Genomic DNA, 57,671 nt, shown 5'->3' on the forward strand with positions numbered 1-57,671 from the left:
GAAGAGACTCAATGGGGTTATATTCCTGCAGATGGGCAAAGTCGATTGTATGAATCACCGAATAATCATTCGCGATTATTGCGGAAACAATTAAAAGGAACAATAACATAATTGGTGCTTATATATCATCAAGGTTAGTTAAACGACTCCCTACGCTAATTAAAAGAGGCTCGGTATAAATTGTGAAAGAAGATTCTACTGCATCGCGTAAATGGCTAACCGAACGATCGCGACATTTCTTTGGCCACACACTGCCAATGTTTTTTAGGCGATTGAAAAATAGTATCAATTTACCAATCATTGTTATTGGACTAGCTCTTGCAATTGGTATTTTCCATCTATTTTCATACCTGATTCCATTTACGGATAATGCCTTCGTAGTCACCAACGTAACACCGGTGGCTGCTGATGTTTCTGGGTTTATTACTAAAATTCATGTCAAAAATGGTCAGCATGTTAAAAAAGATGATCCGATATTCACAGTCTATCAAACGCCTTATCAATTAGCCTATCAACAAGCAGCTGCAGATTATCAAGAAGGATTAAAAAAAATCATTGTATTTCAGAAACAAATTGACAAAACATCGGCTTTAATTAAATCAACCGATGCCGAATTAGCAAAGGCTAAATATGCACTAGGTCTTAAAGAAGATAAAAGCGTTGCTGAAGCAGTATCTACTCTTGAAATTAAAAATCTTTCTTATGATGTTGCTACCTTAAGTAATAAACGGGCAGCCCTTCAGCAAGAAGTGGAAATATTGCAGGCGAAGATTGCACAACAAAAGCATACGGTGGCAAGCCTTAAAGCGAAAAAAGAAAATGCCAAAATCAACCTTGATTTAACGGTAGTAAGAGCGCCTGGTAATGGCGTAATTGACAACATGTATGTGTCACCTAACACGCCTATTGAAATTCATAAGCCTGTTTTTTCATTTATAGATACGTCAAACTATTACATCCAGGCAAACTTTAATGAAACGGATCTACGCAATGTTCGTATTGGCGATAAGGCTTATATTATTTTGCGCATGTACTATTTTGATAAAATCTTTCATGGGGAAGTAGTTAATTCTCTGTGGCCTGCAGAACGCCAAGTCACGGCGCCGAAAAGTCAAATTCAAGTCGTCTCAAATGAAAATGAATGGCTATTACTACCCCAACGGTTTCCCCTGCAAATTAAAATATTAGATCCAGATCCAAACTATCCATTGAATCCTGGCGCGAGTGCCTATGTTTATATCTCGACTAAAAGATAAGATTGTTGCCTACGATAGGTATGGAGAGCATCGTACCAATGGGCTAAAGGCTTTTTTTGTATTGCAATTAATGATCTTTTTTTATTTTTTTTCTTCAATGCACAACCCTTATTTTTACTTTTTCTATGTCCCATTAACTTGTTTTGCCGCGGAAATTGCTGGCAATACCTTGCAAGAAAAATATTTCTTCTTATTCCTAACCATTCTTGGTAGTGCACTTTCTATATTTTTATTTGGGGTATTCTCTATCTACAAAGTATTTTTTATATTTTTTGTTTTTTTCTATTCGCTCGCACTTTACTTCATCGTACTCCATACCTTAAAAAAAGTGCTCGTGATTGTGCCTATAATGCTTAGCTTAGCGTCTTATTCTTTGATTTATGGCCCAATGGCGGATAGTAATTTTTACATTGCTATTAATCATGCATTACAAACGCTTGCTGCGATGGTCGTTATGTTTGCAGGGTTGGTTATTTTTCCAAAAACCTATTATTTTGCCATCTGGAGACGCGCATTTTACGAAGTGGTTAATAATTTAGAAATACTTTCTGCCAAACTTTGTCGCGGGGAAGTCAAATCCATCGCCATTTTTTCTGGAATTATTACGATGGAACGTTATTCAAAAATGTTACCTAGAAATATTAAATGCTTCAGCATATTAAAAATAACATTGCTAACTTTTGAACTGATATTAACCATGTCCTATTTACTCTCTTTTCAAAAACAGTTACGAATTGAATACGTAAGGGTTTTACACCAATACCTTGCCAGACTTAATGAGGCTTGCAAAAAGCAACAGGCGATTGTTTTGACAAAACAAGAGCGCACTGCCTTTAAAGAAACACATGAGTTACGAATACTTTATCAATTAATTTTAAGCTGGAATTATTTATGCACCGATTGCTAGGGAATCAGCAATTTAATTACCGTGAATTGCGTTGTGTGCAAATTAGTACAGTATTCTTTTTTACATTTTTTATCCAGGAATGGTTGCGTTATCCACGTGCTGGTTGGACTGGATTTGCTGTCATGATGATTTATGCCGGTTTTGATAATGGCACAACAATCTTTCGAGCTTATCACCGTTTCTTAGGGGTGCTTCTTGGATTATTCACTGGGTATTTGTTATGGTTTATAGGTCATGTCGATTATCGAACTTTAATTATTATTATCCCAATAACGGTATTTTTTGCTTATTTTTTGGTGGGGCGAGCTTATAGTGTCCCTACGGTATTTACGGTTAACGCGTCGGTCATTGGTGCCGGTTATTTTAGTGCAAAGAACTCTCCCACCGTATTTTATTACATCTTTGACTACACGCTTTGTACCCTCATTGGATTCGGCATTATTTTAGTATTTGAGTATTTTTGGTTTCGGCGTTACCACATGATGCAACGATTTATCAGAGATACACAGGCTGAAGTTATTAATGATTTATATCGGTTAGTTGATTTGTTGAATCAAGAAGCTATACGGCGAAGAGATTGGTTTAGCAGTTGTATTAAGTTGACTGATAGTTTATTTGAAGTGAACACGCTTATGCGTAATGCGCAGTTTGCTGATAAGTCAGCGCGTGCAGTGGGCGATGAGTTTAACCAGTTTGTCGATCTTGGCAATCGTATTTTTATCGGTTTAAAGGCACTCTACATGGCATATTACACAAAGCGGTACCATAAATTTGACTATAATCAATTGTTTCAGCAGGTACAGGCTGATTTACTACGCTTAAAGACTTTTGTAATTGATGAGCAACAGACTGATGCCTCTTATGGAGTGATTAATGCAACACCTCGTTAAAACCTTGTTATTAACACTTTTGTTAGTTAGCTGTGCAAAAAATGTCTATGTTAAGCCAGATATTGTGGTTAATAACCAGTGGTCTGTTGCTGATAGAAATATCACCAATAAAGATGAAAAAAATACACCTTTTTTGGCATGGTGGCGAGGATTTAGCGATCCAACACTCAATAAACTTATTGAGACAGGATTGGTTTGCAACACAAGTCTGAACATGTCGCGAGGGCACATTGAAGCGGCGGAGGGGGAACTAAAAAAGATTCGCTACCAATGGATACCTACCTTGGATTTCATGGCCGGGTATTCGAGAAATCCAGCGACTGGCTTCCCTGGCATTCTTGCTGTTCTTATTCCAAGTTACACGCTCAATATATTCCATCAAATTAGAGAGCAAAAACAGGCCAAATATACTTTGGCGCAAATGAAAGCAGAAGATGATGCCATTAAACTAACTATTATTTCCCAAATCACGGCCAGCTATTTTACGTATTTAGCAGAAATAGAGCGTAAACAGCTATTGCAGGTTTTGGTACAGGATCTAACGCGTCTTGCTAATATTGCCCGCAAAGTATACAAAGGTGGTTTAAGTTCCGATATTGATCCGCAGGATTTATATAGTCAGGTCAATATGATCCATGGCGAATTGGAGGTGATTGAGCGCAATATTATAGTTAGCCGCAATGCGATTCGTTATTTAATTAATCAAAATCCTGGTGAGATAAAAACCACGACCAAATTTTTAAACCTTCATAACAAGCATCTAATACCCGGTTCATTACCATTGACGGTTCTTAATAATCGACCGGATATGCAAATGGTTGAAAATCGTTTACGCGCCTCTAGCGAAGGGGTGCGATTGGCGGCAAGTAATCTTTTGCCAACGATACAATTAGATCTAATTGATGGTTTAGTCGCTGGCGATAGCAGGTATGCTGTACCTAAAGAAAATGTTTATTTTAATGATCAATTATTAAAAAGCCCACTCATTAAAATGTCGGTGCTGGGTGAAATTGCCAAGGCTCGTGGATTAAACAAAGTTTCGTATTTCAATTACATTGATACCCTGCAAAAAGCATTGCGAGATACCACAAATGCTTTGTCAGAAAATGAACGTCTAACTAATAAATTCAGACAAACTGCTTATGCACAACAGCATGCTGCAAAGGCTTACAACTTAAATGGTCGCTTATATAAGCGAGGTATTCAGAACTATGTCGAGACACTAAAAAGTAAAGTCCTTCTTGATAAAATGAATATCAATTTGAATCAAGACAAATTACAACAGCTAATGACTATCGTGAAGTTATATCAAGAGTTAGCAGGTGGGTACCGTGCTGGAGAGCTAATGAAAAAAGAAAATGCCTAGGGCCTGTTACAATTCTACTATCTTGGTCGAAAAGCTTTGATTTTCTGTGCTTCGTTGCTCACATACTTCATGTATGCTGCGCTACGATGCTCAAAAATCAAGGCTTTTTAGCTTAAGTTAGCAAATTGTAAAACAGACCCTCGAGTCGGTCTACCCTTAGAGATGGTCGAGTGGTAATACGGTTGTGTCACAAATATTACTTAAGATAAAACTGGAATGTACGCTACTTACACCGTTGATGCTGGTTAATTTACCCAATAAAAATGACTGATAAGCCTTCAAGTCCGGTACGATCACTTTTAACAAATAGTCCGCCGATTGTCCTGTAATCAAATAGCACTGAATTACTTCAGGTAGTAGACGCATGGTTTCTTCAAATTCACTCATAATTGCTGGTTGGTGGCTATTTAACCCAACCAGAACGATGACCGTAAGTTCTAAACCAATCTTCTCGGGATTAAGTAGGACAATCTGTTTGTTGATATAGCCATTTTCTTCTAATAGCTTGACGCGTCGCAGGCATGGTGAAGGGGAGAGGGCAACCAAATCGGCTAACTCTTGATTGCTAATCTTGCAATTGGTTTGCAGGATTTCGAGTATTTTTTTATCGGTACGGTCTATCATTGTCTCGCCATGAAATTTAATAATGCATGATGTTTTAAAATATTAGAATATTTAACTAAAAAATACTATTTAATTGGCATTAATATTTAAAATATTCTAATTAATGACAATGTTAGCAATATAATTCCAAAGCAAGTTGGTTAAAATATTTAAAACAATCAGATATTTTTTTAATCACTTGCTTTAGGAAAATAAAATGAGCGTCAACACCAACGAAAAAATTATTATATTAGACACCACCTTAAGGGATGGTGAACAAGCGCCAGGCGCTACGATGATGGTGAGTCAGAAAATTGAAATTGCCGAAGCGCTTGATTCAATGGGTGTGGATATCATTGAAGCGGGTTTCGCCGCAGCTTCTTCAGGTGATTTTGCATGTATTAAGCAAATTTCCAGGGTAGTAAAAAATGCCAGGGTCAGTAGCCTGGCGAGAGCTAAAATTCCAGATATTGAAGCAGCTGGTATGGCGGTTAAATCCGCCGTAAATCCGAGGATACATACGTTTATTTCAACCTCAGATTTGCATTTAAAATATCAATTTAGAATGACTCAGGAGGATGCTTTGGCAGCAGTAGAGTCTTCCGTCAAGAGTGCGCGAAACTTTTGTGACGATGTTGAATGGTCGGCGATGGATGCTACGCGCTCAAATATAGATTTTTTGGCGAAGGCTGTTGAGATGGCTATCAATGCTGGTGCAAATACAATCAATATTCCTGATACGGTTGGTTATACTACACCTGATGAATACAGTGATTTAATCAAAGCCTTAAAAAATAAGGTAGCCAATATTGATAAAGTTATTTTATCTGTGCATTGTCATAACGATCTAGGATTAGCTGTAGCAAATTCGATGGCAGCAATTCGTGCTGGTGCTAGACAAATCGAATGTACGATAAATGGTATTGGTGAACGTGCTGGCAATGCAGCATTAGAGGAAATAGTTATGACTATCAAAACCAGACAGGATAAATTTCCTTTTACCATGAATATAAATCCAACACATATTGCAACAGTTTCACAAATGGTCTCAAAAGCTAGTGGATTTACTGTGCAAAAAAATAAAGCCATCGTCGGTGCGAATGCCTTTGCTCACGAATCAGGTATTCATCAGGATGGTATGCTAAAGTGCCGCGAGACTTATGAAATTATGACGCCTGAATCCGTGGGGTTTTCTCAATCAAAATTAAGCATGGGTAAACACTCTGGACGTGCTGCATTCCGGAATAAATTATCTGCATTGCAAATGGATGTTAGAGAAGATAATTTTGATGAGTTATTTAATAAATTCAAAAAATTAGGCGACTCCCAGAAAGAAGTGACGGATGCAGAAATCATTGCTTTAGCGGAAGGAAAAAAGACGACTATCCAGCAAGAAAAAGGTGCGATTTGGATAGATGGACAATTTGTGCCCTGGAGCGATGCTCATGTTCCTATTTTGACCCATGCATTACATTATGCCAGTGCTGTTTTTGAGGGCGCGCGAGCGTATAATGGTAAGGTATTTAAGCTCCATGAGCACAATGAACGTTTGCATGCTTCAGCAAAGACGCTGGGCTTTACAATTCCCTATAGCATTGCCGAATTAAATTCTGTTACCGAAGAGTTACTCTGCAGAAATCATTTGCAGGATGCTTATATTCGTCCGATTGCCTGGTGTGGGGAGGAAACAATGAGTGTTGCCTCCCATTCATGTACGATTCATGTGGCTATTGCAGCTTGGTCATGGAAATCTTATTTTTCTGATGAGCGCTCTATGCAGACAGGGTTAAAGTTGATGTGGGCTGATTGGATTCGTCCTTCCCCCTCAACAGCGCCTGTGACTGCAAAAGCCGCTGGGTTATATATGATTGGTTCACTGAGCAAGAATAAAGCGGAGCAGGCTGGATTTCATGATGCATTGATGTTGGATTATCGCGGTTTTGTGGCAGAATGTACCGGCGCTAATTTTTTTATGGTTAAAAATGGTGTTATTCATACGCCGATAGCTGATTGCTTTTTAAATGGTATAACGAGGCAGACAGTTATTGCTATTGCAAAAAGTCATCACATTCCCATCATTGAGCGTCATATTTATCCCCATGAAGTGACAGAGGCAGACGAAGTGTTCATCACCGGAAGTGCTGTTGAAATTGCGCCAATTTCTCAAATTGGCGAACACTCGTTCAAAGTCGGGGAAATTACACAGCGCATCACCCAAGCTTATAGCAATTTGGTAAGAGGGCATGACTATGATTAGGTGTAATAGACGAAAGTTTTTGACGAATGCAATGTAAATCCGGAGAGATAATGAAAACCTTATATGACAAAATTTGGGAACAACATCAGGTTTGTAATAAGCCGGATGGCACTGCAATTATTTACATTGATAAACATTTAATCCATGAAGTTACCAGTCCGCAAGCTTTTGAAGGATTGATGCTTTCCGGTAGAAAAATTAGACGCCCTGAGACTATTCTGGCAGTTAGTGATCACAATGTCCCAACATTAAATCGTCATGCCGGCATTGTTGATCCGGAGTCGCGATTACAAGTGAATATGCTGCAAGAAAATTGCCATCGATATGGAATTCGCTATATCGATCTTTTAGATAAGCAGCAAGGAATCGTACATATCATTGGGCCAGAGCAAGGATTTACTTTACCGGGGACAACATTGGTTTGTGGTGATAGTCATACGTCTACCCATGGTGCTTTTGGTGCACTTGCTTTTGGTATCGGTACAAGCGAAGTAGAGCATGTCTTTGCTACGCAAACCTTGATCTTAAAAAAATCGAAAAATATGCGTGTATGTATCAATGGGAGTTTGCCTTTTGGGGTTACAGCAAAGGACATCATCCTCGCAATTATTGCAAAGATTGGTACTGCAGGAGGCACAGGACATGTTATCGAATTCACGGGTTCATTAATATACTCACTATCCATGGAAGCAAGAATGACGCTTTGTAATATGGCAATTGAGGCTGGAGCCCGTGCGGGACTTATAGCGCCGGATGAGGTTACTTTTACCTATTTACGTGGCCGTCTCTATGCGCCTAAGGATGAAATGTGGGATAAAGCGGTTGATTACTGGCGTACTTTACAAAGCGATGCCGGTGCGAAATATGATAAAGAAATAATCTTGGAAGCCGACAAAATAGTGCCCTTTGTGACTTGGGGAACTAGTCCTGAAACTGCATTACCTATTGATGCGATGGTGCCTGATCCCATCAACGAAGTCGACCCAGTTAAACAAGATTCTATGCGACGTGCTCTGGACTATATGGGCTTAGAGCCGGGTATGCCTTTACAAGCAATAAAAATTGACAAGGTTTTTATTGGATCTTGTACGAATGCCCGCATTGAGGATTTACGAGATGCAGCCCGGGTTATTAAAGGAAGAAAAGTTTCGCCCGGTGTTTATGCTATGGTTGTCCCTGGTTCGGGGTTAGTGAAAGAACAAGCTGAGCATGAAGGGTTAGACAGCATTTTTATTGCTAGTGGCTTTGACTGGCGTGAACCAGGTTGCTCCATGTGTCTTGCCATGAATGCCGACCGATTAAAACCTGGTGAGCGGTGTGCATCAACTTCAAATCGAAATTTTGAAGGGCGACAAGGCCGGGGTGGTCGCACCCATTTGATGAGCCCAGCAATGGCTGCAGCAGCAGCAATTACCGGAAAATTAACGGATGTCCGCACCTTAATTACGGCGGGGGATTGATTATGCGAGCATTTAAAACAATAACGGGTGTTATGGCTGCATTGCCCATTGCAAATATCGACACGGATATGATTATTCCCAAACAATATCTGAAAACAATAAAAAGAACAGGATTAGGGAACTATCTATTTGCTGAATTGCGTTATGACGAAGACAATAAACCAAATCCTAATTTTATTTTAAATCAGCCTGATTTCCAAAAAGCAAAGATTTTATTGACAGAAGAAAATTTTGGTTGTGGTTCAAGCCGTGAACATGCTGTGTGGTCTTTAATTGATTTTGGAATTAGGGTCATTATTGCGCCAAGTTTTGCCGATATATTTTATAGCAATTGTTTTAAGAATGGTTTGTTACCGATTGTTATACCAAAATCCATGATTCAACAGCTGGCCACACTAAATGCTCCAGTGACAGTGGATTTGGAATCACAAACAATTAGGGCAGATACGCTAGAAATTCATTTTTCTATTGATGCTTACAGACGTGATAGCTTACTCAAAGGACTGGATGAAATTGGTGAAACCTTAATTTATGAAAAGGAAATAGCTGCTTTCGAAAAGAAACAAAAAATCGCACAACCTTGGCTTTTTCTGGAGTAGCTAATTATGCATAAAACAATTCTTGTTCTTCCTGGTGACGGTATCGGACCTGAGGTGATTGCTGAAGCGGTTAAGGTGATACAGTGGTTTAACCAACATTCATCCCATCGTTTTGATTTGATGCATGGGTTAATTGGTGGTGCCTCGATTGACCATAGCGGATTACCTTTGGATAATGAAACGCTTATGATTGCCAAACAAGTCGATAGCATTTTATTAGGTGCAGTCGGTGGGTCACAATGGGATCACATTGGAAATGAGTATAAACCTGAGAAGGGACTACTTAAAATTCGCAAAGAATTAAATCTCTTTGCCAATTTAAGGCCGGCTACTTTTTTTCAAGCGTTATCAGCATCTTCGCCATTGAAGACAGAGCATATTACAGGTCTTGATTTCATCATTGTTCGTGAGTTGACAGGAGATGTTTATTTTGGCGAACCTCGGGGAATGGCTATTGTAGAGGGGCAAGATATTGCCTTTAATACCATGTGCTATACAAAATCTGAAATTGAGCGGATAGCTAGGGTCGCATTTACACTCGCCAAACAACGAAATAATCAGGTTTGTTCCGTTGATAAAGCGAACGTCTTGGAAACTTCTATGCTGTGGCGCACTACTGTTCAAACAATACGCGATAAGGAGTATCCTGAAGTAAGCCTCTCTCATATGTATGTGGATAATGCGGCCATGCAGTTAATCCGTAACCCCAAACAATTTGATGTGATGCTAACAGCAAATTTATTTGGTGATATTTTGTCGGATGAGGCTGCTATGCTAACCGGATCACTGGGTATGCTGCCATCGGCATCTTTTGGGGAACATCATTCGCTGTACGAACCTATTCACGGTAGTGCACCGGATATTGCAGGAACAAACCGTGCCAACCCACTGGCGATGATATTAAGTGTCGCGATGATGTTTCAGTACTCTTTTAAACTGGAAAAAGAAGCACAGATGATTCAAAGGGCTATCACCGAGGTTTTGGATAGTGGATTACGAACCAAAGACATTTTGACTCCTGGAGATATTTTATTATCAACCACAGAGATGGGAAATAAGATCATTGAACAACTTAATAAAATTAAAGCAAAAAGCATAGAAAAACAATTCTGTTACATGATGTAATCAATGCGCCTCTTAGCAAAATAGAGTAGATTAAAGGCATTTATAAGGAGATAGTATGGTTAAAAAAATAGGGGTACTTGTCGGCAGTCTGCGTAAAGAGTCATGGAATCGGAAACTGGCCTTGGCATTGATAAAGCTCGCCCCATCTTCGCTTGATTTGAAAATGATAGAGATAGGACAGTTACCGCTTTATAACCAAGACCCTGATGACGAAAATAGACCACTTAAAGAGTGGGTTAATTTTCGTGAAAGCATGAAATCCCTTGATGGTTTTTTATTTGTTACGCCAGAGTACAATCGTTCTATCCCCGCACCACTTAAAAATGCGATCGATGTGGGCTCAAGACCTTATGGAAAAAGTATCTGGGGTGGCAAACCAGGTGCAGTCATTAGTGCATCTCCTGGTGCAATTGGGGGCTTTGGTGCAAACCAACATTTGCGTCAAACCTTCGTATTTTTAAATGTGTTCTGCATGCAACAACCTGAAGCCTATATTGCGAGTGTCAACAAACTTTTTGATGATGAAAATAATATCCCTAATGATAGCACACGTGAATTTTTACAAGGCTACATGGAAAGTTTTGCAAAATGGGTGAATCAATTTTGATGCCAGGATTGGCTGTGATTAGCTTGTTTTTCAGCATTGGTGTTTTCATCAGGCGTTGAAGAGATAGGGAGTTTGCTATCTTCATTTGCTTGATAAAAAACATCAACCTTTTCTGCTTTGCGTGTATTTTCTCGCAGCTGTTGTTCGTTTAGTTGTGCCTGCCAAAATGCCATGGCTTGTTGCTTAAAGTAATTAAGATGTCGGAATAACTTACCCAAATGTTCGGCTAACATTGGTAATTTATTCGGGCCAAAAACCACAATAGCAACAAGCAATGTTAATAAAAGTTCGCCGCCACTCATGATTTTTTATCATCATCTTCGTTCATTGCGCGACGAAAATTCTTAATGGCAGTGCCTAGATCGGAGCCAATATTTTTTAATTTATTCGTACCAAATAAAGCAATAATTATTAAAAATATCAATAATAAAGATAACGGACTGATTCCACTTAATCCCATGTTAACTCCTGTTGATACGGTTAAGAAAAGTTATAACGCCTGCAACTATAGCAGCGGATAAAGCCATGGCTGCTAATTTATCCTGATTTAAAATATCGAACATACTTACGGTTACCATTGTTGCAAAAACACCGATACCCAAGCCTTTGTACCAACTTGATTTGGCTGGATTGTCTATTTGTTCACAATCGCGTGTTAGCGCACGAATTTTTTGTTCTTTGGTGAGTTGCAATACTTCATTTAAAAGACGAGGCATATGGGGTAGTTGTTCAGAAAGGAAAGGCAAATTTTCGCGCAATTGCTTGAGAAATGCACGGGGGCCCATTTGTTCTTTAAGCCATTTCTCTAAAAAGGGTTTAGCGGTTGCCCACAAATCAAGTTCTGGGTAAAGTTGACGCCCAAGACCCTCAATGGCAAGAAGCGTTTTTTGTAATAAAACCAATTGTGGCTGTACCTCCATTTGAAAGCGTCTTGCCACCTGGAAAAGTCGTAATACAACTTGAGCAAAAGAAATATCTTTTAGTGGTTTTTCAAAGATAGGCTCGCAAACGGTACGAATAGCACTTTCAAATTCTTCTACGCGTGTGTCTCTTGCTACCCATCCTGACTCAACGTGGAGAGCAGCAACACGTCGATAATCACGATTAAAAAAAGCATATAAGTTTTCGGCTAAATAACGTTTGTCACTATCGCTTAGGGTGCCAATGATACCAAAATCAATGCAAATATATTGAGGATCATGGGGGTGCAAAAGAGAGACAAAAATATTACCAGGGTGCATATCCGCATGGAAGAAACAATCTCTAAAAACTTGTGTAAAAAAGATTTCAACACCGCGCTCAGCAAGTTTTTTAATGTCAACCCCATGTTCTTTTAATCTTGCAATATCCGAGACGGGGATCCCATGGATTCGCTCCATAACCATGATGTTTTCGCGGGTGTAATCCCAAAACACCTCTGGAATATAAAGTAATGGGGATTCCTGAAAGTTTCTGCGCAATTGTGCAGCATTGGCAGCTTCTCGCTGTAAATCAAGTTCATCAAGCAGGTTATGCTCGAATTCTTGGACAATTTCTTTCGGCCTAAGTCGTTTGCTTTCAGACCAATAGCGATCAGCAAGATTCGCTATGGTATACATAATACTAATGTCTTTTTCGATAATCTTGCGCATATTGGGGCGCAAGATTTTAACTACAACGTCTTCACCTGTTTTTAAGGTTGCAGCATGAACTTGGGCCATGGAAGCCGAAGCAAGTGGTATAGGATCGAATTCAGCAAAAACTTCGAAAGCAGATCGGCCAAATGCGAGCTCAAAAATGGTTAGAGCTTTTTCACTGGCAAAGGGGGGCACATCATCTTGAAGTTTGCATAACTCAAGCGCTATATCTGGAGGTAAGATATCAGGACGAGTGGAGAGTGCTTGGCCGAATTTAATAAAAATGGGGCCTAATTCTTCCAGTGTTTTTCGCAGAGCTTCTCCCCGAGTTAATTTTTCTTTACGAAACCAATTCCAGGGATTTAAGTAAACTATGAAGCGAAAAGGAGAAAAAAGTCTTATTGAAACAACGACTTGATCAAGACCATTCTTGGCCAAAATAGTATTGATATGAAGGAGTCGGATTAGTTGTTTAATCGATTTCATGCTGGCTCGAGAGTTGGTTAACGTGAGCTTGCAAACGTTCAACATCAAGCACTAGTTTATCAAGGTCGTGAAAAAAATCCTCTATTTCTTCCCGGGGCGGGAAGATGCGCATTTCTTCTTGGAGATAATCACTTAGATTATGACGCATGGATTCACTCAAGTGCTTTTTAAAAGCAAGTCCCTGGCGGAATAAAGAACCGAATTGATGAGCAACTACATCGCCAGTGAAATGAGCGAGATGACCTTCCCAATCAATATCCAGCTCATCAAATAATTTTTTAACTTCTTGTCCTAATTCAACATCGCCTGAAAGTCTAATTTTATCATTGAATAAAGAACGAGCTTTAGACGCAGGCAGAAAGCTTAATCGAATTAAACCAAGGGGGCTGCTATGAATGATAGTGTCTGGTTGTCCATCATAATCAGCAAGTAGTTTTAATTGTTCTTGTTCAAAGAGAATAAAAAAATTCACCCCAAGAGGTGCAATAATGACTTCAAGTGCTTTACCATGCAAGGCAGTAATTTTAGCAGGCATAGACTCATCCAGGGCTAGCGCATGATTAATAGCTTTTTGCAGTGCTTTTAATGAATATTTTTTGATCATAATACCTCAATATTTGTAAGCAATGTGCAAGGCAACAATACCACCACTTAAATTATAATAATGACAATCTTCAAATCCTGCTTTCTCAATCATAGTTTTTAATCCCTCTTGATTGGGATGCATACGAATAGATTCAGCCAAATATTGATAACTCTCCCCATCTTGGGCAAAAAACTCACCGAGCTTAGGCAACACCTTGAAAGAATACAAATCATAAATGGGTTTTAATCCGGGCAGCGTGGGCGTTGAGAATTCCAGCACCATAAGTTTTCCGCCAGGCTTACAGACACGATACATAGAACGCAATGCTTCATCTTTATCAGTGACATTACGTAAGCCAAAACCAATTGTAATGCAATGAAAGCTATTATTGGCAAATGGTAGACTTTGCGCGTTGGCTTGTACGAAATCGATATTGGTGAAGAGTCCTTCATCAAGAAGACGATCACGTCCTACTGCAAGCATGGCCTCATTAATATCAGCCAGAATGACTTTACCTGACTCACCTACTTTCCTACTAAGTAGCCGTGTAAGGTCACCACTCCCACCGGCTAAGTCAAGCACAGAATGCCCTGGACGAACTTGACTTATCTCTATTGTGAAGCGCTTCCATAGATGATGTACACCTATAGACATGATGTTATTCATTAGATCGTAATTTTTAGCAACCGATTTGAAAACGGCGCCAACTTTTTTCTCTTTTTCATCCCAGGCAACTGATTCAAAGCCAAAATGGGTCACTTTTTCATTATCGGTCATTGGTACAAGTCTAAGTACATAGGTGACTTATCTTAACCTATCTAGAGCCGATACCCAACGAAAATGACGGCTAGAGCTAGAAAAGTAATTGAGGCCCCACCCTGGTTGCTGCTATCTTGTTGTAGATGTATGCCTATAATCTTATTATTCCCATATATCAATCGTCCGGCTAATTAGAAGCGAGTATGCTCATGATTGCTGTAGTGTTTGAGACTTTCGTCCCTTTGCTAAGCCTTTTTATCTTTCTATTAGGTACAGGCTTTTTTTCAACATTGCTTGCTTTGGCGATGACGCTTAATCATGCCTCTCCTGTGATGATTGGAGCAATGACTGCTGTTTATTATGCAGGGTTGGTCTTAGGCTCATTTCGTGCGGAACGTTTTATTACCCGTGTGGGGCATGTAAGTGCTTATTCTGTATTTTCATCGATGCTTGCTGTTATCTATTTAGTACATGGCTTCCTCTATGATGTAAGTTTGTGGATCATTTTGCGTTTTATTGCAGGGTTTGCCGCGGCGGGGTTATTTGTTGTTATTGAAAGTTGGTTGTTATGTAAGAGTACGCAAACAAACCGCGGGCAAGTGCTTTCCCTTTATATGATTGCGTTTTATGCCGCCCAAAGTTTGGGGCAGTTTTTTTTAAATCTAGGCGACCCTAAAACTCTATTACTTTATGCTGTGGCATCGCTGATGTGTTCTTTGTCCATCATCCCTTTATCGATGTCCTATGTGGCTTCACCAAAATTTGATAAATCATCAACACTCAGTCTTAGAGCATTAGCCCGTATCTCTGCTTCGGGGTTAATCGGATGTTTAAGTTCAGGTTTAATTATGGGGGGGCTCTATGCATTTATGCCTACTTATTTGAGTGATTTATTTCACGATAAAGCAGAAGTTGCTAAATATATGTTTGCCATAATTTTTGGCGGCATGTTGTTACAATACCCTGTTGGCAAATTATCTGATGTAATCGAGCGTGGTAGCGTTTTGATTATGCTTTCTGTTGGCACGATAGTCGTGTCCATTCTGCTCATGTTTGGGCATCCCAGCCTATGGTTTGTTTTTAGTTTGATGCTTTTATTTGGCGGACTGACATTCACGTTGTATCCGATCAGCATTAGTCATGCCTGCGATTTGCTAGACCCTCGTGATATTGTGGCGGGAACGCAAAGCTTATTACTGGCTTATAGTTTGGGCGCTATGATTGGGCCGTTTATAGCTTCAGTTTATATGCATACCTTTGGTTCACGAGGACTTTTTATGTACTTTAGTAGTATCTGTGGTTTTATTGTCCCTTTATTTATTTTATGGAAAAATCCTGCGAGAGATGAATCTTTCTTGAGTATGCCTTAGGTCAATAAGTGCGTTAATCCTTGCAGATAATTGTTTTCATCGGGCATGCAATTATCACGTTGTGCTTGCCATAAGCACTCTGCCAAATGTTCCATCATCAGATGTTCTACAGCAAGTTCATCGTTATACTTTTTTAGTAGTTGTCGAAAAATTTTGCTTATGCCAACGGGTCTATCGGTGCTCACCTGATCACGAATAGCCAAGTGCAGCCCCATGTGCAAAAAGGGGTTGGCTTGTCCCATTTCTGGAAAATAATTTTGTTCTTTATATTTTGGGTTTTCCAATATCACATGGTATTCCGGATGAGCAAGTATCACATCGACAATTTGCTGCTCAAGAGGTAATAAGGGTTGCTTTTGGCGATATTTTTGCCAACTGGAAAAAAAAAGTTGTCGGGTATCTTGTACATTATCACCGTAAAACATATTTAACCTGCATTATTTTTTAATGTTTGGAGTCTAGCTCAGGAAAGGCATAACAACAATCTTGTTAGAGATGACTTAAGCTCTCTTTTGCAAGATTGCAACACCTAGGAAGCATAGTGTTATTAATGAAGTCGCTTAAAATCTTGACAATCTTCCTGTGTCTATGAGATAGTGCCGTTGCGAGGTTGGACTTGCTATGTGTCATTCCACTGGGTCAATTGGCGACACACTGATTGGCCCTTTCTATATCTTCCTGCGGTAATAAATTTAATCTTGCTTTTTTTTCTACCATACGTTAAAAAGATTATTCAAATTTTTTCAATGGAGTTGAGAATGCTAAGAGCTTTTGGATTCACGTCATATTTTTTTAATTCGCCCCCTACTCCTCCCCAGCAAAAATTAGATTCTTCTGTTACTTTTGATTATCGCAATACAGAGCATATTGATATCATTAAAAATCGCATCGCGCGTTTTAAACAAGCACAGGCTGCAATTTATAGTTTTGATAATAAAATTATTAGTGGCCTGGCTGTGGGAACGGTTTGTTGGGCTGGCGCTTCGATTCCTCTTCCATTTACACCAACGATCACTATTTCCTTAGCGAGTTTTTCTTATGCGTCGTATCAATTGGGTCGCCGCCCTGATTCTGGCTTGCTTGAGCCTTATCGTGAAGCGCTGACGGATCTAATTGAAGTCTACAAATGGTCCATGCATGGCAAAACAAACACTTGGTATAAATTAGGTGTGCCCCAAATCCAAGATTTGATTTTAACTTTAGGTCCTTGGGTGCCGACAGAAACTATTGCTATCTGGGAGGAAAAGGATTTAGAGCCTGGTAGATTTTCTTCCCGAGGATTAGAACCGACCAAAGAATTTAAAGACAAGTTAAATGAATTGGCTGCTGGAGCGCATACTAAAAGCATTTGGTTTTCTGTGTACGGCGAAAATGGCACCGATGATTTGATTAATGCCGCGAGTGCCTATTTAAAACAAGTTGCCTTAGGAGCTGCAGAGAAATACGCGCCTACACCCGTGACAACGCTCTTTAAATTACATAACAATTAAGCACAGATGTAAGGTTAAATTCTCTCTATATTGTTTAACTGAAAGCAAGTTTACAACTCAGAAATAACATCAAAATACCACTGGAAAACTCAATGCGTCGCCAAACGGCGGCGCGCGTGAGTACTTCTGAAAAATAATGGGTAGTAAAAGTCAGCGAAAAAAACCAAAATAAACTGGAGGTAATGACACCCAATAAAAATGCTTGCTGATGCTCAGGGTATTGACTACTACCACCACCAATAATTACTAAGCTATCAATGATTGCATGAGGGTTAAGCAAACTAAAACCTAATGCTAACATGATGATTTGCCAGCGACTTGTGGCTTCCTGTGCTTTAGCGGTTTCTCTACTTTGCTTGCTTAAGGCTCGTTTTAACGCTTGTGCACCATAATAAAAAAGAAACGCCACGCCAAACCAGGTAATCCATATTTTTAAAGTAGGATGAAGTTCAAGCATATGGTGTAATCCTGCAACACTTGCGCAAACTAAAATAATATCGCAGCAGAAACAGATTGTTGCAGAAAGTGCTGCATGTTTGCGCAATGCTCCTTGGCGGATCAAAAATACGTTTTGCGGACCAAGGGCAGTGATTAAAGACAGTCCTAGCATGAGTCCATTGAGATATACAAACATTGACAACTCTTAAATTTGTTACAAAAGAGTGGCAATTATTAACCATTTTTACTTATAATTAAAATTAATAATTATTATGATTGATAAATTTTGCTTATGAGAATAGAGCAGCGTGGTTTACAGGCTTTAGATGCAGTTATTCAAACACAAAGCTTTGCGGGAGCAGCCAAGCAATTATTCATAACTCAGCCGGCCGTCACCCAACGGATTAAGCAATTGGAAGCTCAATTTGGTCAACCATTACTAATTCGTAGCCTACCCTACCAAGCCACTCCATTGGGTGAGAAGTTATTAAGTTTGTTGCGTCGTACACGCTTATTGGAAGAACACCTCCTGCAAGAAATAAAAAAAGAGCTGCCTGCTCGATTGTCCGTAGCATTAAACCGCGATAGTTTGGAAACTTGGTTTTCGCGCTTACTCGTTGACTTGGAAATTCTTGAGAAAATTAACATTGATATCATTACGGACGATCAAGAAGTGACAATTGATTATTTTCGTAAAGGCTCTGTCTCAGCATGTGTGACTACTTACAATCGCGCCTTACCAGGTTGTGAATGTACCTTATTGGGGCATATGAACTATTTGTTGGTGGCCTCTCCTCATTTTATTGCCCAGCATTTTAATAATAAAAAATCATTAGCAGAAAATTTGGCCAATGCACCAGCTATTGTTTTCGATAATCGCGACAGATTACCAGAACACTTCTTTAATCATTTTTTTAATAAGCCGCTTTCTCTTCGCCGTTACCATATGGTGCCTTCTGTTCAGGCATACAAACAATTTGCATTACAAGGCTATGGTTACGGTTGGATCCCAAGTTTAGATATTGCTAGTGAATTGGCCAAGGGGGAGTTGCAAGAAATTTGCCCTGATAAACGTTGGTTAATGCCCCTTTATTGGCATTACTGGCAATTACCAGCTAAACAATACCAGTTGTTCATTAAAAAAATAGAAAAAGGGGCTAAACAATTTTTAATATAATGTAAGTCTAGGCTATCTTGACTTCAACTTTCCCCTCAGTAATTCGAGTAGGGTAAACTTTGAGTTCTTTAGGTTTGGCGATCTTCCCTAATAATGTTCCTACAGCTTTAGGCCAAGGTGACCAGCATTTTACCGCTCCTGTGGCTAGATCAAATTCACTTTTGTGGAAAGGGCAAACAATTGCACAATCATCATTGATTTTGCCTTTGCTAAGAGGTAACTTGAAATGAGGGCATTGGGCTTGTACAGCATGAACTTGCTCTTTGTGCCATATAAATAGAATCTTATGGTTATCGATTACCAATGTTTCGCGTTCGTTCTTTTTAAGTTGCGATAAATCGATTGCTGCTTTCCACGCCATAAGCTTTCCCTTGAGTTGTATTTGAAAGGCGCATAATAGCAGTGCTAATTTAGGTTGTCAGCCAACTTCATGGCATTTTTGCAAAATCTCTCAATGATCAACGTTGCAAGTTGCCTGGGGAGGGGTATAAAATGCCGAAATTATTTTTCCTGCCAGTAATTACCTTAATGGTAATAAGTTTAAAGGAGGGAGCGTGGGCTCTTTGTTGAAAAAAAACGCAATTATTGCCTCTTTTTTGGTGACCTACAGTATATTGTCAGGTTCTTTATATGCAGCTAGTAAGACAGATATTACTCAAAAGGACAAGGCTGCCGAGCAATCAAAAGCCCTTTCGACTTCAAAGCCTAGTCCTGATGCCAATACGACTGCGGATGTTAAGGTAACGCCCAAATCAGCATCGGCAAGCAATGCAGACTCTAATGCTAATACTTCTCAGCCTTCGACGACAGGAACACCGGCAACAACCAATACGACAGCTACTCAGCCTATCGTTACGGAAAATCCTAAGCCTACACAGAATACTCTGAATGCTGTTGATGACAGAAATAGACCGGTAGAGCCATTAATTGATGGTTACTATCCACCTTATCCACCAACCACGGCAGCAGCAGGTATGCAAGCAGAATTAATTGCTCGTGGCGAATATTTAGCAAAAATGGGTGACTGCATTGCCTGTCATACTGACGTCAAAGGTGGCACACCAGCTTATGCAGGTGGATTGCCCATTAATACTCCTTTCGGCACATTTTATAGCCCTAACATCACCCCTGACAAAGACACGGGTATTGGTAAGTGGACTGAAGAGGATTTCATCCGGGCTTTAAAAGAAGGGCGCGACCCAGAGGGGCGAAATTATTTTCCAGTTTTCCCCTATATCTATTTTTCTAAAATTACTGATGATGATGCGCGTGCTCTCTATGCCTACTTCATGAGCATTCCACCTGTTAAGCAGAAAAATAAATCCTTGCCTTTTCCATTTAATGTTCCGGGTTCACGTTTGGCTCTATGGGGATGGAATATATTATTTTTCTTCCCTGAAGATAATGCAATTGAGTATGATGCAGAGCGCTCCCCTGCATGGAACCGAGGCAAATATATTGTTGATAGTTTAGGTCACTGCAGCATGTGCCACACACCACTCAATATATTTGGTGCGCCCAAAGATCGATTCTACTTAACGGGGACTTTTATAGACGGTTATTGGGCTCCGAATATAACAAAATACGGATTACGTTCGGTAAGTCGTTATGAAGTTGCGGATGTTTTTGCTCAAGGGCAACTTATTAATAGAGCAGGTCCAGTAGCCGGACCCATGGCAGAAGTAAATCACAATAGCTTAAGCTACCTCACAGAAGAGGATAGACTTGCTATTGCGACTTATTTAAAGACCGTAACTTCCGATGAGCCTTTAGGTGTTCCTGCTTCGGAAAGTCAACCTACCATTAAACGTGGAAAGCAAGTCTATGTTAATTCCTGCATCATCTGCCATCAACGAGGTGAGATGTCCGCTCCAATTATTGGGAATAGCGCCAATTGGTATATGCGTTTAAAGAGTCGAGGTTTAACGGGACTTTATCGTCATGCTATCCATGGCTATAACAGCATGCCAGTGAGAGGTGCTTGCGTAACCTGTTCGGATAATGATGTGATGGCTGCTGTGGATTATATTTTAAATGCCTCGTTAACCCGTTCTCAATGGCAGGATTTGGCCACTGGAGGTGCTGCAAAATACCCAGCGAATGGTCAAGAAATTTACAATGAAAACTGCAGTATGTGCCATAACGATGGCAAACAAGGAGCGCCTAAAATTGGTGATAAAGCCGTTTGGGAGCCCATTATTGAGAAAAATATTGATGTTTTAGTCGAAAACACAATAAGGGGTGGGTACCATCCAAAAAATGGCGGTTGTAAGCAATGCACCACGGGTGAAATTCTTGAGGCAATTAAGTACATGGTGAGCCGATCAAAAACAGAGGGTAATTATTCACTGTGGTAATAAAATTCTAAACCTAGATTCATTAGAATTAATTGTTGATCCGTCATGGTTATAACACGAAAAGTCAGTCTTGCATTCGCAAGATTGACTTTTAAGAAACCTGACTATTTAAAGAGGTGATATGGGGATGCTAAAAGGGTTTAAGCTGAGCAAAGTACTTGCCGCTGCAATTAGTCTGGGGTTAAGCCAGGCTACCATGGCTGCAGCAGATAAGTGGCAAATGAATATGTATAAAGGGGTGACTCCCTTGAGTAAGGATATGTATGATTTACATATGATTGCTATGGTTATCTGCGGCATTATCGGTATTGTCGTTTTTGGCGTAATGATTTATTCATTAATACATCACCGCAAGTCGAAAGGGTATGCGCCAGCAAGTTTCCATGACAATACTCGTGTGGAAATTCTTTGGTCCATCATCCCCTTCTTAATTCTTGTTGGTCTTGCTATCCCAGCAACCAAGGTACTCATCAATCTAGAGGATAGTAGCGATTCAGATGTCACCATTAAAGTTGTTGGTTATCAATGGAAGTGGCAATATCAATATCTCGATCAGGGCATTAGCTTTTTTAGTAATTTATCAACACCCTATGAACAAATTCAAAATCAACAACCTAAAGGCCAATGGTATTTGCTAGAGGTTGATAAACCGGTGGTTGTTCCAGTGAATAAAAAGATTCGCTTCTTGGTAACCTCCAATGATGTTATTCATTCTTGGTGGGTTCCAGAGATTGGTGTTAAGCGTGATGCCATGCCTGGATTCATGCATGAGGCGTGGGCAAGAATAGAAAAACCTGGTGTTTATCGTGGGCAGTGTGCTGAGTTATGTGGACTGAATCATGGCTTTATGCCAATTGTTGTCAAAGCTGTAAGTGATGAAGAGTTTGAGCAATGGGTTTCTCAACAAACGAAGGCAAGGGATCAGTATGCAGAAACAGCTGGTCAGCCAGAGGCCCAAGCCAAAATGACCCGCGAAGAACTGATTAACTTAGGTAAGCAAAAGTATGATCAAATTTGCGCTGCCTGCCACCGCGTGGATGGTAAAGGTTTACCACCAATGTATCCTCCTTTGAAGGGAAGTTCTGTTGCGGTAGGAAAACCTATCTCACGGCATATCGATATTATCTTAAATGGTATTCCAGGTTCGGCAATGCAAGCATTTAAAGATCAACTGACAGATGCTGAAGTTGCGGCTATTGCGACCTATGAGCGTAATGCGTGGGAAAATAATACAAATGATGAAGTACAGCCGGCAGACGTTGCAAAAGTACGTCAAGGCGACAATCAGGCACCGACGATGGTGAACAAAGCTAAAGCTGGAGGTTTGCGATGAGCCAAGTGTTAACCCACGACCTAGATCATGAAGAGCATGGTCCTGAACAAGGCAAAGGAATTATTGGTTTTATAAAGCGCTGGTTATTCACAACAAACCATAAAGATATCGGAACTTTGTATCTATGGTTGGCAATGATAAGCTTTTTCGTTGCAGGCACGATGGCTTTGATTATCAGAGCAGAGCTTTTTCAGCCTGGTCATCGCTTTGTAGATCCTAATTTCTTCAATCAAATGACTACATTGCATGGCCTAATTATGCTTTTCGGGGTAGTCATGCCTGCGTTTACAGGGATGGCCAACTGGCAAATCCCGATGATGATTGGGGCTCCAGATATGGCCTTACCCCGCTTGAATAACTGGAGTTTTTGGATACTGCCCTTCGCCTTTGCCTTATTAGGCTCCACAATGTTTCATAGCGGTGGTGGTCCAAACTTCGGTTGGACAATGTATGCACCTTTATCAACTAAATTTGCACCGCCAAGCACCGATTTTATGATTTTTGCCATTCATATGATGGGTCTTTCATCAATTATGGGCTCTATCAATATTATCGCTACTATCCTTAATATGCGTGCGCCAGGCATGACTCTAATGAAAATGCCGATGTTCGTCTGGACGTGGTTGATTACTGCATTTTTATTAATTGCAATTATGCCCGTGCTCGCTGGTGCTGTTACCATGATGCTCGCCGATAGACATTTTGGCACTAGTTTCTTTACCGCAGCAGGTGGTGGTGATCCAGTGTTATTCCAACATGTATTTTGGTTCTTTGGTCATCCAGAAGTGTACGTTTTGGTTTTACCTGCATTTGGTGTGGTTTCTGAAATTATTCCAACCTTTAGTCGTAAGCCATTATTTGGTTACCATTTCATGGTTTATGCAACTGCAAGCATCGCATTTTTGTCTTTTATTGTTTGGGCCCACCACATGTTTACAACAGGTATGCCTCTTGGTGGTGAGTTGTTTTTCATGTACACAACAATGCTCATTGCGGTACCAACAGGAGTAAAAGTATTCAACTGGGTTAGTACGATGTTCAAAGGAGCAATGACTTTTGAAACACCAATGTTGTTCGCTATAGCTTTTGTATTTTTGTTTACGATAGGGGGCTTTACAGGGTTAATGTTGGCATTGGTTCCAGCTGACTATCAATATCAGGACACTTATTTTGTTGTTGGTCATTTCCATTATGTGTTAGTTCCCGGGGTTATTTTTGCCTTATTGGGTGCGACTTATTACTGGCTCCCCAAGTGGACAGGGCATATGTATAACGAGCGTTTGGGTCAATGGCATTTTTGGTTGTCTGTAATCTCCGTAAATGTGACTTTCTTCCCTATGCATTTTCTTGGACTTGCAGGGATGCCACGGCGTATTCCAGATTATGCTTTGCAATTTACTAATTTTAATGTTGTTGTCAGTGTTGGCGCTTTCATATTTGGCCTTTCACAGTTGCTATTTCTCTATAATGTGATCGCTACTGTACGTGGAGGGAAAAAAGTGGATGCCCAAGTTTGGGAAGGAGCACATGGGTTAGAGTGGACTTTATCATCGCCCCCGCCCTACCATAGTTTTTCGACACCGCCTGAAATTCATTAATGAGTATAAAAAAGCAGCAAATCAATGTTTGCTGCTTTTGAATAATCCAGTGCATTTTAGAGAATGACAATTTTTGAGATAGAGAGGTAAGATGGCTCAGAAAAGTCATATAAAATTAATTGCAATATTAGCAGCTCTTGTAATTGGCATGTTTGCTTTTGGCTTTGCTCTAGTGCCTATTTATAATAGCCTTTGCAAAGCATTAGGCATTAATGGCAAAGTAACATTAGAAGCGTCTGCCTATGATGTCAAGACTGCCAAAATTGCAGTAGATAGAGAGGTTACTGTCGAGTTTGTAGCAACCAATAATGGTAGTTTGCCATGGACTTTTTATCCAAAAATCACAAAAATAAAAGTTCATCCGGGTGAAATGGCTAAACTTGCTTTTTACGCAGAGAATAAATCAAATCATCGAATGACGGTACAAGCTATCCCAAGCGTGACACCCGGCATAGCTGCGAAATATTTGAAGAAAACGGAGTGTTTCTGTTTTACACAGCAAACACTAAATGGACATGAGGCGATGAATATGCCTTTGCTATTTCATCTTGATACTGATTTACCAGCCAATGTTAAAACAATTACTTTGGCTTACACACTTTTTGATGTATCGGATAAGATAATTAACTAAGCTCATGACCATCAACAATGATGGGCTAAAGATAAACAGGAGAATTGTATACAATGGGAGCGCATGGCACTTATTATGTACCCAAACCAAGTCATTGGCCTCTGGTGGGTTCAATTGGCTTAACCACTACTTTGGTTGGAGCTGCTTCTTGGCTGCATCATGATTGGTATGGCCCCTATTTGTTTACCTTAGGTTTGTGCATCTTGGTTTTTATGATGTTTGGCTGGTTTGGTCAAGTTATCTATGAAAACCAAAAGGGCGTTTATGATTTGCAGGTCGACCGCTCCTTTCGTTGGGGGATGTGCTGGTTTATTTTTTCCGAGGTGTGTTTTTTTGGTGCATTTTTTGGTGCCCTTTTCTTCACACGACTTTGGTCAATACCCGTGCTTGGTGGTGAAGTGCATCCAATTACGCACATTACCTTATGGAATGATTTCCAAGGTAGATGGCCTTTACTGATTAACCCTGACAATCAAACTTTTGTGGGGGCTTATGAAGGAATGAAGGCTTGGGGCTTGGCTGCTATTAATACCCTTATTTTATTAACATCAGGTGCTACTATAACCTGGGCACATTGGGCTTTAAAACTTAATAAACGCAGGCAGCTAATAGTTGGTATGTTTTTTACCATTGCTTTAGGGGTGTTGTTCTTAACCTTGCAATCTTATGAGTATCACGAAGCTTATACCGAGATGAACCTAACGTTAGGCGCTGGGATCTATGGTACTACCTTCTTCATGTTAACAGGATTTCACGGTTTGCATGTGACAATTGGTACTATCATGCTTATTGTTATTCTTATTCGCTGTATTCGCGGTCATTTTACACCCGAGAGACATTTTGGCTTTGAAGCGGTGGCCTGGTATTGGCACTTTGTTGACGTTGTGTGGTTATTCTTATTTATTTTTGTGTATTGGTTGTAAGCAGCATTATAATTGCTTATTAACCAATAGCCCCGGCTGATATTTTATTGCATTAATAGTTAAGGTGTAGGTGAAGCGGTAATTAAGAAAGGTGATATTGGTAATTATTGCTTCTCCATGAAAAAATTGAGCATTAAAAATAACCGAGCTATCTTTATCAATATAATCTGTACTTGTTAGCTGCATTTCCGTATCAGTAAGTTCGACTAACAAGCAGGATGCATGCGAATGCCCGCATTTTAACTTGACGACCACTGGTTGCACTGGTTGGATTTGCATAGGTCATCTCCACCGTATGCTCTTATATCGGCAAAAATAAGTAGATCTTGAGTCTCTATTTTGATAATTAAAGTGAGTTACTAATATTGCTTATTTCTAGGTAGTAATCTTAAAAATATGCGTATTTTAAAGGGCAGTCTCTTACTTCGCTCTTTATGTTGAGCTTGCATCCATTAATTCCTGAATAACTGTTTGTAAATTCTGCAAACTCTCATAATGAATGACTAAAGTGCCTTTGCCTGCTTTGCCTGGTTTAATTTTAATAGTAGTGTTCAGTTGTTGAGAAAGAGAGCGCACCTGCTCTTGTAACAAGGAGTTGATTTCCGGTTTGGCTAAAGGTTCTGCTTTACCTGCTTTGATCCGGGCAACCAATTTTTCTGTTTCACGCACGGATAAATTTTTAGCTACTATTAGCTGAGCCGCTTGAGCTTGTTGTTTGTCCTCTAGCATAAGAAGAGCCCGTGCATGTCCCATGTCAAGATCGCCATGCTCTAATAGCCGTCTGACCTCAGGAGTCAAACTCAACAATCGCAAATAATTGCTTACTGCTGCTCGCGACTTAGAGAGTATATCGGCAACTTGTTGATGGGTTAGACCGAACTCTGTGGTAAGGCGATACATGGCACGGGCTTGATCCATGGCATTCAGGTCTTCACGTTGTAAATTTTCTACTAAAGCGATAGCCATTGCTGTTTCATCATCTACTTGACGAAGAACAACAGGAACTTCCGTTAAGCCTGCTAATTGTGAAGCACGCCAACGACGTTCGCCAGCAATAATTTCATAGCGGCCACTAGAAATTTCACGTACTACCAAGGGCTGCAATACACCTTGTTGCTTAATAGAGGCGGCTAACTCAGCAAGGGGAGCTTCTTCAATTTCGCCTCGAGGTTGATATTTTCCAGGTTGTAGACAATTAATTGCTAGTTTGAGGTTCTCTGTTACAGATTTCTCAACAAGCAAGGCAGCGCTGGTATTCCCTAATAAAGCGGATAAATTACGTCCAAGACCTCTGGTTTTAACTGTCATAAATACCTCGATTTAAACGGCGACCGCTTGCTTATTGATAACTTCAGCTGCTAAAACCATATATGCAGCAGCACCTGGGGAAGCTTTATCATATTGGAGAGCTGGCATTCCGTGACTGGGAGCTTCAGCTAAACGTATGTTACGCGGTATCACCGTTCTATAAACTTTATTACTAAAATGCTCAAGTAGTTGTTTGGAAACCTCAGAGCATAAACGATTACGTGCATCGTACATGGTGCGTAAAACGCCTTCAATATGCAGACGAGGATTCACACTTGACTTGACTTGTTCGATAGTGGTTATTAGAGCAGCCAAACCCTCCAAGGCATAATATTCACACTGCATAGGAATTAAAACAGAATCTGCAGCAACCAGTGCATTAATAGTCAGTGTGTTTAATGCTGGGGGGCAATCAATAAGAATAAAATCATAAGCGCTTTGAATAGATTGCAATGCTTTAAATAAAAAAGTTTCTCGATGATTTCTTTCCATCAAACTAACTTCCGCAACGGTTAAATCACCATTCGCTGGAATTAGATCAAAACCACAAGTAGTTGTTAAACAGGCCTGCTCAGCAAGGCAATCACGTAATAGCACGTCATTGGTAGTATGAACCAAGGCATTTTTATCGATACCTGAACCCATCGTGGCATTTCCTTGAGGGTCGAGGTCTATTAGCAAAACTTGATGGCGATTTGCGGCGATAGATGCTGCTAGGTTAATTGCGGTCGTTGTTTTGCCCACGCCCCCTTTTTGGTTGGCAATGGCGATGACTTTTGCCATGGTTATTCCTCAGTTACATTTTTGATAATGACGCAGCAACGCTGACCGTCGAGACCGGGTACGGCGTAAGGCTTGACCTGGTAAGGTAGGTTGATGCTCGCCAATTCGGTTTCAGGGTAGCGACCTTTCATGGCAAGCCATATGCCATTGGCGCCAATAAGATGGTAAGTCCATTTCAGCATTTGCGCTAAATCACTGAAAGCCCGACTTGTTACTGTATCAAAACCTTGGGATGGGTGGTAGTTTTCCACGCGTGATTGCACAATTTCAACATTATCTAACGCGAGCACCCGTTTTACCTCTTGTAGGAAGCGAATTTTTTTCCCATTACTGTCGAGTAAAACAATTTGCAATTGAGGATTATAAATTGCGAGGGGAATTCCCGGTAAACCGGCACCGCTACCCACATCAAGGATACGTGTGCCATGAAGCCAGGGTGTTATTGCTAAACTATCTAAAATATGGCGGGTTACCATCGTATCTAAATCACGAATTGCAGTTAAATTATAACTACGATTCCACTTATCGAGCAAAAATAAATAATGTAGCAAACGAGCAGAATCGGCCTCTATTCCAAGTTCGATTAAGCCTTGATTAAGGATCTGGGCTATTTCAGGAGAACTTATCATGCAGGTTCCCTATGTTTTTTTAAATGCACTAAAAGAAGTGATAATGCAGCTGGAGTGACCCCGGAAATACGACCCGCTTGTGCTAATGTGGCAGGCCGTATACGCGTCAATTTTTGTACAACTTCTGTAGAAAGCCCGGAAACTTTGCTGTAATCAAGTGTGGTAGGAAGCTGCGTATTTTCATGTTTACGTAGGCGTTCAATGTCTAACAGTTGTCGATCAATATAGCCTGCGTATTTACTTTGAATCTCCACCTGTTCAGCAATATCATCAGCGAGCGCGGGCAGATTTAGAGTTGCAAGGGCCTGCAGGTCTTTGTAAGTAACTTCAGGACGTTTTAATAATTCAGATGCTCTGCAGTCCTGCTGCAGAGGGTTTTCAATAATGTCACTTAATGCGTCATTATAAGCAACACGAACCAGTGTACCTTTCAAGTGAGCTTGAGCTCTTTCAATGGCTTCTCGCTTTTCACAAAATGCTTTCCAGCGAGCTTCTCCGACTAATCCTAGTTCATGTCCCTTTTCTGTGAGACGCAAATCGGCATTGTCTTCACGTAACAATAGACGATATTCAGCTCTTGAGGTAAACATGCGATAAGGCTCTTGAGTACCACAAGTTATCAAGTCATCAATTAAAACACCTATATAGGCTTCGTCACGACGTGGACACCAAAGCTCCTTGTCTTGAACCTGTAAGGCGGCGTTCATTCCGGCAATTAATCCTTGTGCAGCGGCCTCTTCATAGCCGGTTGTGCCATTAATTTGCCCTGCAAAGAAAAGATTGCTTAGAGGTTTAGTTTGTAAGAAAGATGTTAAGCCTCGTGGATCAAAATAATCATATTCAATAGCATAGCCGGGACGGGTAATATGGGCATTTTCAAAGCCTTTAATGGTACGAACAAATTGTACCTGAACTTCAAAGGGCAGGCTGGTAGAAATACCATTTGGATAAATTTCATCAGTAGTTAAACCTTCCGGTTCAACAAAAATTTGATGAGATAATTTATCGGCAAAACGCACCACTTTATCTTCAATAGAGGGGCAGTAGCGCGGACCAATTCCCTCAATTACTCCAGCATACATTGGGGATTGATGCAGATTGGCTTGAATAATTTCATGCGTAGTATTTGTGGTTTGGGTAATATAACAAGGCACTTGCTGCGGATGTAGCGCTGTAGTTCCTAAATAAGAAAAGATGGGAACTGGCTCATCACCAGGTTGAACAGTCATTTGACTGTAATCAAGGCTGCGTCCATCAATACGAGGTGGAGTGCCTGTTTTTAAGCGGCCAACGGGCAAATCAAGGTCTCTTAAGCGTTTTGCAAGGGCAATCGCTGGCGGATCTCCTGCACGCCCGCCGGCATATTGATTCATGCCAACATGAATTTTACCGCCTAAAAAAGTACCTACGGTAAGTACAACGGCGCGTGCGCGAAAAGTTAATCCCATTTGGGTTACAACGCCTGTGACCCGTGAACCTTCAACTAATAAATCATCAACTGCTTGTTGAAATAAAATTAAATTGGGCTGATTTTGTAATTTCTGGCGAATTGCTTGACGATAGAGCACGCGATCAGCTTGAGCGCGCGTTGCGCGAACTGCTGGACCTTTAGAAGCATTCAGTATGCGAAATTGGATGCCTGCTTCATCAGCTGCCAAAGCCATAGCACCGTCTAAGGCATCAATTTCTTTGACCAAATGTCCTTTGCCAATACCGCCGATTGCAGGATTACAAGACATTTGTCCTAATAGGTCCATATTATGGGTGAGCAATAAAGTTTGAGCACCTAGACGTGCTGCTGCAAGGGCTGCTTCAGTCCCTGCGTGACCGCCACCCACAACGATGACATCATAATGTTTTTCAAGGTTCATGGAGATAGTAGTTGCGCAACAAATCCGCAATTATACACTTTTTTAACAGCATACCCAACCTTTTGATTGAGTAGGCGAGGAGGGAGATAATCAGTTTGATGAATTCATTGGAGATGGCATGTCTCGTGGATTTAATTCCTCATCAGTATTTGATAGTTTTTCATAGCCATTACTAAACAAACCAAAACAAGAAGGTTTTCTTTCCTTTTTAGCCTCTTTTTTCGGTTGAGCAAAAAGCTCAACCAATTCTTTTTCAGTAGCTTCGAAACCTTTGGTTTTGGCTTCAGGGAATTTATCATCAAATCGTTTCTCAAATGCTGCAAATTCTTTATCAAATTCCTTACGGTCAAAGTTCTCTAAATCTTCAATCTTTTCGTGTTTAGGTTCGAATTGATTGATAATAATATGAGAAATCAAGGCAATGGCTAAGCCTGCAGCCATAACTCCTAGCCCTATGCCTAAAGGCATGAAAACTAAGGAGGCAAAAACAATGGCCGGAATAAACGCATCAATAAAGATAGAGCGAACGAGCTTAATTGCTTGAAACCTTACCATCTCTTCTTGGTATTTGGATTCTGCCATCAACCCCTTAGATTGGAGATAGAGTTGTTTTTTTACATTTACATCGTCAGTATCTGTAAAGAGCTTCATGAGCTCTTGGCATTCTTCGCGAGCTTCTTTAATAGATGCTTTTGTTTTATCAATTTCTAATCCACCATTTACTGCAGCATAGAGAATGGTTAAGGTGAAGCATAAAGCAGCTCCGGCTACTCCTATCGCTATGACTAGTGCGGGCGCCAAGGCTGCTGGCGGAAAGAAAAAGCAACAAAATAAACTAAAGGCCAGCAAAAGACCTGCAGCATAGGCGACATTAGAAACCAAGCCGTATTTTTTATATTTCCATTCCATCTCACTTTGTTTTATTAATTTTTTCAAATGCTTAAGCTCGAGATCAATCTGTTCTTTTTCTTTCTGATAAACAAGCAACTCTCCAAGTAACTGTTTAACTTTTTGATTATTCTCAAAGTCTTCAATTTCTGTTTTAAGTACTTCAAGTGCTCGCTGATGACCTAAGATAAGGCCTTCCATTAGAGCCGCTTTTTTCTTAAATTCTGTTTGCTTCTTAGTAAAGGCCTCCATTTCTTTATTATGCTTAGTACTTTCTTCCACCAAGCCCCAAATAGTTAGAGCTAAATCCATTAATAAAAGACCTGCAGTAACAATATTGCCGGCATAACCTAACGCACCAGGACCTTTGAGCCAGAAAAAGCAAACCATATTGGCTGTGGCCCAAATGGAATCATTTAGTAATGCAAATTTGCGTTGAGCCCATTGTGTCTTAAATCGTTCCCAGGCAGGAATTTTGGCTTCCTCTTTGCTCATCCAGGGGCCAGCAATGGTATGCTTTAACAACAAACCTAAATTGATACCAAAGCGAGTGTAGTATAATAACCAACTCATATAGCCCGTGACTGGAGATGGCGTACTTAAATGCTTTTGCGCTTGTTCAATTTGATCGGTAGGCAAAGTTTTATGAAATGCCAGTAACTCAAGAACAGAAGCAAGCATACCTCCACCCCAAACCCAGTATAGACGACGGCCATTAACCGCTGACATCCATTCTATAGCGAGTGTGGTTTTCTTCCCCTCTGTCGCACCACTTAATTCAGACTCTTTCATACTGGCAAATTCTAAAATCTTCGTGGTAAGCCAGGGCGCTAAGATTGTCAAACCCAGATATTTCAAATGCTTTTCTGATGCAGCTAAAGCTTTTTGTAGTTGTTTCTCTTTCTTTTTTTCAGGGTCAAGCTTTTCTTCTGATTCCAACGAGGTATTCTTTTCGGCTACAGGAGGCTCATTGAGTTCAAAATTAAGTTCTTCCAAGCGTTTGAGGCATGTATTAATACCAGCAAGCGAATTACCTAAATTTTTTGTTCTAGCTTCGGCCTCATCAATTTGATATTGCGCAGCGAATAAATAAGTCGTAAATAGGAGTTGCTTTTTCATCTGAGCTTTTTGTGAGTCAGATAGGTATTCGAATACGGCAGGATTAAGTTGGGTTAATTGAGCGCTATGATAGCTTAATAAACTGGCAATTTCATTGCGTTGAGCAGAAAGAGCAGTAATGTCATCAAGTGATTTGGCTTCATTAGTACCCCGTGTAGCAAGATAAAGTGTATCTGCAAACCCTAGTAATGTAGATGTATGATTCACTGAATCTTTGCTGCTGGCCATGATATCACCTCATTAATGAAGTCCTGGTGACTATAAAAAACATAAATGCTCAATCTGTTCTTTTTTATAACATAGCACGGAATCACGCAACAAGCCTGGGCTGACTAAATTTACACAATTGAAAACTAATTTACTGAAAATAAGCTTTTGAATTCTCAGAAAATGCATTTTAACTTGAGATGCTAGAAAAACATTGTAATTTGTGCTTTTAAAAATAACCGTTACACTAGCAATTTTTCTATGAGATTTGCTATGAAAAAAGCAGTGGTGTTGCTCTCAGGAGGATTGGATTCTGCAACCTGTTTGGCGATTGCTAAAGCCGAAGGATTTACCTGCTATACCCTAAGTTTTATGTACGGGCAACGTCATACTGCTGAGTTAGCTGCGGCTAGTCGAGTTGCTACTCATCTACAAGCAGCCGAACATCGTATTATCAATCTTGATATTGGCCAGTTTGGTGGTTCAGCTTTGACAGATAAGGCTATTGCTGTTCCTGAATATACTGGATCAAAAGCCATTCCAATAACTTATGTGCCTGCACGGAATACTATTTTTCTTGCGATGGCGTTAGCATTTGCTGAAACGCTAGAGGCTCATGATATTTTTATTGGTGCTAGCTCGATTGATTATTCTGGTTATCCTGATTGCCGTCCTGAATTTATGACTGCATTTGAGAAGGTCGCGAATTTGGCAACGAAAGCAGGAGTTGCTGGAGATGAATTTAAGATCCATGCCCCTTTACAATATTTGACGAAAGCAGAAACGATCTTAAAAGGGAGCAGTTTAGGGGTGGATTATTCCTTGACAGTGTCTTGCTATCAGGCTACTGAGACTGGCAAAGCTTGCGGCTATTGCGACAGTTGCACTTTTCGTAAACAAGGCTTTAAAACGGCTAATTTACCTGATCCAACTCCATATAAGTAATTCAAAAAAATAACTTTACAAAAATGTTACAACATATTGAGCATTTTCGTTTCACTTTTACAAAATAGCTTGATATGATTCGCAGCGATTTTAACCAATGGAGTAAAAAAACTATGTGGCGTTTTATTCGTAGACACTGGGCTGCATCATTAGCAGTACTTTTAGCGGTTTTAACTGCTGCTGCGGCTGTTGCTGCTGTTGTTGCGTTCCCTCCCTCAATTCTTGCAATTGCTAATTTCAGCGTCTTCGGTGCTACCCCTTTTGCGTTCTTAAGCACACTGTCATTCCCTGCAGCTGTTGCCAGTATCGGAGCAATGACTTTTGCTGCAAGCTTGACTGCTAGTACTCTGTTTAATGCAGTTGTTTCTATATACAACTTCATGAACACTTTAATTCAACCTAAATCTTTCACATACGAGTTTCAACTTAAATCTAATGTTGAAGATGATGAGGAAGATCTGGATGAAAGTCCTTCACTCATGAGCAAACTATTAGGTTGCTGCAAGAAAAAGCCAGAGGAACCTAAGCCTCCGGTTAACGAAGAGCCTAACCAATTTAAAGACAATCTCTTCCCAGAACAGAAGCCTACGAAGCCTGCTGAAGAGATGCCTTCTGAAAATAAGAAAGAAGAAGGTTCTGACCTAGGTGCTTCTTCTGTTGTATTGAACTAAATAGTAGTCAGTACACCAAAAAAACGCGGCTTAAGCCGCGTTTTTTTATTCCACCTCAGCTAATTAGCACTCTATTCAGATCAACAGTACAATCCATAATAAAATATATAATAAGGTAAAATGCAGCATTCTCGCTGTGGATGCGTTATAATTCGCCATTTATTTCTATGGGCACATCTTTATGACAACTGTTCGCAAAATGCTGGTAACGAGTGCGCTGCCTTATGCTAATGGTCATTTGCATTTGGGACATTTAGTAGAACATATTCAAACTGATATCTGGGTTCGTACACATAAAATGTTAGGTCATCAATGCATTAGTGTCTGTGGAGATGATGCCCATGGTACTCCAATTATGCTCAAAGCAGAGCAATTGGGAATTACTCCCGAACAATTGACAGCAGAGATGCAACAAAGCCATGAACAAGATTTTAAAGCTTTCGCTATTGCTTATGATTGTTATCACACAACTCATTCATCGGAAAATCAGGTTTTGGCTGCCGTAATCTATGAGCGACTGCAAGCTTCTGGTGACATTGTCAAGAAAACCATTCGTCAAGCCTTCGATCCAATTAAGCAAATGTTTTTGCCAGATCGCTATGTGAAGGGTACCTGCCCTAAATGCGGTGCGGTAGACCAATACGGCGATAACTGTGAATCTTGTGGTGCGACCTATGCTCCTACTGATCTCATTGATGCGGTCTCAGCAATTTCTGGAGCCAAACCTATAGAAAAGGATTCCGAACATTATTTTTTTGATTTACCTCGTTATGAAACATTACTTAAAGAGTGGACACGTAATGGGCATTTGCAAACGGAAGTAGCTAACAAACTGGATGAATGGTTTGCTGCTGGTCTCAAACAATGGGATATTTCTCGTGACGCACCTTATTTTGGTTTTAAAATTCCAGGAACGACTGATAAATATTTTTATGTATGGTTAGATGCCCCCATCGGTTATATGGCCAGTTTTAAAAAATATTGCGATGAGCAAGGCATTTCCTTTGATGAGTTTTGGAATAAAAACTCATCAGCTGAATTGTATCATTTCGTGGGCAAAGACATTGTTTACTTCCATGCTTTATTTTGGCCGGCCATTTTAGCTGGCAGTGGCCATCGATTGCCTACTGCAGTTTACACGCATGGTTTTTTGACCATTGACGGTCAAAAAATGTCTAAATCACGAGGTACTTTTATCGAAGCACGTACCTACCGTGCGCATTTGAATCCGGAATATTTACGCTATTATTTTGCTGCTAAATTAAATGGTCGTGTTGACGATCTAGATTTAAATTTTGATGATTTTATTAATCGTGTTAATGCTGATCTCGTTGGTAAAATAGTCAATATAGCTAGCCGTTGTGCTGGCTTTATTAATAAGCGTTTTGATAATCAATTAAGCCATGAGTTAAGTGAGCCAACCCTCTACAATTCATTGTTGGCTCAGCGCGATGAAATTGTTGAGGCGTTTGTGCAACGAGACTATGCACGTGCAATTCGCCAAATTATGGAATGTGCTGATCGAGTTAATCAATATATCGATGCAAACAAACCTTGGGTACTTGCGAAAGAAGCCGAGCGGTTACCTGAAGTGCAAGCAATTTGTACGGTGGGCTTAAATTTATTTCGTCTACTCATGACTTATTTAAAACCAGTATTACCCACCATGGCCAGTGCAGCAGAGTCATTTTTAAATTGTGAGCCATTCAGCTGGGAAAATATGGAGAAACCCCTAGTGAATCATCGGATTAATTTGTTTAGTCCTTTGATGGTTCGTGTGGAAAGAGAAAAAATTGATGCGATGCTTGTGCAAACGAAGGGGTCTGTAGTGACTGAAGATAAAAAAACACAGAACGTGGTTTTAGAAAATACCATTAGTATCGAAGATTTTAGTAAAATTGATCTCCGTGTTGCTCGCATTATCGCTGCTGAAGCGGTAGATGGAGCAGATAAGCTATTGCGTTTGCAACTAGATTTAGGTGATGAAGGCAAAAAGCAGGTCTTTGCTGGAATTAAATCAGCTTATGCGCCAGCTGATTTAGTCGGTAGATTGACAGTCATGGTGGCTAATTTAGCGCCTCGCACCATGCGTTTTGGTGTTTCAGAAGGAATGGTATTGGCCGCAGGAGATGGCAAAGGTCTTTTCCTATTGCAACCGGATGCAGGAGCTACACCTGGGATGAAGGTTAAATAATGGTTGCGGTTAAAACCATCGATGCTCTCTTACCTCAAACGCAATGTAGGGAGTGCGGGTATGGAGGCTGTTTGCCTTATGCCGAAGCATTGGCTCAAGGAGCAGCACCTATTAATCTTTGCCCACCAGGTGGTGTTGCCACGGTAAAAGCGCTTGGTGAGTTGCTAGGCATCGATGCCGATGCCTATCTTGCTAAGGCCCAAGCAAATGCTCGTGGACCGTCAGTTGCTGTAATTCGTGAAGCTGAATGCATCGGTTGCACCAAATGCATCCAAGCTTGTCCCGTTGATGCCATTGTTGGTAGCGGAAAATTAATGCACTCAGTGATTGCCCATGAATGTACGGGCTGCGGCCTTTGTATCGAACCGTGCCCAGTTGATTGTATCGACTTGGTCACCTTGGCTGAACCCGCGTACGATAAAGCGCTGGCTCGCCAACGTTTTAATGCAAAGCAGTCGCGCTTGTTACGAGAAGAACAAGAAACGCAACAATCCTATCGTGAGAAGCGCAAATTAGCAGCAAAGACTGATGATGCCATGCATGATCTGAAAGCAAAGCAAGATTATATTTTACAAGCACTCGCCAGGGTTCAAGCGAAAAAAAACAATGGATAAAACAAAGCGACGAATTATTTTTGAGCGTTTTCAAGCGCAAAATCCCCATCCTACTACGGAGTTATGTTACAACTCTGATTTTGAATTATTGATTGCCGTAATACTATCAGCCCATACAACAGACGTTAGTGTAAATAAAGCGACTGCCAGGTTATTCCCAATTGCCAATACACCGCAAGCTATTCTTGACTTAGGTGAAGAAAAACTTAAAGACTACATAAAATCGATAGGGCTTTATAATAATAAAGCAAAAAATATAATTCTCACTTGTAAAATTTTAGTAGAGAAACATCAAGGAAAAGTCCCTGATAATCGTGTTGCTCTTGAGGGGCTGCCTGGTGTGGGGCGAAAAACAGCCAATGTGGTGCTAAATACTGCTTTTGGCCAACCCACCATGGCAGTAGATACTCATATTTTTCGCGTAGCAAATCGCACCGGTCTTGCAAAAGGTAAAACCCCATTAGCCGTTGAGTCTGAACTTCTTAAAAATGTTGATAAAGAGTTTTTACATGATGCCCATCATTGGCTTATCTTACACGGCCGCTATGTTTGTATAGCCCGCAAACCGCGGTGTTCCCGCTGTCTTATTGCCGACCTGTGCGGATTTGAAGATAAGAATTTTAATTCATAAGACTGAGTTGGAGTTCTTTTCATAGAAATGCTTATAGAAATAAATTTTAGGATAAAAAATCGGCTACTCTGGTAATTTTTTAGCATTCCCCCTAGAATGGAATTTCCGACTATTGCAGGAGAGCATATATGGGTTGGTGGGATACGTGGAATACAGTCAAGGACACTGCCAAAGGATGGGGTTCAAGCATTTGGAATAATGCGTCTCTAAGCGGAGCTGCGACTGGGGTAGTTAATTTTTCATATAATACTGTAGGTAGACTTCTTGAACAGATACCAGCAGTTCCTAGGTTAGCGCGTGCGGCTTTTAATCCTAAAGTTACCAAAATAGTTAAAGGGGTAGCACGTATTACAGTCGAAGATGTTCTTCCTTTGGCACTTGTCTCTTATACACATAGCCTTCTTCAGCGACAAGGAGAGGAGTATCTGGACAGTTATCCGCCAGAGGCAAGAGTAGCCACCGATACTGCCTTGCAGATCGGTTTATGGTTGTTATGGGGAGCTCATTGGGCTTATTCAACTCGTAAAAAGGCCCAGATTGCTGTACGCACGGCGGTTTTAACGCTTGAAGCAGGAAGTTCATTTAATAGCATCAAAGAAAATCCACCTATGGATTTATGTGTACGTAAGAAGTGTACTACTTTGCGTTTCTTAAAAGGTTCATTCCGTGACATCCTAGAATATTGGGCAACAAAAGCAGCGATTTCTTTCATTGGCTATGTGCCTGTTGTAGGTGGCGGGATGGCTGCGGCTTTTAATATCTATCATGATGGTCGATATGTAATAACGCTGGTTTTACCAGAGCTATGTGGGCCTGATCAAGAACGATACCTGCGTGAATATCCTGAATTGGCTTTGGCCCATGGCGTTACCCATTATGTTTTAACCAAATTTGTTACCTCCATGATCGAGCATTACTCTGGCATTCCAGCAATTTTTTATGAGTCTACGGTACAACAGTTTCTATTAATAACTCAGATAGGTATTGCTTCACAAATTACATTGCCGCCTGCCGTTGCGGAACCACAAAGGAATATACCTGATCCGATTGCCCTTTATGAAAGCGGTGTGGGCTTTGTTATCGATACATTTGCCCTGGGATTGAAAAAGAAACTTCCCGAGATGCTCCAGAAACAAACAATGCCCCTTGTTCCTTGGGAAAAAATACCCGATTATGCCAACGTACTATGGTCAAATAAAGTCTCAGAAAATTTAATAAAACCTGTTCTAATTCCCCGCATGCTAAGAAATGAAGTCGCTTTTGCAAATGACCCCGTAATTCCCTGGGACGCATTGCGTGCTAGGATTATTTCTGCCATAGCAAATATTGAAGATGTGAAAGCACATCCTTTGACAAAATTGGCAATGCTGTCTCCCAGCACAACGGCTGAAGTTGCTCGACCAATTTTTGGAACACCAAAATTCGTAGTGGAGTTGTTATTAAAATTAATGAAGAATGAAGAGTTTATGCGCCAGTTAGGTGTATTTGGACACCATATTGGCGGGTTGCATCGAGGTGCTCCTCCTGCACTACCCTCAAATAAAGACGCATTTCTTCTTCGAGGACAAGAAAAAGAACCGGTGGTGGTTACCACAACTTTCTTGGTGTCGCAGGGCGAGAGATTACTTGATCCGCGCAGTGTGATTGCGCCGGTAAAATCTTCAGGCCCAAAAATTGTTGAAATTACAGAAGAGGAGGAGAAAGCCGAGGAGAGCACTAGCACTCGCAGCTCTAAATCAGAAGTAAAATTAGATCCAAGTTTTGTTATTAAAAAAGGGAAAAGGGATCAGGATAAAAAACAGGAGAGCACTGAAGGGCTAGGACATTCCATAGGCTTTTTTCTTGACCCGCAAATGGTTATTCGTCAAAGACAGGTCTCAAGTTCACACCTAGAGGTCTCGTCGTTAACTAATAATTAAACGTATGAAAGTATACCCCCTATCTAAGTCAGGGGGTAACTAACAGTAGTAGAGGTTTAGTGTAAAGAGAAACTCAAGTTACTTATCACTGGGTTCGGTAAACAAAGCTCTATTTTTATGTCGAATTTTACGTTATCAAGAGTGCCAGATAATTAAACGCTATTGACAAAATTTGCAAAAAGAAAGTCAATAATGGTATATTACTGCACATTTTTGAGGCAAGCCCAATATGGTGAGTCCGCGTTGTAATGTGAGTATTGTCCCATATGACTACTTTTTCACCTATGTCCAAGCCCCGTGCACGAAGCTATTTATTGCTTACGATGAGCATGATGACCTGCCTGGTTTTGCTAATCAATGTCTCATTTAAAATTATTCAATTGCAGGGATTGATGTTTACTGCAAGCAGTGTTGTTTGTCCACTGGTTGCCATTATCTATCTCATTGTTTTAAAGGACTGCACCATTATTCAGCAGCGCCATGTGTTGAATCAATCCTTGTTGGCGCTTTATTTATTTTCTGTAGGAATTTATTTATTAGTTAATTTACCTGCTGCTGAATACATGCATGATAATCCTGCTTATCAAATAGTTTTTGAAGATATCCCCAGGAAATTTTTTGCATCCACGCTAGCGTTTGGTTTGGGTTTTTACATCCCCCATTTGTTGTGCTGTGCTAAGCGAAAAGAGGTGCTTCTATCCCCGAAGAAAAGACTGTTATTAGCGCTTTTTGGTGGTTTTTTCTTCTTTACCCTCGACTTTTTTTTACTGTTTTCCGAACCACATGCACATAGTTTTAATCGTATTTATTTAGACTCTTTAATGGTTGCGGCTGGTATTTTGTTTACGGCGGGAGTTATCTACCTTTGTTGTTTATTATTTACCAGACATATTAATTGGGCTTATAGCAAATCTTTACCCGATTATCTGTCCAGTGCCTTGTATCATTATTTGGTAGGGTTTGCCGTCATTATTATGCTGATTTGCCTTGCATGTGAATATCGCTTAGTTTCTTTTTCCAATGGTGGAACTTTGGCTGCAAGCGGACTTTTGTTTCCGTTAACCATAATGGTTAGTAATTTAATTGGTGAACTATATGGTTATAAGGCCAATTTGCGATTGACAGTGGTTTTAATCCTAACCGAATTGGTTTTTGATTTATTATTGATGGGCGCTGTGGCTCTTCCTTCACCAGAGTTTTTTAATCTCAACCCTTTTTATTCATTTATAGTGCCACGGCGCATACCAGCTTCTACCTTAGCCTTAGTGGTAACTTTTGTTAGCAATGCTATGTTGTTGGAGCACTTGAAAAAAACTAATCTTGGCTGCAGTCGTAGTTGGCGAATTTTGATTGCCAATTTTGTGGCAACCTCCTTACTTTGTCTTGTTAATTACAGCTTATTGTTCGGTGGTATTTATCCATACGAGCAAATTTTCAATTTAACAATCAATGGATGGGTCTTTAAGCTAGGTGCAACCTTGTTAGGACTCCCTATTGTTCTGTGGCTGTATAACTTGTTTTATAAACAGGCGCAATGCCAATTTTCTCAAATCAAACGGCTATCCCATTAAAGAAAACCCGCGGTTGCTGCTGCCCGCGGAATCTCTGTTGCTGTATGAACTATAAAGAATCTTTTTTAACAGGCCTCTTCCAGCCAACAATCGTTTTTTGTTTGCTTTCCGTTAAAGTTAACTCTCCGGGGGGAACATTTTTGCGAATGGTGCTACCTGCACCTACTGTAGCATAAGCACCTACGGTAACCGGGGCGACTAATTGCGTGTCTGAGCCGATAAAAGCACCCTCTTCAATAATTGTCTTATGCTTATTGGCACCATCATAGTTACAAGTAATGGTCCCAGCGCCAATATTGACGTCTTTACCGATATCGACATCTCCTAGATAACTCAGGTGACTTGCTTTACTGCCCTCAGCAAATACAGCATTTTTTGTTTCAACGAAATTACCAATTTTGCAATCATTTGCAAGCTTAGTTCCAGGTCTTAAGCGGGCGAAGGGGCCCACATGACAATCATTGCCAATTGCGCAATTCTCAAGGACTGAGTTTGCTAAGATTTCACAGTGGCTTCCAACACGGACATTGTGTAACACACAATTAGGTCCTATGCGAGAACCGGTGCCTAATACAACATCTCCGCTGAATACGTTATTTACATCAATAAATACATCTTCACCGCAGCTAAGTTCACCTCGCACATCCAGACGATTAATATCGGCGATGGATACGCCAGACAATAAAAGTTGTTTGGCAAAATTTTGCTGCCAGACACGTTCGAGTTGATGTAGCTGCATGCGATCGTTAACCCCTTGAATCTCGATACTATTAGGAGCTTGCATGGAAGCGATAGGTAGATTTTCTGCAACGGCAAGAGAAATGATCTCAGTGAGGTAGTATTCGCCTTGTGCATTGTGATTCCCTAAAGCGGGTAACCAACGTGCTAAATCGCCTGCTTGAGCACAACAAATGCCACTATAAATTTCTTGAATCTGTTTTTGCTCAGCTGTGGCATCTCGTTCTTCAACAATGGCACGGATTTCTCCTTCATTGTTGCGGACAATCCTGCCAAGACCTGTGGGGTTGTCGACCATTGCGAGCAATAAACTTAAGGAGGCTTGTTTTCCTGAACTTAACTGGCTGCAATTAATAAGCGCCCTTAGTGTTTGTGCTTGAATGAGAGGAACATCAGCTGATAAAACGAGCACTCGGGAGCTAGTGGGAATATGGGGGAGGGCTTGCATTACGGCATGTCCTGTTCCTAATTGCTTTTCTTGCAACACCCAATTGACAGCTAAATTAGGAAGGGTTTCTCTAATTTTCTGGCCGCCATTGCCATAAATGACATGGATAGCATCAGGATTTAACTGTTGCGCAGTTTCTACTACTCGGGTCAGCATGGGTTTGCCAGCCAGTTGATGGAGAACTTTGGGCGTTTGCGAAAGCATACGTTTGCCTTGTCCCGCCGCTAAAATGACGATTTGTAGAGACATAAATTTTTCTTATTTCCTTGTTAATACAGCATTTTTGCAAAAAGAGTCGTCTAATTAAACAGTCTGCATTTATGTTGCGAAGATTTGAATTAGTGGATATGATAAAAAAATTATGAGCAAAGGAGTAGTGCCATGACCATTTTTCTTGATATTGCGAAACCATACATGATCGAAATGATTAAAGAAATTAGGGATAAATCGGTAAGTGCCGATAAAAGTACAACCAATGCCCTTCTCGGTTGGATAAGTTTGGGGCGTGACGAAGAGCTGTCCAAAGCCAAGCGCGATCTAGCGGATAGATTATTGATAGATCTAGATTCATTAAAAGATCAAAAAGATGATGCGGCGACTTATGAGTCATTAAAAAAGCTGGTAAATGACTGTAAAGTAGCCGCTGCTAAAAAAAGCAAAGAAAAAAACTATGATGAAGGCAAATTTGGTCCGAGAATGCTAAGAGCCCTTCAACTATTAGATAACCTTTTCAATAAAATTAAAGAAGCAAAATTGCTTGATATTTCTCATGATGAAGAGCCGTTAAATCTTTTCCGTTATTATGCTGCTTGTTATTATGCGCAAAAAATTAATGATGCTCACCGTATCAGCGGGATTTCCAAATTAGCACAAAATCCTAAATTAACCACGTTTTCACAATTGTCTGAAAGCAAGGAACAAGCGATTATTAAAACATTAGCGGAATGTGAATTGGATTTAGGTACTTTAGATACCCAACATGTCGATTATGAAGAAACTAAAAAGAAGCGTGTTTTAGAATGGTTAGACAAGTTGGAGCGTGCTAATAAAAAACTTTGTGAAGAACACGGCTCAACAGTTTCAATTCCAATAACCTTTGCCTTATTCTCCACGATTAATATCGCGTTACCCACTTTACAACCTGATAGTGGCTTTTTGGAAGAATGTATTCAGAAAGCCAAAAAGAGTATTGATCCCGAGTACACAAGTGCACTGGTACTTTCATAGTTTAAGCCTGCAACTCTCCACATAAATTGGTTTCCAACAAGCGCTTCACTTGTTGGATTTCCAAATTCTTACTAAATAAATAGAGTAATTTACAATGTGCGGCTTCTGGAGTCATATCGCGGCCGCTGATGAGTCCAGCTTGTTTTAACGTATAACCGGTTGCATATTGATTCATTTCTACATGCCCTTGTTGGCATTGGGTACAATTGACAATTACAACACCTCGTGCACAAGCATCTTTTAAGCTTTGCAGGAAATGAGGGTCATTATTTTGTGCATTCCCAGCACCGTAAGTTTCTAATACCAAACCTTTTAGTGGGTGTTGCAAAATATAATCAAGTACTTTCGTTGCAAATCCTGGAAATAAGCGGAAGTTGGCAATAAATTGCGGGCTTAGAGTTTGTAGGTGAAAGGGCTTGGTAGGTGTTGGCAACATTAATTCGCGTTTGAGTTCGATGCTAATTCCGATATTAGCTAAATGAGGGTAATTAGGGGATTCAAAGGCATTGAAGCGTTGGGCACTGACTTTTTGTGTACGATTTCCACGTAATAATTGCTGATTAAAATAAACACAGACCTCATTAATGGGTTGATGTGCGCAAAGCCAAAGGGAGGTAATCACATTATCCAAAGCATCATTACGTACTTCTGACAATGGTATCTGCGAGCCCGTCACAATGACTGGTTTTGCTAAGTTTTCCAGCATGAAAGAGAGTGCTGAGGCTGTATAAGCCATGGTATCAGTGCCATGGAAAATCACAAAACCATCAAAATTGTTGTATTCATTCGCGATGTCTGTCGCAATCCGATTCCAATCAGTCAAAGTCATATTAGATGAATCTAATAAGGGCTCGTATTCCTTGATTGTATAATTGGGCATCCGAGGATCGCTTAAAGCAGGAATTTTTGCCAAAGCAGTCCCTACATACCCCAGAGCTGGTTCATAGCCGTGAGTTGTTTTAAGACTACTAATTGTGCCACCGGTGTTAAGAATTAAAATATGCTTTTTCATAAAAAAATTAATCAATGATTGCGCAAATAAAAAAGAGTATACCGTTCTCAGCTAAACTGTGGAATCAAGTAATGAACCTTTGCAAAAAATAATAAGCGCCTTGACAAGGTTAATATCGCACTGTAGAAATTAAATTCAGGAAGGATTTAAGGAGTAAATATGGGCAAGAAGGAATTAAAGGCATTACAGGAAGAGGTTGATAAAGTATCCGTTCAAATGCAAAAACGAGTAGCCTATTATTCTCAGGCAACGATAGACGTTAGGCAAAAATTCACTACTTATTTTTTTAATGCCAAGTTAACTGACTCGCTCATAGAACGACCTGACAAAGGGCAAGAAATTTTTGATTTCGATGAAATATCCGAGTCATTAAAAGCTTGTTTGGTTGATGAGCAGACATTGGTTAGCAAGGCAGAAGCAATCAAAGTCAAAAGCCAAATAATGCCTAGTTTGGTAGATGCCTTGGATGCCAATATTTTGGGTAGTCAATTACCCTTTATCCGTCATGGTAGTGGCTATATTTTTTCTCAGGAAAACCCGTATACGCCAAAAGGACAAACTTATATGCGGCAATTTGCCCATGCGTTAAGCATTTATAGGGTGTGCCTCGGTATCTGTGAATCCTATTATTTGATTACAAATGATGTTTGTTTAAATGTACAAACACACCAGGAAGCAATTTTTGCAGCAGAAAATTTGACGGTACAATTGACTAAACCCGAAGATTCAACACCGCTCATTGATTTATGGCGCAACGGCAAAGCAATCAAACGTACGCTTAATGACTTAACAGCAAATATTGATACGTTTACTCCCCAATTTGAGGAAAAAATTGCTTATCAGACTTCCAGGCTTACGCAATTATTTGAGGATGGAGCAGCGTTGTTGCAAGAAGGTTGCAAACAATTTCCAAACACGTCCCTGTTAACATTTATTTTCTTCGATCAATGGCGGGCAATGCTAAAAGATTTGGCAAATCATTTTTACTTGGGCAAATACAGTTCGTCTTTTCAGGGGATATTGACTGTCAATTCTGAGTGTAGTGAATTAAAGAGAGAGCTCTCTGAGTTTCATGCCATGACAACTGATCGCCTGCCCCTCCTTAAAACAGAATTATTAGCAAAAGGCTATAAAGTAATTAATGAATGTCTAAGCTGTTTAAGAATGGAGGCCAGTCGTAAAAAAATCTCGCTTACTGAAGCACCGGAAAGAGGTATGTTCGCGCTAAAAAATACTTATTATTGGGGAATGTTGGCGCTCTTGGGGTCAAAAGCCAGTACACCGAGTGATAATCTGCAATTTGAAGGAAAGGAATTTACAAATTAAAGTATAGATTTAATTGCCAAGCTCTTGCAGTTTATGGAAAAATCAAGGTATTAAAAGTTTAGCTTAAGCAGTGTACTATGGTTATTGATCGCGCCGGATACCGTTTAAATGTCGGTATTATTCTGGTGAACGGGTCGGGTCGAGTTTTTTGGGGTAGACGCCAAGGGCATGATGCTTGGCAATTTCCTCAAGGTGGTCTTGCTACAGGCGAAACAGCACTGGAAGCGATGTTTCGTGAGCTGCGGGAAGAAGTTGGTTTGGATAGAGAGGATATTGAAGTTCTGGGTTCAACCAAACGTTGGCTGAAATATCGCTTACCTAAACAATACCTTCGTCACGGCAGCGAGCCTTTGGTTATCGGCCAGAAACAAAAATGGTATTTGTTAAAATTAGTCACCTCAGAACAAAAGATTCGTTTGGATTTAAGTGATTCACCTGAGTTTGATAGTTGGCGTTGGATTGATTACCACGAACCACAAGAACAGGTTATTTTTTTTAAAAGACAAGTTTATTCTCAGGCCATGAAAGAATTAGAGCACCTGTTAAAAAGGCGGCGCACCCCTTTTGGTGCCCGTCGTAAGCGAGGTAATCATAGTCGATAAATGTTAAAAATATTAAAGCGAATTGTACAAGATGTAACTACGGCAAATCACTTAAATGAGGCATTGGCAATTTTGGTGCAGCGAGTGCGCAAAGCTGTTGATGCTGAATCAGTTTCCGTTTATCTCATCGATAACAAACACGCTGAATATGTCCTGATAGCTACCGATGGCCTCAATAAGCAAGCTGAATTTAGAGTTCGCGTAGGTCTTGATCATGGCATAATTGGTTTAATAGGTCGCCGTGAGGAACCTATTAATATTGAAGATGCACCCTCGCATCCTGATTTTTATGAAAATCCCTTGTTGGGTGAAGAGCACTTAAAGGGCTTCTTGGGTGTGCCTATTATTCAACACCGTAAACTCTATGGTGTTCTTACCGCACAACGTGCTGAAGAAAGTTGTTTTGACGATGCGGAAGAGGCATTCTTAATCACTTTGGCAGCGCAGTTAGGCGGCATTATTGCTCACGCAGAAGCGACTGGGGAACTAGGTCTACTTACTCAACCAAAGCCTTTAGGCGCAAATAAGTTAGAAGTGACTTCAACGGCTCTTACAGGCGTTGGTAGTGTTCCAGGTGTTGGTATAGGTACGGCCGTTGTTATTTATCCTCCTGCGGATATTGATTCCGTTCCAAGACATACGGTGGAAGATATCGAAAAAGAAATTGCTATCTTCTTAGAAGCCTTGCAAGCTGCGCGCGAAGATATGCAGCGCCTAAGCCGACGGATGAAATCGACAGTCGCTGAAGATGAGCATGCCTTATTTGACGTTTATCTACGTATTCTTGATAAGGACAGTTTGGGTGCTGAAGTAGAGGCAGTCATTCGTGAGGAAAAACTGAGTGCTCAAGCTGCCTTATCAACAGTCATTAAAAAACACGTTCAGCAATTTGAGAGTGTCGAAGATGATTATCTGCGTGAGCGTGCGAGTGATTTTCGTGATCTAGGGCGTAGAGTTTTAGCTGAGTTACAACTGTCACAGCGTGAAGAGATTATTTACCCGCGACGCACCATTCTCATTGGTGAGGAAATCACAGCTTCAGCGTTAGCAGAAGTTCCTGAGGGACATTTAGCAGCGGTTGTTTCGGCAAAGGGCGCTAATAATTCTCATGTGGCTATCTTGGCCCGAGCCTTGGGCGTACCCACAGTAATGGGAGTTCGAGGCCTTAAAGTTGAACATCTCACACGTCGGGCAGTGATCGTTGATGGTTATTACGGCCATGTCTATATTTCCCCCTCAAGAACGGTACTTGCTGAATTCAAAAAGTTAGCCCAAGAAGAAGATGAACTTAATCAAAGCTTGGTAAGTTTACGAGATAAGCCCGCAGAAACTCTTGATAATTATCGCGTATCTTTACAAGTCAACACAGGCCTTGCTATGGATGCAGGCTTGTCGTTAAGTGTGGGGGCAGAAGGGGTTGGACTTTATCGTTCGGAAGTCCCGTTTATGAGCCGCGATCGTTTTCCTTCAGAGGATGAGCAATACATTATTTATCGCCAGATCCTGAAAGCTTTCGCACCGCGCTTTGTGACCATGCGCACTTTGGATATTGGTGGCGATAAAATATTGCCCTATTTTCCTGTGGAAGAAGATAATCCTTATTTGGGTTGGCGAGGAATACGCGTAACACTTGATCACCCAGAGGTGTTCTTAATGCAAGTGCGTGCCATGATGCGTGCAAGTGAAGAGTTGAATAATTTACGCATTATGCTGCCTATGGTCACTACTTTAAGCGAAGTGGAAGAAGCAGCTTTCTTGCTTGAGCAAGCATTTAAAGAATTACTGGAAGAGGGTTGCTTGATTGAGAAGCCAAGACTAGGCGTTATGATAGAGGTTCCTGCCGCTGTGTATCTTGCTCGTGAGTTAGCGAGGCGCGTCGATTTTATTTCAGTCGGCAGCAATGATCTAACGCAATATTTATTGGCAGTAGATCGTAATAATGCACGGGTAGCTGGTCTTTATGATGCATTTCACCCCGCTATGCTAAGAACTTTAATGAAAGTTGTAGAAGGTGGTCATGCTGCAGGTGTTGAAGTGAGTATCTGTGGTGAGATGGCAAGTGATCCTCTTGCGGTGATACTTCTTCTAGCTATGGGGTTTGATACCTTAAGTATGAACTCCACAAGCTTACCACGCGTTAAATGGGTAATTCGAAATATTTCTCTGGCAAATGCACGTAAAGTTTTGGCAGATGTTTTAGAACTGGAGCATCCTGCTGAAATCAGAGTGTATTTGCAAAAAGCCTTGGAAGAAGAGGGATTGGGTGGTTTAATCAGAGCAGGAAAATCGTGATTTTATCGGCTCTGGCGCTAAGTGGTGGCATCTATGCTTTGGCCGGAACTTTTGCCGGTTTAATATCTGGAATTCTAGGGATTGGTGGCGGTATCATTGTTGTCCCTTCTTTGCTATTTATTTTTTATAGAAACCCTGCTTTTCCGCCAGAGTTAATTATGCATATGGCAGCAGGAACATCCCTGGCTGTCATGGTTTTTACAACGCAATCCTCTTTACGAGCCCATGCTAAAGCTAATGGTATCTTATGGGATGTCTATAAGCGATTGTGCCCAGGGATTGTGCTTGGGACGATTGGGGGTGCTTTATTAGCCAATCAACTACCAACCAACTGGCTCAAAATATTATTAGGACTATTTTTGCTAGGGATAGCAATCAAAATGTTACTCAATATTCATGTTACACCCGCGCAAAAATCACCAAAATTATGGAGTACCAGAGCCATTAGTTTTTTAATTGGTTTGAATTCTGGTTTATTAGGCATTGGCGGTGGAACTTTAATTATCCCCTATCTTAGTTATTGCGGCTTGGAGTTACGTAAAATTATTCCTCTTTCAACCTTGTGTACCATGACTGTAGCACTATTAGGTGCACTGACTTTTATAATTGCTGGTAGTCAAGAGAGTCAGTTGCCTGTTTATAGTACGGGTTATGTTTACTGGCCTGCAGTAATTTGTTTAGCTGTCTTAAGCAGTGTTTTTGCCCCTGTAGGAGCAAGGATGACTTATATTGTCCCAGTTAAACAATTGAAGTATGGCTTTATTATTATTTTATTTTTGTCGGCAATCAATTTACTCATTTAAAATTAGCTTGAGGTTATTGGATGTTAATATTCCCTGAGATAGACCCGGTGGCCTTTTCAATAGGTCCCCTTAAAGTACATTGGTATGGTTTAATGTATCTTTTTGGTTTTCTTAGCGCCTGGGGTTTAGCACGTTGGCGGGCGCATCATTACCATTTGGATTGGACTGCTGAGCAAATAGGCGATTTAATTTTTTATGCGGCTTTGGGTGTCATTATTGGCGGAAGAGTGGGATATATGCTTTTCTACAATACAGAGCTATTGTTTACCAAGCCCTGGATATTGTTTAAATTATGGGAAGGAGGCATGTCCTTTCATGGGGGATTGCTGGGTGTTGCGGTGGCTCTATGGTTATTTTCCCGTAAAGTAAAAAAGCCTTTTCTAGAAGTGGGTGACTTTATTGCCCCCTTAGTTCCTTTAGGATTGGCGGCAGGCCGTGCTGGAAATTTTATTAACGGTGAATTGTGGGGGCGAGTTTCGGACGTTCCCTGGGCTATGGTATTTCCAAACTCAGATGGTGAGCCACGTCATCCTTCTCAATTATATGAAATGGGATTGGAGGGGGTTCTCTTATTTATTGTTGTCTGGTGGTATGCTGCAAAGCCTCGGCCGGCAGGATGTGTTTCGGCGGTATTTTTAATAGGTTATGCGGTTTGCCGATTGATTGCTGAGTGTTTCCGACAACCTGATGTTCAGCTTGGATTTGTTGCCTTTAATTGGCTTACTATGGGACAATTATTATCTATTCCAATGCTGATAGCTGGATTATGGTTATGGTGGGCTAAACGATGAGAGCATATTTAAAACTGTTAGAGCATATCCTTGAACATGGCGCTGAGAAAACTGACAGAACAGGGACAGGTACGCTTTCTGTTTTTGGTTATCAAATGCGTTTCAAGTTAGATGAAGGATTTCCTTTAGTCACGACAAAAAAACTGCATACCCGCAGCATTATTCATGAATTACTATGGTTTTTGCGAGGTGATACCAACATTGCTTATCTCAATGAAAATGGTGTAACCATTTGGGACGAATGGGCTGACAGCGCTGGTGACCTCGGTCCCGTCTATGGACGTCAATGGCGTTCTTGGCCAACAGTGGATGGTCGCTCGATTGACCAACTCTCAGAGGTACTACAGCAAATTAAAGCTAATCCGGATTCACGGCGCTTATTAGTTAGTGCCTGGAATGTTGGAGAGCTAGATAAAATGGCCTTGATGCCTTGCCATGCTTTGTTTCAATTTTATGTCGCCGATAAGCGCTTGTCTTGCCAATTATACCAACGCTCAGCCGATGTGTTTTTGGGTGTTCCTTTTAATATCGCATCCTATGCTCTCTTGACGCATATGGTGGCGCAACAATGTAATCTCGATGTGGGTGATTTTATTTGGACTGGCGGCGATTGCCATTTGTATTCCAATCACTTGGTACAAGCTCGCACCCAACTCGAACGAACACCATTACCATTGCCCCAGTTAGAAATTAAGCGTAAGCCTGCATCACTTTTTGAGTATGAGTTTGCCGATTTTGAATTCCTCAACTATCAGGCACACCCAACAATCAAAGCGCCCATTGCTGTTTAAATTTATAGGAATAAAAACAGGCTGGCTATAAAGAAAAAATGTCCTCATCTCGTTGATACCCAGAGGACATTATTTCTTCATCTTGTTGATAACCTAAAGAAACTGTTGTTACGCGAGAGGAAACTGGGTTGCTGTTTCTCTCATATGAAAAAAAAGTGTAAGGTGTTTTGGTTTCACAAAAAGAAGAATACCTGTTCTCGATTCCTACCTTTAATTGCCTTCCATAATTGGATTGCTTGTCCCAAATAACTTCCTGAGGTTGCAAATGTTGAAAGCACGTGTTGCTATCCTCTTCTTTAGAAGTTACATTAAGAATATCAGCTATTTTATATTGATAAATTTTGTTCTTTTCTGGGAAGGATGAATGGTCTTCATAGATTAGCTCAGGATTCTTTGCAAGTTCATAATAAAAAAGAAGATCAGGAAGCATCTCTTCATTAGTTGGTGTGTAATGCCCGCTTTCATTACTGACGCATTTAAGTTTCCCATATTCAAAGATGAAATATCCTACAGAGGAAACCTTTTTACCATTGGCCAAATAGGAATGATGAAGAGATCCATCCGATGAAACAATAATTAAATTATCCAGAGTACGAACGAACATATAGGTGCCATGGGCTACCTCACCTTGAGTGATAAATTTATTACCATTAAAGAATAATTGGTGTCGTTTACGTTCTTTATCAGAAAAGTATTTTGTATCTCCATCTCCGAGTTTCGCTTTAATTCTTTCCAGTTTTCGTTCAATGCGAAAACATTGCTTTTTTAAGGATATGCCGCGGGTATTCCTCATGATAAGTTACTATCTGTATAAAATTACATCAAATAATACAAAAAGAAACTTAAGAACATATTAATTTCGAGTAAAAATTGTTCTTTTTGATTTATTATTTTCTATTTTAAATGATTTTTGCCGGGTTTAGTGCCTAAAAAAATTACTTCTCGAGAGAAGGCGCTAGTTTGCGGATTAATCATCATGGCATAGGTAACAAAGTGAGGTATGCACAAATTTGCATTCCGAAAAAGCCAGTTCTGATTATTTACAAATGAGGGGATTTTAATTGTGAAATACTAATAGCAAAAAGATGTAATATAAAATAACATATTGTTTTTAAATTATAATTTAGGAGATAGCTATGGGCATTTCAAGTTCGCGGTCAGCATATATCGAGAAGCAGGAGACGCATGTTCGTCGTCAGCTAAAGGAAGATCCACGGGCAAGTTATCTGAAGAAACAGGGTTATAGCAATGCACAGCTGCTTGGAAAATTTAGACAAGAGTATAACAATCCAAATTGGAGAAGTGGTGACCGAAAGGATGCTTATATTTCACGAAGCAAAATGGCAGAAGCTGAACGGCATACGCCCTCTAACTTTAAATATTAAAAAGGGTGTTGAATGACCCTTATACTTGCTGAAAAAAATATAAGCGTCCCAAGATCATAGGAGTTGTTCATCCATTAGTTGTAATGGCTGGAGTATTTACTCTTGTGATACTAGTAGAGGCTTTCCGGATAGCTTCTAAATGAGATAATCATGAGTTATGGACCATAGGCTTTTACATTATCTTTACCCGCCTGCTTTGCCGCGTAAAGAGCATGATCAGCAGACTTGATTATCTCTTCAATGGAAGCACCATGTTTTATTGCTTCTGCTACCCCAATTGAAATGGTAATGTTAGTTAACGGATTGCCTTTAAAATATATTGATATATTTTTTATCTTTTCACGAAGCTCTTCCATCTTATTCATGGCATTGTTTAATGTCGTATTTAACAATACGACAACAAATTCTTCTCCACCGAAACGTACGGAAATGTCACTTTCACGGAAACTGTCGTTTAATAATTTTCCTATCGCTTTGAGTAACTCATCTCCCGCTAAATGGCTGTAATTATCATTAAATTTCTTGAAATTATCGATATCCAACATCGCTACACATAATGTCCCTTTTTCCCGAGCAATTCGAATTAATTCCCGTGATAAAATATCATTTAAATAACGTCGATTATATAAATTAGTTAATGGGTCATGTAATGACAACTCGCTCAATGACACGCGCAGATTAATATTGGCAATGGCAAGCTTAACAATATTCCCAAAAGAATTAGCCATGTCTTGTTGGTGTTGTGTTAATTTTTTATCTTTCGGCGCTAACAGGTGGATAACACCTATCAATTCATTTTGTACCATAAGTGGTAACGCCATATATCCTCCTTGAGGAGAGGTTTTATAATGGGAACAAGGCACTGATTTATTGGGATCATCAACCACATGGGTGGTTGCCTCACGGATTGAAAAGCAGTCTATAGGAAGAAATATGTTTGGTAATAATTGTTCTCTTCCCCACACGACTACTGTTTCCATTTGATTGATTGTTTTATTGTAAATTGATAAACCGCCACTTAAGTCAGGAAATAAATCTTGGGCAATTAAATTGATTCGTGGATAAGCTTCTTCTGCTGTAATGCAGATTTGTAGTGAGCGATTTAGTTTATTTAATAAACTTTCATCATGTTCCAATAATTTCAATTCATTTAAAGTTTCCATCGTTTTTTCATTCAACTGTCGCATTTTTTCTTCATTTTGAATGCGATCACTTACGTCCTTCATTTGTATAATAAAATTAATTGGTTCTCCCTGCTCATCACGTATTAGGCTCGCACTGACCATTCCCCAGATTATACTACCATCTTTTCGAACAAAACGTTTTTCCATATGGGAAATTCGTAATTCACCTTGAAGGAGTTTATTCATCGCATCTTGAGTCATAGGCACGTCATCAAGATAAGTAATTTCCAACATATTTTGGTTACGCAACTCTTCATCACTGTAACCTAAAATCTCTTGCAGTGTACGATTGGCGTGGATGCATTTTCCTTTAGGGGAGACAATGGCCATGCCAATGGGTGCATTTTCAATAGTATTGCGAAAACTCTCTTCGCTGCGTCTTAAATCAGATAAAAGATTTGAACTATATATTTCGAGATAAATTGATCTCATTAAAAATTGATTGGCATCTCTCATTCCATAGATCACTACAGCCACATAAAGCAATGTCGCCATAAGCAAGGTAAATGACAGTGAAGGAGTAATAGATACTGATAAAAAAATCAAGAGCAACCAAATTGGTATCATAAAAGCGATGTAAGCGCTATGCATTGTTAACAATTTAGCTGCAGGCGCTGCAAGCAAACCAATGAGATAGACAAAAATTGCTATGCGGTGCAGAGGATCATCTACATAGAGAAACAGCAACCCTCCTAAAGTCCATAAAATACCCGATTGCAGGTTATTCACTATAAAATATTTTTTCCAGAAAGTTGGATGAAATAAACCATCCTGTTTTTTTCGACGATAATAATGAAATAAAAACAAACCTCTTAGCACATGATTGAAAACAAACATCAATAACATCCATATTATTACCAAAAATTTGTTATTTACTGGATTCCAGATCAATGCGACAAAGATGAGGCTTGCAAAAAAATCAGCAATAATTAAAACATAAAAATTCTTATATGACTCGGCTATAAGCTTATTTTCGATTTGAGATTTTGTAATGCCCGGGAAGTTCATTGAAAATTATCCTCATGCAAGTACCTTAATATAAAAATAATAACAAACTTTGAGAAGAACGATTGATTTTTAGGAAATTGTCTAACAATCTCGCTACACTAGGCCCTGTAGAACCTTACTTCTCTACATGGTAAAGTTTTGAAAAAACTGTTGTGGTAATAGTTTGCCGTTGAATCAATCCTGCTACCAATAGAAATTGTGCGAAATAATAACTGAGCATAATAAGAATATTGCTGTATTTATTTTCAGAAAATACAAATTGCATTAAGGCAAAGATAAAATCAGATACTAAAAATAAGCAAGCGCCGCTAATGATTAGCAAGGGATGTTGAATAACCAGAAATGCACTGAAAACCATAAAAGTGAGGAAACAAAGATAGACTGTAACGGGAATAGTCATTTTCCCAAGATAAGGTAGCATGTAGTAATAGCTTAAAACGATGAATGCTAATACAGGAAGAAAATAGACTAGTCGTTTTAGTTGAAATTGCCCATCTTTGAAATACAGGGTGATGTAGGCACAATGCGCTAGCATAAAAAAAAGGATACCTATTTTAAGTGTCATATCTCCTGGAATCGTTAGACTGATATCACCCAATAACGAAAATATTAATGCCGTGATTAGCAATTTTTTTGTAGTTATATTAACGTTCGATTGTAGAGCAATGACCATTAATAAAAAAATGGGAATGGGTTTTATGAAGCTAGTAAGAGGGTACTGAATAAATGGCAAGAGTCCTAAATAAAGGACGGAGCTTAAAAAGAAAAGTACGATGGATAATTTGGATATTCTTCCTGCCATAATTTATTCCTTTCTGATTCTATTATTTTTTCTTCTAATAGATTAATTTTATTTAGCCTCCTTAATACTCGCAAGGGAGTCCCTCACCAGGCTAGAGGATGACAACCATTTCAACAAAGATCAGCCCACGATTTTGTAATTTTTTTAAAAACATGGTTTAATGTTGTCCGAATTGGGTTTTTTTGGATCGAAGTATGAAAAAAATGGTTCTTCTTTTAATTGCAGCCATGTTTCTCTCTGTAGGTTATGCTAGCAAGCTTAGTAAATTTTTAAATAACATGGAAGCGGAAGATAAGGCGCGTCAACAACGAGAGTGGCAGCAAGATATGAATTTTAACGATTTTGCTTTTAGGTTAGATAGACGTTATACCGATGATCATGGCCAACAATGTCGGGATTATGTTTTTAGATCACGCAGTAATCCTTACCGTCACGGCTACTATACGGTTTGTGATGAGCGTTAAAAGATTAAAATAAGCGAGGTATCCTCGCTTATTTTTTATAGGCAATAACAGTGGGAAACATCTTCCCTCGATCATAAAAAAATTCAATATTGGTATAACCAATCGTGGATAATTGATTTTTGGTCTGTTCTGTTGAGCGATAGCATTGGAACTTGGCATTTAAAATATCTACAAAAATCATTTTTTGTAGTAGCAGATCCTGTTGATTAATGAAGGACATATCCCATTCACAATTTGCAGTTAATGAGGGCGGGGGAGTTAAGAAACTAGTGACTAGCTTTCCACCTGGCTTTAAGGCGTTATAAAAGATTTGAAATAAGGCGGTTACTTTTGCATCATCGGGCTCATAGATAGTAAGGCCATTGCTGGAAATTAAATCGAATTCATTATGAAGGTCTATGTGCCACGCATCGGCTTGATAAAGTTTAAGGCAATGAGATAACTTAAATTGATTGGCTAGATTTTTTGCATCATTTAAAGCTTGATGATCATAATCAAAACCAATGAGGCTAATGTTTTTAACTTGATTTAATCGAAGATAAAGTAGCTCACTCATCATCCCACAGGGGACACAGGCCAATTTTGCCCCATTGATAACGACTTTTTGGTTCTCTCTTAGAAATATTTCAAAACGCTCTTGCGTAGCTAACATGGTTGGCGCTTTATTGAGAATAAAATTCTCTAGAGCTGAAAAAGATTCCTCACGGTTATTTTTGCCAGTTTTGCGCCCATGGAGTGGGTGCGTAACCATATAGTGAGTCCAATAACCATTAATACCACGATTTTGCAATAGGAAACGTCCAAAATCGAATTCTTGAAGTCGTGCAAGAACGCCTAGCTGCTGCTCTAAAACTTCTATAGGTTTCTCTTCTTGTCTAAGCCTGTTGCTAATGTTTTGAACACAAGCTTCTAGTGATTCATTGCTACTAGCATGAGAAATTAGTTGTTGTTCAATGAACTCTGTCATGAGTATTGCTCAAACTATTTTGCTTTACGCAAAAGCATACCATAGTCTTTTGTGAAGTTGTCCTATTAGACAGAAGTTATTTGGCTTTTATTGCCTTAAGAAGCTCGTGAAACTTAGCTATTTTGCAGTAAACAAATTGCGTATAGTGTTAGGGATAGCAATGGATTTATTTTCTAAATAATTAACCCAGACAATTTTACTCGTGCCCTGGGTCATTAAAGTTTGATTTTGGTAAATTTCGTGATCCATCATAATGCTCGTATTTCCAAGACTATGAATGCTACTTACTAACGTGAGGATAGCTGGATAAACAATAGGCTTTAGAAAGGTACAACCCACGTGAATGACAACAGGACCGATAGTTTGTTTCATATCTAAATGAAGACTCTCTAGCCATTCAATACGAGATTGCTGAAAATAATCGAAGTAACGTCCATTATTAACATGACCTAAGGCATCCATATCACCCCACTCAATGGAAAAAGTTCTTGTATGAACAGCAATTTTTTGTTCAGTCATGATAAGTCCATGGGATCAATGTCCACATTCCAGCGAACATGGTTATTTAATTTTCTTATTGTTAACCACTCTCTAAGTTGCGTCAATTGTGCTTGCAGCATTTTACGTGAAGGGGATTTAAGGAGTAA

General features: G+C 40.0%; 57 protein-coding genes (2 of these 57 cut by a window edge). 34 read left to right on the forward strand and 23 right to left on the reverse strand.

What is annotated here, in order from left to right:
• The 5 genes from Lbru_RS00640 to Lbru_RS00660 all read left to right on the forward strand — a co-directional run.
• A protein-coding gene (locus Lbru_RS00640) for a patatin-like phospholipase family protein (RefSeq protein WP_058440251.1) crosses the window boundary here: on the forward strand, positions 1-111 show its 3' portion. 1,113 nt of this gene lie to the left of the window's left edge; the window shows 111 of its 1,224 coding nt (coding positions 1,114-1,224); the start codon falls outside the window, past its left edge; the stop codon is at positions 109-111.
• 71 nt (positions 112-182) lie between these two features.
• Positions 183-1,256, forward strand: coding sequence for an HlyD family secretion protein (locus Lbru_RS00645; RefSeq protein ID WP_238583794.1), 1,074 nt, complete (start codon positions 183-185; stop codon positions 1,254-1,256).
• Positions 1,231-2,163: a hypothetical protein gene (locus tag Lbru_RS00650; protein ID WP_058440252.1), complete on the forward strand. Its 933-nt coding sequence runs from the start codon at positions 1,231-1,233 to the stop codon at positions 2,161-2,163. The genes Lbru_RS00645 and Lbru_RS00650 overlap by 26 nt, the downstream gene beginning before the upstream one ends.
• Complete coding sequence (locus Lbru_RS00655) at positions 2,148-3,053, forward strand: FUSC family protein (RefSeq protein WP_058440253.1); 906 nt, start codon at positions 2,148-2,150, stop codon at positions 3,051-3,053. Before Lbru_RS00650 ends, Lbru_RS00655 begins: the two co-directional genes overlap by 16 nt.
• Complete coding sequence (locus tag Lbru_RS00660; RefSeq protein WP_058440254.1) at positions 3,037-4,419, forward strand: TolC family protein; 1,383 nt, start codon at positions 3,037-3,039, stop codon at positions 4,417-4,419. Before Lbru_RS00655 ends, Lbru_RS00660 begins: the two co-directional genes overlap by 17 nt.
• Positions 4,420-4,575: 156 nt before the next feature.
• On the opposite strand, the gene Lbru_RS00665 is transcribed toward Lbru_RS00660, so the two are convergent.
• Positions 4,576-5,043: an Lrp/AsnC family transcriptional regulator gene (locus Lbru_RS00665; RefSeq protein WP_131793427.1), complete on the reverse strand. Its 468-nt coding sequence runs from the start codon at positions 5,041-5,043 to the stop codon at positions 4,576-4,578.
• 196 nt (positions 5,044-5,239) lie between these two features.
• On the opposite strand from Lbru_RS00665, the gene Lbru_RS16680 reads away from it, so the two are divergent.
• Genes Lbru_RS16680 through Lbru_RS00690 form a run of 5 tightly spaced genes read left to right on the forward strand, consistent with a single transcriptional unit; the run spans position 5,240 to position 11,070 of the window.
• Positions 5,240-7,279, forward strand: a complete 2,040-nt coding sequence (locus tag Lbru_RS16680) for a 2-isopropylmalate synthase (RefSeq protein WP_083500780.1) — start codon at positions 5,240-5,242, stop codon at positions 7,277-7,279.
• 50 nt (positions 7,280-7,329) lie between these two features.
• Positions 7,330-8,739: a 3-isopropylmalate dehydratase large subunit gene (gene leuC / locus Lbru_RS00675; protein WP_058440255.1), complete on the forward strand. Its 1,410-nt coding sequence runs from the start codon at positions 7,330-7,332 to the stop codon at positions 8,737-8,739.
• A 2-nt stretch (positions 8,740-8,741) separates the two neighbouring features.
• Positions 8,742-9,338 carry a 3-isopropylmalate dehydratase small subunit gene (leuD, locus tag Lbru_RS00680; protein WP_058440256.1) on the forward strand — a complete coding sequence of 199 codons (597 nt, stop codon included), beginning with the start codon at positions 8,742-8,744 and terminating at the stop codon, positions 9,336-9,338.
• Positions 9,339-9,344: 6 nt separating this feature from the next.
• The gene (gene leuB, locus Lbru_RS00685; protein ID WP_058440257.1) at positions 9,345-10,463 is read left to right on the forward strand and encodes a 3-isopropylmalate dehydrogenase; all 1,119 of its coding nucleotides are present in this window, start codon (positions 9,345-9,347) and stop codon (positions 10,461-10,463) included.
• A 55-nt stretch (positions 10,464-10,518) separates the two neighbouring features.
• The gene (locus Lbru_RS00690; RefSeq protein WP_058440258.1) at positions 10,519-11,070 is read left to right on the forward strand and encodes an NADPH-dependent FMN reductase; all 552 of its coding nucleotides are present in this window, start codon (positions 10,519-10,521) and stop codon (positions 11,068-11,070) included.
• On the opposite strand, the gene Lbru_RS00695 is transcribed toward Lbru_RS00690, so the two are convergent.
• From Lbru_RS00695 to ubiE, 5 genes are read right to left on the reverse strand one after another with little or no spacing between them, the layout of a single operon-like run.
• Positions 11,061-11,372, reverse strand: a complete 312-nt coding sequence (locus Lbru_RS00695) for a Sec-independent protein translocase subunit TatA/TatB (RefSeq protein WP_065235400.1) — start codon at positions 11,370-11,372, stop codon at positions 11,061-11,063. The two genes, Lbru_RS00690 and Lbru_RS00695, sit on opposite strands and share 10 nt — an antisense overlap.
• Positions 11,369-11,530, reverse strand: coding sequence for a twin-arginine translocase TatA/TatE family subunit (tatA, locus tag Lbru_RS00700; RefSeq protein WP_058440259.1), 162 nt, complete (start codon positions 11,528-11,530; stop codon positions 11,369-11,371). The genes Lbru_RS00695 and tatA overlap by 4 nt, the downstream gene beginning before the upstream one ends.
• 1 nt (position 11,531) lies before the next feature.
• Positions 11,532-13,172: a ubiquinone biosynthesis regulatory protein kinase UbiB gene (gene ubiB, locus Lbru_RS00705; RefSeq protein WP_058440260.1), complete on the reverse strand. Its 1,641-nt coding sequence runs from the start codon at positions 13,170-13,172 to the stop codon at positions 11,532-11,534.
• Positions 13,159-13,776 carry a ubiquinone biosynthesis accessory factor UbiJ gene (locus tag Lbru_RS00710; protein WP_058440261.1) on the reverse strand — a complete coding sequence of 206 codons (618 nt, stop codon included), beginning with the start codon at positions 13,774-13,776 and terminating at the stop codon, positions 13,159-13,161. The genes ubiB and Lbru_RS00710 overlap by 14 nt, the downstream gene beginning before the upstream one ends.
• 6 nt (positions 13,777-13,782) lie before the next feature.
• A complete protein-coding gene (ubiE, locus tag Lbru_RS00715; RefSeq protein WP_058440262.1) occupies positions 13,783-14,535 on the reverse strand; it encodes a bifunctional demethylmenaquinone methyltransferase/2-methoxy-6-polyprenyl-1,4-benzoquinol methylase UbiE in 753 nt (250 codons plus the stop codon).
• Positions 14,536-14,726: 191 nt separating this feature from the next.
• Between ubiE and Lbru_RS00720 the strand changes: the two genes are divergently transcribed.
• Positions 14,727-15,887: an MFS transporter gene (locus Lbru_RS00720; protein ID WP_162262374.1), complete on the forward strand. Its 1,161-nt coding sequence runs from the start codon at positions 14,727-14,729 to the stop codon at positions 15,885-15,887.
• On the opposite strand, the gene Lbru_RS00725 is transcribed toward Lbru_RS00720, so the two are convergent.
• On the reverse strand, positions 15,884-16,312 hold the full coding sequence (locus Lbru_RS00725; protein ID WP_058440264.1) for a DUF1841 family protein: 429 nt from the start codon (positions 16,310-16,312) through the stop codon (positions 15,884-15,886). The genes Lbru_RS00720 and Lbru_RS00725 overlap by 4 nt on opposite strands.
• A 333-nt stretch (positions 16,313-16,645) precedes the next feature.
• Between Lbru_RS00725 and Lbru_RS00730 the strand changes: the two genes are divergently transcribed.
• Positions 16,646-17,377, forward strand: coding sequence for a hypothetical protein (locus Lbru_RS00730; protein ID WP_058440265.1), 732 nt, complete (start codon positions 16,646-16,648; stop codon positions 17,375-17,377).
• 34 nt (positions 17,378-17,411) lie between these two features.
• Here the strand turns inward: Lbru_RS00730 and Lbru_RS00735 are convergent, their stop codons facing one another.
• Positions 17,412-18,011, reverse strand: a complete 600-nt coding sequence (locus tag Lbru_RS00735) for a LysE/ArgO family amino acid transporter (RefSeq protein ID WP_058440266.1) — start codon at positions 18,009-18,011, stop codon at positions 17,412-17,414.
• Positions 18,012-18,107: 96 nt separating this feature from the next.
• Here Lbru_RS00735 and Lbru_RS00740 point away from each other — a divergent pair, with 96 nt between their 5' ends.
• Positions 18,108-18,992 (forward strand): ArgP/LysG family DNA-binding transcriptional regulator, encoded by an 885-nt coding sequence (locus Lbru_RS00740; protein WP_058440267.1) that lies wholly within the window; start codon positions 18,108-18,110, stop codon positions 18,990-18,992.
• Between the two features lie 7 nt (positions 18,993-18,999).
• Here Lbru_RS00740 and Lbru_RS00745 read toward each other — a convergent pair whose 3' ends face one another.
• Complete coding sequence (locus Lbru_RS00745) at positions 19,000-19,353, reverse strand: Rieske (2Fe-2S) protein (RefSeq protein WP_058440268.1); 354 nt, start codon at positions 19,351-19,353, stop codon at positions 19,000-19,002.
• A 523-nt stretch (positions 19,354-19,876) separates the two neighbouring features.
• On the opposite strand from Lbru_RS00745, the gene Lbru_RS00750 reads away from it, so the two are divergent.
• The 5 genes from Lbru_RS00750 to Lbru_RS00770 all read left to right on the forward strand — a co-directional run bounded on the left by Lbru_RS00750 (position 19,877) and on the right by Lbru_RS00770 (position 25,834).
• Complete coding sequence (locus Lbru_RS00750; RefSeq protein WP_058440433.1) at positions 19,877-21,349, forward strand: c-type cytochrome; 1,473 nt, start codon at positions 19,877-19,879, stop codon at positions 21,347-21,349.
• A 127-nt stretch (positions 21,350-21,476) separates the two neighbouring features.
• Complete coding sequence (coxB, locus tag Lbru_RS00755; RefSeq protein WP_058440434.1) at positions 21,477-22,682, forward strand: cytochrome c oxidase subunit II; 1,206 nt, start codon at positions 21,477-21,479, stop codon at positions 22,680-22,682.
• Entirely contained in the window at positions 22,679-24,280 is a 1,602-nt protein-coding gene (gene ctaD, locus Lbru_RS00760; RefSeq protein WP_058440269.1) for a cytochrome c oxidase subunit I, read from the forward strand. The genes coxB and ctaD overlap by 4 nt, the downstream gene beginning before the upstream one ends.
• Positions 24,281-24,371: 91 nt before the next feature.
• Entirely contained in the window at positions 24,372-24,911 is a 540-nt protein-coding gene (locus Lbru_RS00765; protein WP_058440270.1) for a cytochrome c oxidase assembly protein, read from the forward strand.
• Positions 24,912-24,964: 53 nt separating this feature from the next.
• On the forward strand, positions 24,965-25,834 hold the full coding sequence (locus tag Lbru_RS00770; protein ID WP_058440271.1) for a cytochrome c oxidase subunit 3: 870 nt from the start codon (positions 24,965-24,967) through the stop codon (positions 25,832-25,834).
• A gap of 6 nt (positions 25,835-25,840) precedes the next feature.
• Here Lbru_RS00770 and Lbru_RS00775 read toward each other — a convergent pair whose 3' ends face one another.
• The 6 genes from Lbru_RS00775 to Lbru_RS00800 form a co-directional block, all read right to left on the reverse strand.
• A complete protein-coding gene (locus Lbru_RS00775; RefSeq protein WP_058440272.1) occupies positions 25,841-26,113 on the reverse strand; it encodes a hypothetical protein in 273 nt (90 codons plus the stop codon).
• 153 nt (positions 26,114-26,266) lie between these two features.
• Entirely contained in the window at positions 26,267-27,142 is an 876-nt protein-coding gene (locus Lbru_RS00780; RefSeq protein WP_058440273.1) for a ParB/RepB/Spo0J family partition protein, read from the reverse strand.
• Positions 27,143-27,154: 12 nt separating this feature from the next.
• On the reverse strand, positions 27,155-27,925 hold the full coding sequence (locus Lbru_RS00785) for a ParA family protein (protein WP_058440274.1): 771 nt from the start codon (positions 27,923-27,925) through the stop codon (positions 27,155-27,157).
• 2 nt (positions 27,926-27,927) lie between these two features.
• Positions 27,928-28,554, reverse strand: a complete 627-nt coding sequence (rsmG, locus tag Lbru_RS00790) for a 16S rRNA (guanine(527)-N(7))-methyltransferase RsmG (RefSeq protein ID WP_058440275.1) — start codon at positions 28,552-28,554, stop codon at positions 27,928-27,930.
• A complete protein-coding gene (mnmG, locus tag Lbru_RS00795; RefSeq protein WP_058440276.1) occupies positions 28,551-30,425 on the reverse strand; it encodes a tRNA uridine-5-carboxymethylaminomethyl(34) synthesis enzyme MnmG in 1,875 nt (624 codons plus the stop codon). The genes rsmG and mnmG overlap by 4 nt, the downstream gene beginning before the upstream one ends.
• A gap of 90 nt (positions 30,426-30,515) precedes the next feature.
• The gene (locus Lbru_RS00800) at positions 30,516-32,660 is read right to left on the reverse strand and encodes a DUF2207 domain-containing protein (protein WP_058440277.1); all 2,145 of its coding nucleotides are present in this window, start codon (positions 32,658-32,660) and stop codon (positions 30,516-30,518) included.
• Between the two features lie 252 nt (positions 32,661-32,912).
• Here Lbru_RS00800 and queC point away from each other — a divergent pair, with 252 nt between their 5' ends.
• The 7 genes from queC (at position 32,913) to Lbru_RS00835 (ending at position 41,184) form a co-directional block, all read left to right on the forward strand.
• Complete coding sequence (gene queC / locus Lbru_RS00805; protein WP_058440278.1) at positions 32,913-33,584, forward strand: 7-cyano-7-deazaguanine synthase QueC; 672 nt, start codon at positions 32,913-32,915, stop codon at positions 33,582-33,584.
• A gap of 74 nt (positions 33,585-33,658) precedes the next feature.
• Positions 33,659-34,255 (forward strand): hypothetical protein, encoded by a 597-nt coding sequence (locus Lbru_RS00810; RefSeq protein WP_162262375.1) that lies wholly within the window; start codon positions 33,659-33,661, stop codon positions 34,253-34,255.
• Between the two features lie 181 nt (positions 34,256-34,436).
• The gene (gene metG, locus Lbru_RS00815; RefSeq protein ID WP_058440280.1) at positions 34,437-36,449 is read left to right on the forward strand and encodes a methionine--tRNA ligase; all 2,013 of its coding nucleotides are present in this window, start codon (positions 34,437-34,439) and stop codon (positions 36,447-36,449) included.
• Positions 36,449-37,063: an RnfABCDGE type electron transport complex subunit B gene (locus tag Lbru_RS00820; protein WP_058440281.1), complete on the forward strand. Its 615-nt coding sequence runs from the start codon at positions 36,449-36,451 to the stop codon at positions 37,061-37,063. Before metG ends, Lbru_RS00820 begins: the two co-directional genes overlap by 1 nt.
• Entirely contained in the window at positions 37,056-37,694 is a 639-nt protein-coding gene (gene nth, locus Lbru_RS00825) for an endonuclease III (protein ID WP_058440282.1), read from the forward strand. The genes Lbru_RS00820 and nth overlap by 8 nt, the downstream gene beginning before the upstream one ends.
• A gap of 128 nt (positions 37,695-37,822) precedes the next feature.
• Complete coding sequence (locus tag Lbru_RS00830) at positions 37,823-39,613, forward strand: hypothetical protein (RefSeq protein ID WP_058440283.1); 1,791 nt, start codon at positions 37,823-37,825, stop codon at positions 39,611-39,613.
• Between the two features lie 266 nt (positions 39,614-39,879).
• Positions 39,880-41,184 carry a VUT family protein gene (locus Lbru_RS00835; RefSeq protein ID WP_238583796.1) on the forward strand — a complete coding sequence of 435 codons (1,305 nt, stop codon included), beginning with the start codon at positions 39,880-39,882 and terminating at the stop codon, positions 41,182-41,184.
• Positions 41,185-41,233: 49 nt separating this feature from the next.
• On the opposite strand, the gene glmU is transcribed toward Lbru_RS00835, so the two are convergent.
• On the reverse strand, positions 41,234-42,619 hold the full coding sequence (gene glmU, locus Lbru_RS00840) for a bifunctional UDP-N-acetylglucosamine diphosphorylase/glucosamine-1-phosphate N-acetyltransferase GlmU (protein WP_058440284.1): 1,386 nt from the start codon (positions 42,617-42,619) through the stop codon (positions 41,234-41,236).
• Between the two features lie 132 nt (positions 42,620-42,751).
• On the opposite strand from glmU, the gene Lbru_RS00845 reads away from it, so the two are divergent.
• Complete coding sequence (locus Lbru_RS00845) at positions 42,752-43,597, forward strand: hypothetical protein (RefSeq protein WP_058440285.1); 846 nt, start codon at positions 42,752-42,754, stop codon at positions 43,595-43,597.
• Between the two features lies 1 nt (position 43,598).
• On the opposite strand, the gene ansA is transcribed toward Lbru_RS00845, so the two are convergent.
• Positions 43,599-44,609, reverse strand: coding sequence for an asparaginase (gene ansA, locus Lbru_RS00850; protein WP_058440286.1), 1,011 nt, complete (start codon positions 44,607-44,609; stop codon positions 43,599-43,601).
• Between the two features lie 159 nt (positions 44,610-44,768).
• On the opposite strand from ansA, the gene Lbru_RS00855 reads away from it, so the two are divergent.
• From Lbru_RS00855 to thyA, 6 genes are all read left to right on the forward strand, one after another.
• Positions 44,769-45,935 (forward strand): hypothetical protein, encoded by a 1,167-nt coding sequence (locus Lbru_RS00855; protein WP_058440287.1) that lies wholly within the window; start codon positions 44,769-44,771, stop codon positions 45,933-45,935.
• A gap of 77 nt (positions 45,936-46,012) precedes the next feature.
• A complete protein-coding gene (locus tag Lbru_RS00860; RefSeq protein ID WP_058440288.1) occupies positions 46,013-46,537 on the forward strand; it encodes an RNA pyrophosphohydrolase in 525 nt (174 codons plus the stop codon).
• Positions 46,538-48,829, forward strand: a complete 2,292-nt coding sequence (gene ptsP / locus Lbru_RS00865; RefSeq protein WP_058440289.1) for a phosphoenolpyruvate--protein phosphotransferase — start codon at positions 46,538-46,540, stop codon at positions 48,827-48,829.
• The gene (locus Lbru_RS00870; RefSeq protein ID WP_058440290.1) at positions 48,826-49,632 is read left to right on the forward strand and encodes a sulfite exporter TauE/SafE family protein; all 807 of its coding nucleotides are present in this window, start codon (positions 48,826-48,828) and stop codon (positions 49,630-49,632) included. Before ptsP ends, Lbru_RS00870 begins: the two co-directional genes overlap by 4 nt.
• A gap of 20 nt (positions 49,633-49,652) precedes the next feature.
• A complete protein-coding gene (gene lgt / locus Lbru_RS00875) occupies positions 49,653-50,423 on the forward strand; it encodes a prolipoprotein diacylglyceryl transferase (RefSeq protein ID WP_058440291.1) in 771 nt (256 codons plus the stop codon).
• Positions 50,420-51,214, forward strand: a complete 795-nt coding sequence (gene thyA / locus Lbru_RS00880) for a thymidylate synthase (RefSeq protein WP_058440292.1) — start codon at positions 50,420-50,422, stop codon at positions 51,212-51,214. Before lgt ends, thyA begins: the two co-directional genes overlap by 4 nt.
• A 25-nt stretch (positions 51,215-51,239) precedes the next feature.
• On the opposite strand, the gene Lbru_RS00885 is transcribed toward thyA, so the two are convergent.
• Positions 51,240-52,007: a hypothetical protein gene (locus Lbru_RS00885; protein ID WP_058440293.1), complete on the reverse strand. Its 768-nt coding sequence runs from the start codon at positions 52,005-52,007 to the stop codon at positions 51,240-51,242.
• A 343-nt stretch (positions 52,008-52,350) separates the two neighbouring features.
• Between Lbru_RS00885 and Lbru_RS00890 the strand changes: the two genes are divergently transcribed.
• Positions 52,351-52,599 carry a hypothetical protein gene (locus Lbru_RS00890; protein ID WP_058440294.1) on the forward strand — a complete coding sequence of 83 codons (249 nt, stop codon included), beginning with the start codon at positions 52,351-52,353 and terminating at the stop codon, positions 52,597-52,599.
• A 155-nt stretch (positions 52,600-52,754) separates the two neighbouring features.
• On the opposite strand, the gene Lbru_RS00895 is transcribed toward Lbru_RS00890, so the two are convergent.
• Entirely contained in the window at positions 52,755-54,620 is a 1,866-nt protein-coding gene (locus Lbru_RS00895; protein WP_238583797.1) for a GGDEF domain-containing protein, read from the reverse strand.
• Between the two features lie 286 nt (positions 54,621-54,906).
• The gene (locus tag Lbru_RS00900) at positions 54,907-55,593 is read right to left on the reverse strand and encodes a lysoplasmalogenase (protein ID WP_058440296.1); all 687 of its coding nucleotides are present in this window, start codon (positions 55,591-55,593) and stop codon (positions 54,907-54,909) included.
• Between the two features lie 194 nt (positions 55,594-55,787).
• Between Lbru_RS00900 and Lbru_RS00905 the strand changes: the two genes are divergently transcribed.
• Positions 55,788-56,057: a hypothetical protein gene (locus Lbru_RS00905; RefSeq protein WP_058440297.1), complete on the forward strand. Its 270-nt coding sequence runs from the start codon at positions 55,788-55,790 to the stop codon at positions 56,055-56,057.
• Between the two features lie 28 nt (positions 56,058-56,085).
• Here Lbru_RS00905 and Lbru_RS00910 read toward each other — a convergent pair whose 3' ends face one another.
• From Lbru_RS00910 to Lbru_RS00920, 3 genes are all read right to left on the reverse strand, one after another.
• Positions 56,086-57,024 carry an SAM-dependent methyltransferase gene (locus Lbru_RS00910; protein ID WP_058440298.1) on the reverse strand — a complete coding sequence of 313 codons (939 nt, stop codon included), beginning with the start codon at positions 57,022-57,024 and terminating at the stop codon, positions 56,086-56,088.
• A 117-nt stretch (positions 57,025-57,141) separates the two neighbouring features.
• On the reverse strand, positions 57,142-57,543 hold the full coding sequence (locus tag Lbru_RS00915; protein WP_058440299.1) for an acyl-CoA thioesterase: 402 nt from the start codon (positions 57,541-57,543) through the stop codon (positions 57,142-57,144).
• A protein-coding gene (locus Lbru_RS00920) for a primosomal protein N' (RefSeq protein WP_058440300.1) crosses the window boundary here: on the reverse strand, positions 57,540-57,671 show its 3' portion. Its footprint extends 2,043 nt past the window's final position; 132 of the gene's 2,175 nt are visible here — the last part of the coding sequence; its start codon lies beyond the right edge, outside the window; its stop codon occupies positions 57,540-57,542. The genes Lbru_RS00915 and Lbru_RS00920 overlap by 4 nt, the downstream gene beginning before the upstream one ends.

The sequence above is a fragment of the Legionella brunensis genome (genome assembly GCF_001467025.1).
GTDB classification, from domain to species: domain Bacteria; phylum Pseudomonadota; class Gammaproteobacteria; order Legionellales; family Legionellaceae; genus Tatlockia; species Tatlockia brunensis.

Coding starts and splice junctions, on each gene's coding strand:
- coxB (WP_058440434.1), top strand. CDS start 21,477: ATGCTAAAAGGGTTTAAGCTGAGCAAAGTACTTGCCGCTGCAATTAGT.
- Lbru_RS00745 (WP_058440268.1), bottom strand. CDS start 19,353: ATGGCGTGGAAAGCAGCAATCGATTTATCGCAACTTAAAAAGAACGAA.
- leuD (WP_058440256.1), top strand. CDS start 8,742: ATGCGAGCATTTAAAACAATAACGGGTGTTATGGCTGCATTGCCCATT.
- Lbru_RS00835 (WP_238583796.1), top strand. CDS start 39,880: ATGACTACTTTTTCACCTATGTCCAAGCCCCGTGCACGAAGCTATTTA.
- Lbru_RS00885 (WP_058440293.1), bottom strand. CDS start 52,007: ATGAGGAATACCCGCGGCATATCCTTAAAAAAGCAATGTTTTCGCATT.
- metG (WP_058440280.1), top strand. CDS start 34,437: ATGACAACTGTTCGCAAAATGCTGGTAACGAGTGCGCTGCCTTATGCT.
- queC (WP_058440278.1), top strand. CDS start 32,913: ATGAAAAAAGCAGTGGTGTTGCTCTCAGGAGGATTGGATTCTGCAACC.
- Lbru_RS00735 (WP_058440266.1), bottom strand. CDS start 18,011: ATGTTTGTATATCTCAATGGACTCATGCTAGGACTGTCTTTAATCACT.
- Lbru_RS00820 (WP_058440281.1), top strand. CDS start 36,449: ATGGTTGCGGTTAAAACCATCGATGCTCTCTTACCTCAAACGCAATGT.
- Lbru_RS00830 (WP_058440283.1), top strand. CDS start 37,823: ATGGGTTGGTGGGATACGTGGAATACAGTCAAGGACACTGCCAAAGGA.
- lgt (WP_058440291.1), top strand. CDS start 49,653: ATGTTAATATTCCCTGAGATAGACCCGGTGGCCTTTTCAATAGGTCCC.
- ptsP (WP_058440289.1), top strand. CDS start 46,538: ATGTTAAAAATATTAAAGCGAATTGTACAAGATGTAACTACGGCAAAT.
- Lbru_RS00810 (WP_162262375.1), top strand. CDS start 33,659: ATGATTCGCAGCGATTTTAACCAATGGAGTAAAAAAACTATGTGGCGT.
- Lbru_RS00660 (WP_058440254.1), top strand. CDS start 3,037: ATGCAACACCTCGTTAAAACCTTGTTATTAACACTTTTGTTAGTTAGC.
- Lbru_RS00725 (WP_058440264.1), bottom strand. CDS start 16,312: ATGTTTTACGGTGATAATGTACAAGATACCCGACAACTTTTTTTTTCC.
- Lbru_RS00915 (WP_058440299.1), bottom strand. CDS start 57,543: ATGACTGAACAAAAAATTGCTGTTCATACAAGAACTTTTTCCATTGAG.
- Lbru_RS00730 (WP_058440265.1), top strand. CDS start 16,646: ATGCTAAGAGCTTTTGGATTCACGTCATATTTTTTTAATTCGCCCCCT.
- leuB (WP_058440257.1), top strand. CDS start 9,345: ATGCATAAAACAATTCTTGTTCTTCCTGGTGACGGTATCGGACCTGAG.
- Lbru_RS00720 (WP_162262374.1), top strand. CDS start 14,727: ATGATTGCTGTAGTGTTTGAGACTTTCGTCCCTTTGCTAAGCCTTTTT.
- Lbru_RS00650 (WP_058440252.1), top strand. CDS start 1,231: ATGTTTATATCTCGACTAAAAGATAAGATTGTTGCCTACGATAGGTAT.
- Lbru_RS00785 (WP_058440274.1), bottom strand. CDS start 27,925: ATGGCAAAAGTCATCGCCATTGCCAACCAAAAAGGGGGCGTGGGCAAA.
- Lbru_RS00690 (WP_058440258.1), top strand. CDS start 10,519: ATGGTTAAAAAAATAGGGGTACTTGTCGGCAGTCTGCGTAAAGAGTCA.
- Lbru_RS00890 (WP_058440294.1), top strand. CDS start 52,351: ATGGGCATTTCAAGTTCGCGGTCAGCATATATCGAGAAGCAGGAGACG.
- rsmG (WP_058440275.1), bottom strand. CDS start 28,554: ATGATAAGTTCTCCTGAAATAGCCCAGATCCTTAATCAAGGCTTAATC.
- nth (WP_058440282.1), top strand. CDS start 37,056: ATGGATAAAACAAAGCGACGAATTATTTTTGAGCGTTTTCAAGCGCAA.
- Lbru_RS00910 (WP_058440298.1), bottom strand. CDS start 57,024: ATGACAGAGTTCATTGAACAACAACTAATTTCTCATGCTAGTAGCAAT.
- Lbru_RS00740 (WP_058440267.1), top strand. CDS start 18,108: ATGAGAATAGAGCAGCGTGGTTTACAGGCTTTAGATGCAGTTATTCAA.
- Lbru_RS00855 (WP_058440287.1), top strand. CDS start 44,769: ATGGGCAAGAAGGAATTAAAGGCATTACAGGAAGAGGTTGATAAAGTA.
- Lbru_RS00775 (WP_058440272.1), bottom strand. CDS start 26,113: ATGCAAATCCAACCAGTGCAACCAGTGGTCGTCAAGTTAAAATGCGGG.
- ansA (WP_058440286.1), bottom strand. CDS start 44,609: ATGAAAAAGCATATTTTAATTCTTAACACCGGTGGCACAATTAGTAGT.
- mnmG (WP_058440276.1), bottom strand. CDS start 30,425: ATGAACCTTGAAAAACATTATGATGTCATCGTTGTGGGTGGCGGTCAC.
- Lbru_RS00765 (WP_058440270.1), top strand. CDS start 24,372: ATGGCTCAGAAAAGTCATATAAAATTAATTGCAATATTAGCAGCTCTT.
- tatA (WP_058440259.1), bottom strand. CDS start 11,530: ATGGGATTAAGTGGAATCAGTCCGTTATCTTTATTATTGATATTTTTA.
- Lbru_RS00665 (WP_131793427.1), bottom strand. CDS start 5,043: ATGATAGACCGTACCGATAAAAAAATACTCGAAATCCTGCAAACCAAT.
- Lbru_RS00845 (WP_058440285.1), top strand. CDS start 42,752: ATGACCATTTTTCTTGATATTGCGAAACCATACATGATCGAAATGATT.
- Lbru_RS00860 (WP_058440288.1), top strand. CDS start 46,013: ATGGTTATTGATCGCGCCGGATACCGTTTAAATGTCGGTATTATTCTG.
- Lbru_RS00905 (WP_058440297.1), top strand. CDS start 55,788: ATGAAAAAAATGGTTCTTCTTTTAATTGCAGCCATGTTTCTCTCTGTA.
- leuC (WP_058440255.1), top strand. CDS start 7,330: ATGAAAACCTTATATGACAAAATTTGGGAACAACATCAGGTTTGTAAT.
- ubiB (WP_058440260.1), bottom strand. CDS start 13,172: ATGAAATCGATTAAACAACTAATCCGACTCCTTCATATCAATACTATT.
- Lbru_RS16680 (WP_083500780.1), top strand. CDS start 5,240: ATGAGCGTCAACACCAACGAAAAAATTATTATATTAGACACCACCTTA.
- glmU (WP_058440284.1), bottom strand. CDS start 42,619: ATGTCTCTACAAATCGTCATTTTAGCGGCGGGACAAGGCAAACGTATG.
- Lbru_RS00770 (WP_058440271.1), top strand. CDS start 24,965: ATGGGAGCGCATGGCACTTATTATGTACCCAAACCAAGTCATTGGCCT.
- Lbru_RS00895 (WP_238583797.1), bottom strand. CDS start 54,620: ATGTTTGTTTTCAATCATGTGCTAAGAGGTTTGTTTTTATTTCATTAT.
- Lbru_RS00655 (WP_058440253.1), top strand. CDS start 2,148: ATGCACCGATTGCTAGGGAATCAGCAATTTAATTACCGTGAATTGCGT.
- Lbru_RS00695 (WP_065235400.1), bottom strand. CDS start 11,372: ATGAGTGGCGGCGAACTTTTATTAACATTGCTTGTTGCTATTGTGGTT.
- Lbru_RS00780 (WP_058440273.1), bottom strand. CDS start 27,142: ATGACAGTTAAAACCAGAGGTCTTGGACGTAATTTATCCGCTTTATTA.
- ubiE (WP_058440262.1), bottom strand. CDS start 14,535: ATGACCGATAATGAAAAAGTGACCCATTTTGGCTTTGAATCAGTTGCC.
- Lbru_RS00710 (WP_058440261.1), bottom strand. CDS start 13,776: ATGATCAAAAAATATTCATTAAAAGCACTGCAAAAAGCTATTAATCAT.
- thyA (WP_058440292.1), top strand. CDS start 50,420: ATGAGAGCATATTTAAAACTGTTAGAGCATATCCTTGAACATGGCGCT.
- Lbru_RS00900 (WP_058440296.1), bottom strand. CDS start 55,593: ATGGCAGGAAGAATATCCAAATTATCCATCGTACTTTTCTTTTTAAGC.
- ctaD (WP_058440269.1), top strand. CDS start 22,679: ATGAGCCAAGTGTTAACCCACGACCTAGATCATGAAGAGCATGGTCCT.
- Lbru_RS00800 (WP_058440277.1), bottom strand. CDS start 32,660: ATGGCCAGCAGCAAAGATTCAGTGAATCATACATCTACATTACTAGGG.